General features: G+C 66.2%; 54 protein-coding genes (1 of these 54 only partly in view). 25 read left to right on the forward strand and 29 right to left on the reverse strand.

Features of this window, described 5'->3' with window-relative positions:
• The first annotated feature begins 422 nt into the window (after positions 1–422).
• On the forward strand, positions 423–938 hold the full coding sequence (locus BM052_RS06105) for a GNAT family N-acetyltransferase (RefSeq protein ID WP_091144504.1): 516 nt from the start codon (positions 423–425) through the stop codon (positions 936–938).
• On the opposite strand, the gene BM052_RS19850 is transcribed toward BM052_RS06105, so the two are convergent.
• Complete coding sequence (locus BM052_RS19850; protein ID WP_177198355.1) at positions 935–1102, reverse strand: hypothetical protein; 168 nt, start codon at positions 1100–1102, stop codon at positions 935–937. The two genes, BM052_RS06105 and BM052_RS19850, sit on opposite strands and share 4 nt — an antisense overlap.
• A gap of 168 nt (positions 1103–1270) precedes the next feature.
• On the opposite strand from BM052_RS19850, the gene BM052_RS06110 reads away from it, so the two are divergent.
• Positions 1271–1594 (forward strand): PilZ domain-containing protein, encoded by a 324-nt coding sequence (locus BM052_RS06110; protein ID WP_255405992.1) that lies wholly within the window; start codon positions 1271–1273, stop codon positions 1592–1594.
• A 63-nt stretch (positions 1595–1657) separates the two neighbouring features.
• Here BM052_RS06110 and lpdA read toward each other — a convergent pair whose 3' ends face one another.
• From lpdA to BM052_RS06125, 3 genes are read right to left on the reverse strand one after another with little or no spacing between them, the layout of a single operon-like run.
• Entirely contained in the window at positions 1658–3073 is a 1416-nt protein-coding gene (gene lpdA / locus BM052_RS06115; RefSeq protein WP_091144509.1) for a dihydrolipoyl dehydrogenase, read from the reverse strand.
• A gap of 4 nt (positions 3074–3077) precedes the next feature.
• Entirely contained in the window at positions 3078–3446 is a 369-nt protein-coding gene (locus BM052_RS06120; RefSeq protein ID WP_177198373.1) for an acyl-CoA thioesterase, read from the reverse strand.
• A 43-nt stretch (positions 3447–3489) separates the two neighbouring features.
• Positions 3490–4809 carry a pyruvate dehydrogenase complex dihydrolipoamide acetyltransferase gene (locus tag BM052_RS06125; protein ID WP_091144514.1) on the reverse strand — a complete coding sequence of 440 codons (1320 nt, stop codon included), beginning with the start codon at positions 4807–4809 and terminating at the stop codon, positions 3490–3492.
• Between the two features lie 163 nt (positions 4810–4972).
• Between BM052_RS06125 and BM052_RS06130 the strand changes: the two genes are divergently transcribed.
• A complete protein-coding gene (locus BM052_RS06130; protein ID WP_091144517.1) occupies positions 4973–5428 on the forward strand; it encodes a universal stress protein in 456 nt (151 codons plus the stop codon).
• Between the two features lie 22 nt (positions 5429–5450).
• Here the strand turns inward: BM052_RS06130 and BM052_RS06135 are convergent, their stop codons facing one another.
• The 9 genes from BM052_RS06135 to radA all read right to left on the reverse strand — a co-directional run bounded on the left by BM052_RS06135 (position 5451) and on the right by radA (position 15765).
• On the reverse strand, positions 5451–7745 hold the full coding sequence (locus BM052_RS06135; RefSeq protein WP_091144520.1) for a ribonuclease R family protein: 2295 nt from the start codon (positions 7743–7745) through the stop codon (positions 5451–5453).
• A 61-nt stretch (positions 7746–7806) separates the two neighbouring features.
• The gene (locus BM052_RS06140; RefSeq protein WP_091144522.1) at positions 7807–8391 is read right to left on the reverse strand and encodes a DUF805 domain-containing protein; all 585 of its coding nucleotides are present in this window, start codon (positions 8389–8391) and stop codon (positions 7807–7809) included.
• 23 nt (positions 8392–8414) lie between these two features.
• A complete protein-coding gene (locus BM052_RS06145) occupies positions 8415–9953 on the reverse strand; it encodes an aminoacyl--tRNA ligase-related protein (RefSeq protein ID WP_091144525.1) in 1539 nt (512 codons plus the stop codon).
• Positions 9954–10019: 66 nt separating this feature from the next.
• Entirely contained in the window at positions 10020–10577 is a 558-nt protein-coding gene (gene phaR, locus BM052_RS06150; RefSeq protein WP_091144528.1) for a polyhydroxyalkanoate synthesis repressor PhaR, read from the reverse strand.
• Between the two features lie 96 nt (positions 10578–10673).
• A complete protein-coding gene (gene alr / locus BM052_RS06155; RefSeq protein ID WP_091145004.1) occupies positions 10674–11717 on the reverse strand; it encodes an alanine racemase in 1044 nt (347 codons plus the stop codon).
• Positions 11707–13338 carry an MFS transporter gene (locus BM052_RS06160; protein WP_091144529.1) on the reverse strand — a complete coding sequence of 544 codons (1632 nt, stop codon included), beginning with the start codon at positions 13336–13338 and terminating at the stop codon, positions 11707–11709. Before BM052_RS06160 ends, alr begins: the two co-directional genes overlap by 11 nt.
• 51 nt (positions 13339–13389) lie before the next feature.
• On the reverse strand, positions 13390–13809 hold the full coding sequence (locus tag BM052_RS06165) for an iron-sulfur cluster assembly scaffold protein (protein WP_091144532.1): 420 nt from the start codon (positions 13807–13809) through the stop codon (positions 13390–13392).
• Positions 13810–14373 (reverse strand): CvpA family protein, encoded by a 564-nt coding sequence (locus BM052_RS06170; RefSeq protein WP_091144534.1) that lies wholly within the window; start codon positions 14371–14373, stop codon positions 13810–13812.
• A gap of 12 nt (positions 14374–14385) precedes the next feature.
• Positions 14386–15765, reverse strand: a complete 1380-nt coding sequence (gene radA / locus BM052_RS06175) for a DNA repair protein RadA (RefSeq protein WP_091144536.1) — start codon at positions 15763–15765, stop codon at positions 14386–14388.
• A gap of 149 nt (positions 15766–15914) precedes the next feature.
• On the opposite strand from radA, the gene BM052_RS06180 reads away from it, so the two are divergent.
• Positions 15915–18230, forward strand: a complete 2316-nt coding sequence (locus BM052_RS06180) for a patatin-like protein (RefSeq protein ID WP_091145006.1) — start codon at positions 15915–15917, stop codon at positions 18228–18230.
• 39 nt (positions 18231–18269) lie between these two features.
• Here the strand turns inward: BM052_RS06180 and dnaJ are convergent, their stop codons facing one another.
• Together dnaJ and dnaK are read right to left on the reverse strand one after the other, a co-directional pair.
• Positions 18270–19388, reverse strand: a complete 1119-nt coding sequence (gene dnaJ, locus BM052_RS06185; RefSeq protein WP_091144538.1) for a molecular chaperone DnaJ — start codon at positions 19386–19388, stop codon at positions 18270–18272.
• 136 nt (positions 19389–19524) lie between these two features.
• Positions 19525–21438 carry a molecular chaperone DnaK gene (gene dnaK, locus BM052_RS06190; RefSeq protein ID WP_091144540.1) on the reverse strand — a complete coding sequence of 638 codons (1914 nt, stop codon included), beginning with the start codon at positions 21436–21438 and terminating at the stop codon, positions 19525–19527.
• A 194-nt stretch (positions 21439–21632) separates the two neighbouring features.
• On the opposite strand from dnaK, the gene BM052_RS06195 reads away from it, so the two are divergent.
• Positions 21633–22193 (forward strand): copper chaperone PCu(A)C, encoded by a 561-nt coding sequence (locus BM052_RS06195; RefSeq protein ID WP_255405993.1) that lies wholly within the window; start codon positions 21633–21635, stop codon positions 22191–22193.
• Positions 22190–22681: a vgr related protein gene (locus BM052_RS06200; protein ID WP_091144545.1), complete on the forward strand. Its 492-nt coding sequence runs from the start codon at positions 22190–22192 to the stop codon at positions 22679–22681. The genes BM052_RS06195 and BM052_RS06200 overlap by 4 nt, the downstream gene beginning before the upstream one ends.
• 83 nt (positions 22682–22764) lie before the next feature.
• Here the strand turns inward: BM052_RS06200 and BM052_RS06205 are convergent, their stop codons facing one another.
• The 3 genes from BM052_RS06205 to hrcA all read right to left on the reverse strand — a co-directional run bounded on the left by BM052_RS06205 (position 22765) and on the right by hrcA (position 24973).
• A complete protein-coding gene (locus BM052_RS06205; protein WP_091144546.1) occupies positions 22765–23025 on the reverse strand; it encodes a YMGG-like glycine zipper-containing protein in 261 nt (86 codons plus the stop codon).
• 324 nt (positions 23026–23349) lie between these two features.
• Positions 23350–23913 (reverse strand): nucleotide exchange factor GrpE, encoded by a 564-nt coding sequence (locus tag BM052_RS06210; protein ID WP_091144549.1) that lies wholly within the window; start codon positions 23911–23913, stop codon positions 23350–23352.
• A 16-nt stretch (positions 23914–23929) separates the two neighbouring features.
• Complete coding sequence (gene hrcA, locus BM052_RS06215; RefSeq protein ID WP_091144550.1) at positions 23930–24973, reverse strand: heat-inducible transcriptional repressor HrcA; 1044 nt, start codon at positions 24971–24973, stop codon at positions 23930–23932.
• A 104-nt stretch (positions 24974–25077) separates the two neighbouring features.
• On the opposite strand from hrcA, the gene rph reads away from it, so the two are divergent.
• Genes rph through BM052_RS06235 form a run of 4 tightly spaced genes read left to right on the forward strand, consistent with a single transcriptional unit; the run spans position 25078 to position 28519 of the window.
• A complete protein-coding gene (gene rph / locus BM052_RS06220) occupies positions 25078–25794 on the forward strand; it encodes a ribonuclease PH (protein WP_091144553.1) in 717 nt (238 codons plus the stop codon).
• A 44-nt stretch (positions 25795–25838) separates the two neighbouring features.
• Positions 25839–26465 carry an RdgB/HAM1 family non-canonical purine NTP pyrophosphatase gene (rdgB, locus tag BM052_RS06225; protein ID WP_369821500.1) on the forward strand — a complete coding sequence of 209 codons (627 nt, stop codon included), beginning with the start codon at positions 25839–25841 and terminating at the stop codon, positions 26463–26465.
• A 9-nt stretch (positions 26466–26474) separates the two neighbouring features.
• Positions 26475–27626, forward strand: a complete 1152-nt coding sequence (gene hemW, locus BM052_RS06230; protein ID WP_091144558.1) for a radical SAM family heme chaperone HemW — start codon at positions 26475–26477, stop codon at positions 27624–27626.
• Positions 27623–28519: a tyrosine recombinase XerC gene (locus BM052_RS06235; RefSeq protein WP_091144559.1), complete on the forward strand. Its 897-nt coding sequence runs from the start codon at positions 27623–27625 to the stop codon at positions 28517–28519. Before hemW ends, BM052_RS06235 begins: the two co-directional genes overlap by 4 nt.
• Positions 28520–28525: 6 nt before the next feature.
• Here the strand turns inward: BM052_RS06235 and aqpZ are convergent, their stop codons facing one another.
• From aqpZ to rsmI, 4 genes are all read right to left on the reverse strand, one after another.
• Positions 28526–29224 (reverse strand): aquaporin Z, encoded by a 699-nt coding sequence (gene aqpZ / locus BM052_RS06240; RefSeq protein ID WP_091144561.1) that lies wholly within the window; start codon positions 29222–29224, stop codon positions 28526–28528.
• Positions 29225–29344: 120 nt separating this feature from the next.
• Complete coding sequence (gene gshB, locus BM052_RS06245; RefSeq protein WP_091144564.1) at positions 29345–30331, reverse strand: glutathione synthase; 987 nt, start codon at positions 30329–30331, stop codon at positions 29345–29347.
• A 133-nt stretch (positions 30332–30464) separates the two neighbouring features.
• Entirely contained in the window at positions 30465–30839 is a 375-nt protein-coding gene (locus BM052_RS06250; protein ID WP_091144567.1) for a YraN family protein, read from the reverse strand.
• On the reverse strand, positions 30836–31663 hold the full coding sequence (rsmI, locus tag BM052_RS06255) for a 16S rRNA (cytidine(1402)-2'-O)-methyltransferase (RefSeq protein ID WP_091145009.1): 828 nt from the start codon (positions 31661–31663) through the stop codon (positions 30836–30838). The genes BM052_RS06250 and rsmI overlap by 4 nt, the downstream gene beginning before the upstream one ends.
• 39 nt (positions 31664–31702) lie before the next feature.
• On the opposite strand from rsmI, the gene BM052_RS06260 reads away from it, so the two are divergent.
• On the forward strand, positions 31703–32887 hold the full coding sequence (locus tag BM052_RS06260) for a penicillin-binding protein activator (protein WP_091144568.1): 1185 nt from the start codon (positions 31703–31705) through the stop codon (positions 32885–32887).
• A gap of 98 nt (positions 32888–32985) precedes the next feature.
• Positions 32986–34992, forward strand: a complete 2007-nt coding sequence (gene parE / locus BM052_RS06265) for a DNA topoisomerase IV subunit B (protein WP_091144571.1) — start codon at positions 32986–32988, stop codon at positions 34990–34992.
• Between the two features lie 126 nt (positions 34993–35118).
• Here parE and BM052_RS06270 read toward each other — a convergent pair whose 3' ends face one another.
• A complete protein-coding gene (locus BM052_RS06270) occupies positions 35119–35850 on the reverse strand; it encodes an NYN domain-containing protein (protein ID WP_177198356.1) in 732 nt (243 codons plus the stop codon).
• Positions 35851–35852: 2 nt separating this feature from the next.
• A complete protein-coding gene (locus tag BM052_RS06275) occupies positions 35853–37100 on the reverse strand; it encodes a glycosyltransferase family 87 protein (RefSeq protein WP_255405994.1) in 1248 nt (415 codons plus the stop codon).
• A 74-nt stretch (positions 37101–37174) separates the two neighbouring features.
• Here BM052_RS06275 and BM052_RS06280 point away from each other — a divergent pair, with 74 nt between their 5' ends.
• Positions 37175–38020: an AAA family ATPase gene (locus BM052_RS06280; RefSeq protein ID WP_091144575.1), complete on the forward strand. Its 846-nt coding sequence runs from the start codon at positions 37175–37177 to the stop codon at positions 38018–38020.
• A gap of 95 nt (positions 38021–38115) precedes the next feature.
• Here BM052_RS06280 and BM052_RS06285 read toward each other — a convergent pair whose 3' ends face one another.
• Complete coding sequence (locus tag BM052_RS06285; protein WP_091144577.1) at positions 38116–39876, reverse strand: fatty acyl-AMP ligase; 1761 nt, start codon at positions 39874–39876, stop codon at positions 38116–38118.
• Between the two features lie 146 nt (positions 39877–40022).
• On the opposite strand from BM052_RS06285, the gene BM052_RS06290 reads away from it, so the two are divergent.
• The 7 genes from BM052_RS06290 to BM052_RS06320 all read left to right on the forward strand — a co-directional run bounded on the left by BM052_RS06290 (position 40023) and on the right by BM052_RS06320 (position 45469).
• Positions 40023–40592 (forward strand): regulatory protein RecX, encoded by a 570-nt coding sequence (locus BM052_RS06290; RefSeq protein WP_091144580.1) that lies wholly within the window; start codon positions 40023–40025, stop codon positions 40590–40592.
• The gene (locus BM052_RS06295; RefSeq protein WP_091144582.1) at positions 40593–41096 is read left to right on the forward strand and encodes a DUF192 domain-containing protein; all 504 of its coding nucleotides are present in this window, start codon (positions 40593–40595) and stop codon (positions 41094–41096) included.
• A gap of 134 nt (positions 41097–41230) precedes the next feature.
• Positions 41231–42544, forward strand: coding sequence for an adenylosuccinate lyase (purB, locus tag BM052_RS06300; RefSeq protein ID WP_091144584.1), 1314 nt, complete (start codon positions 41231–41233; stop codon positions 42542–42544).
• A 103-nt stretch (positions 42545–42647) separates the two neighbouring features.
• Positions 42648–43007, forward strand: a complete 360-nt coding sequence (locus BM052_RS06305) for a LapA family protein (protein ID WP_091144587.1) — start codon at positions 42648–42650, stop codon at positions 43005–43007.
• A gap of 12 nt (positions 43008–43019) precedes the next feature.
• On the forward strand, positions 43020–43721 hold the full coding sequence (pyrF, locus tag BM052_RS06310; RefSeq protein WP_091144590.1) for an orotidine-5'-phosphate decarboxylase: 702 nt from the start codon (positions 43020–43022) through the stop codon (positions 43719–43721).
• Positions 43722–43821: 100 nt separating this feature from the next.
• Complete coding sequence (locus tag BM052_RS06315) at positions 43822–44586, forward strand: SIMPL domain-containing protein (protein WP_091144592.1); 765 nt, start codon at positions 43822–43824, stop codon at positions 44584–44586.
• A 283-nt stretch (positions 44587–44869) separates the two neighbouring features.
• The gene (locus BM052_RS06320; RefSeq protein WP_091144595.1) at positions 44870–45469 is read left to right on the forward strand and encodes a hypothetical protein; all 600 of its coding nucleotides are present in this window, start codon (positions 44870–44872) and stop codon (positions 45467–45469) included.
• 242 nt (positions 45470–45711) lie between these two features.
• Here BM052_RS06320 and BM052_RS06325 read toward each other — a convergent pair whose 3' ends face one another.
• From BM052_RS06325 to BM052_RS06335, 3 genes are read right to left on the reverse strand one after another with little or no spacing between them, the layout of a single operon-like run.
• Complete coding sequence (locus BM052_RS06325; RefSeq protein ID WP_255405996.1) at positions 45712–46413, reverse strand: TadE/TadG family type IV pilus assembly protein; 702 nt, start codon at positions 46411–46413, stop codon at positions 45712–45714.
• Positions 46410–47033: a TadE/TadG family type IV pilus assembly protein gene (locus tag BM052_RS06330; RefSeq protein WP_255405997.1), complete on the reverse strand. Its 624-nt coding sequence runs from the start codon at positions 47031–47033 to the stop codon at positions 46410–46412. Before BM052_RS06330 ends, BM052_RS06325 begins: the two co-directional genes overlap by 4 nt.
• Positions 47030–49015 carry a Tad domain-containing protein gene (locus BM052_RS06335; RefSeq protein WP_091144598.1) on the reverse strand — a complete coding sequence of 662 codons (1986 nt, stop codon included), beginning with the start codon at positions 49013–49015 and terminating at the stop codon, positions 47030–47032. Before BM052_RS06335 ends, BM052_RS06330 begins: the two co-directional genes overlap by 4 nt.
• A 259-nt stretch (positions 49016–49274) precedes the next feature.
• Between BM052_RS06335 and BM052_RS06340 the strand changes: the two genes are divergently transcribed.
• The 3 genes from BM052_RS06340 to BM052_RS06350 all read left to right on the forward strand — a co-directional run bounded on the left by BM052_RS06340 (position 49275) and on the right by BM052_RS06350 (position 53701).
• Complete coding sequence (locus tag BM052_RS06340) at positions 49275–49760, forward strand: low molecular weight protein-tyrosine-phosphatase (RefSeq protein ID WP_091144600.1); 486 nt, start codon at positions 49275–49277, stop codon at positions 49758–49760.
• Between the two features lie 205 nt (positions 49761–49965).
• A complete protein-coding gene (purC, locus tag BM052_RS06345) occupies positions 49966–50748 on the forward strand; it encodes a phosphoribosylaminoimidazolesuccinocarboxamide synthase (RefSeq protein WP_091144602.1) in 783 nt (260 codons plus the stop codon).
• A 118-nt stretch (positions 50749–50866) separates the two neighbouring features.
• Entirely contained in the window at positions 50867–53701 is a 2835-nt protein-coding gene (locus BM052_RS06350) for a M16 family metallopeptidase (protein ID WP_091144605.1), read from the forward strand.
• On the opposite strand, the gene BM052_RS06355 is transcribed toward BM052_RS06350, so the two are convergent.
• Positions 53635–54408, reverse strand: a complete 774-nt coding sequence (locus BM052_RS06355; protein ID WP_369821501.1) for an arylesterase — start codon at positions 54406–54408, stop codon at positions 53635–53637. The two genes, BM052_RS06350 and BM052_RS06355, sit on opposite strands and share 67 nt — an antisense overlap.
• A 212-nt stretch (positions 54409–54620) precedes the next feature.
• Between BM052_RS06355 and BM052_RS06360 the strand changes: the two genes are divergently transcribed.
• Together BM052_RS06360 and BM052_RS06365 are read left to right on the forward strand one after the other, a co-directional pair.
• Positions 54621–55334, forward strand: a complete 714-nt coding sequence (locus BM052_RS06360) for an ABC transporter ATP-binding protein (RefSeq protein WP_255405998.1) — start codon at positions 54621–54623, stop codon at positions 55332–55334.
• 30 nt (positions 55335–55364) lie between these two features.
• Positions 55365–56874: the 5' portion of an ABC transporter permease gene (locus BM052_RS06365; protein ID WP_091144610.1), read on the forward strand. Its footprint extends 1010 nt past the window's final position; 1510 of the gene's 2520 nt are visible here — the first part of the coding sequence; it begins with the start codon at positions 55365–55367; its stop codon lies beyond the right edge, outside the window.

A 56874-nucleotide genomic window follows, 5' to 3' on the forward strand; every position in this document is an offset into this window, starting at 1 on the left:
CGCGCTTCATCGCGCCAGAAACCTTCCGGATCCCCAAGCGAACGCGCGTACATCTCTTCGTAGCGCGCTTCGTCAATCAGCGCTTTCTCCGCCCACATCGCAGGCACGGGATAGACCGCATTGGCCATGTAGCGTTAACTCCTCTCCGGTCTGTGTAGCCGGCAATACCGGCCCTGTGCCAGTCCTTTGCGCGGACGGCATTTCGCAGCGGCTTAAGACACTGTCTTCCGATAGCCAACAGCCTCGCATCAATTCAAGCCCGGGCAGACGCGATGTGTCCCGGTTCCGGGACGATTCACGGCCAGCCCGCGCCGAATCCCACTGGCCGATCGCGTCAAAATGGCATGCCCTGATCTCGATCAAGGCGCGGTGCTTCTTGCCGACGTAGGGAAGCGCCGCCGCTCTCACCGGAGACCCCTTGCATGACCCTCAACGATACACGCTTGCTCACCACGCGGTCCGGCATCGAGCTCGAAGTCCGTCCCGCGACCGAGGCGGACGAAGCGGAACTCGCCGCTTTCTTCGACCGTGTGACCGATGAGGATCGCCGCTTCCGTTTTCTGGCCGCTGCGGATCATGTCAGTCACGAACAGCTCGAACCGCTGGTCCATACCGATCATTTCCGCACCGAATCCTGGCTCGGGATCAACAAGGCGGGCGGCCAGATCGTCGCCTCCGGCCTGCTGGCCTGCGACGGGCCGCTCGATACAGGCGAAATCGCCATTTCGGTCTGCGGCAACCACCGGGGCAAGGGCATCGGTTGGGCCATGCTGGATTTCCTAGCCGACCAGGCCAGGACGCGCGGCTGCCGCCGCGTCATCGCCATCGAGAGCCGCGATAATCACGCGGCGATCGAACTCGAGCGCGAGAAAGGTTTCAAGCCCGAACCGTTCGAGGGCGACCCCACGCTGGTGATCCTGTCCAAGACCTTCCGTTAAATCGCCGAGGGAGAACCCCGCACGGCGAATTGAGCGGATGGATTCAATAGCCCGATGACCGACGCGATCCGCACGACGTCGGCCGGGTCGCGGCGATGCCGGTCTCCATTGGCGCGGCCGAGGGGGACCGGCATCGTCATCCGCATCACAATCGCGCCGCCCATCACGCAGCGCTTCACAAGTCGCTGAGGTTTCAGCAGAACCCTCCCTTCGTCGCAGCCCGCGTTGCGAACGTCGACTTATCCACTGCCTGATGGTCTTCGCCGGGGGTTCGCTAACGCGATGGTAACGGCCCGGGGAGCAAGGCTGCCTCTGCCCGCATGGAGAGAACATTGCGCCACGAACGAATCAGCGACTGCTCGAAGCGCCATGCCGAGCGCACCGAGCTGGCGGGCGTCGTTCTGCTATGCGAGGTCCGCCAAGGAACGCGCCCCTGGAAGATGGCGCGGCTCGAAGACCTTTCTCCGGGAGGCTTCCGTATCGCCTGGCTGCCCGACGCGCGCGCGGAACTGCCGCTGCGCATCCGCATCCCCGGCATTCGGCTGCTGAGCGCGCGCATCTGCTGGACACGCGATGGGGCCATCGGCTGCGAATTCGCCGAACCGCTTCACGTCGCCGTCTTCGAGCACATCGTCCGTTCGGCCGGAGCAGCCTGACCGGCAAACAAAGAGGGCGCGCCATGCGGCACCGCCCTCTCCCATATTCCGGATTCGCCAGCCTCAGATGTGCAGCGCCCGCCCGTAAGCGGCCAGCGTTGCCTCGTGCATCATTTCCGACAAGGTCGGGTGCGGGAACACCGTGTTCATCAGCTCCGCCTCGGTGGTTTCCAGCGTCTTGCCCACGACATAGCCCTGGATCAGCTCGGTCACTTCGGCGCCGATCATGTGGGCGCCGAGCAGTTCGCCGGTCTTGGCGTCGAACACCGTCTTGATGAATCCCTCCGGCTCGCCGAGCGCTATGGCCTTGCCGTTGCCGATGAACGGGAAAGTGCCCGCCTTGACTTCGTATCCCGCTTCCTTGGCCTTGGCTTCGGTCAGGCCGACCGAGGCGATCTGCGGATGGCAATAAGTGCAGCCCGGAATGTTGCCGCGGTCGAGCGGGTGCGGATGAACATCCTTGTTGCCCAGTTCCTGCGCGATGGCCTCGGCGGCGGTGACGCCCTCGTGGCTCGCCTTGTGCGCCAGCCACGGCCCGTCCACGCAGTCGCCGATCGCCCAGACGCCCGGCACGTTGGTGCGGCCGTAGCCGTCGACCTTGATGTGGAAGCGCTTGTCCGGCTCTATATTGAGGTCTTCGAGGCCGATGTTCTCAAGGTTCGGGACGATGCCGACCGCCACGATCACGTGGCTGAACTCGGTGGTCGCTTCCTTGCCGTCCCTGTCCTTGATCGTGACCTTCATGCCCGAGGCGCCCTTCTCGACCGCGCCGACATTGGCTTTGGTCATGATCTTGAGGCCTTGCTTGACCAGCGCCTTCTCGAGAAACGCGGAAACCTCGGCATCCTCGACCGGAACGATCCGGTCCATCATCTCGACCACCGTCACGTCCGAGCCCATGTCGTTGTAGAAGCTCGCGAACTCGATACCGATCGCGCCCGAGCCGATGACGAGGAGCTTGGCCGGCAGTTCCCTGGGCGTCATCGCATGGCGGTAGGTCCAGATGCGTTCGCCATCGCTCTTCATCTTGGGCAGTTCGCGGGCACGGGCGCCGACGGCGATGATGATGTGCCTGGCCTCCAGCGTCTCGGTGCCCTTGTCCCCGGTCACTTCGAGCTTGCCGGGCGCGACCAGCTTGCCGGTGCCCATGTGCACGGTGATCTTGTTCTTCTTCATCAGGTGCGTCACGCCCTTGTTGAGCTGCGAGGCAACTCCGCGCGAACGTTTCACCACGGCATCCAGATCGGCAGTGATATTCTCGGCAGCCAGGCCATAATCGCTGGCGTGCTTCATCTGGTGGAACACCTCGGCAGAGCGCAGCAGCGCCTTGGTGGGAATGCACCCCCAGTTGAGGCAGATACCGCCCAGCAGTTCACGCTCGACGATGGCGGTCTTCAGCCCAAGCTGCGCGCAGCGGATCGCCGAAACATATCCGCCGGGACCGGAACCGAGAACGATGACGTCGTAGGAATCTGCCACTGCTTCAACTCTCCTGCTCGATTGCGCCCTGCTCGACCGCGTGCTGTTCAATCATTCTGGGCCTGCCCCTATCGTCCACCGCCACGAAAGTGAACACCGCTTCGGTAACCTTCACCGCTTCTTCTTCATGACGGTGACGGCGCCAGGCATCGATGCAGATGGTCATGGAACTGCGCCCGACCTTGCGGAGCCCGCCGTAGACCGAAACCTCGTCCCCCACCTTGACCGGGTGATGGAATTGCATGCCGTCCATCGCCACCGTCACCGCCCGCCCGCGCGAATAGCGCGCGGCGATCAGGCCGGCGCCCATGTCCATCAGGCCCATCAGCCAACCGCCGAAGATATCGCCATAGGCATTGGCGTCAGCAGGCATGGCAGTGACGCGGATGACGGGATCGCAAGCGGGGTCGCTCACGTCAGGCGACCATCCCCAGCGGGCTTTCCACAAACTCCCTGAAAGCCGCCATCAGGCGCGCGCCATCGGCGCCATCGACCGCGCGGTGATCGAAACTGCCCGTCGCGCTCATCACGGCGGCCACTCCCAGCGATCCGTCGGGCATGACCCAGGGACGCTTTTCACCCGCGCCGATGGCGAGGATGCACGCCTGCGGCGGGTTTATCACGGCGGTGAACTGCTTGATCCCCATCATGCCCATGTTGGAGATCGAGGCGGTGCCCCCCTGGTATTCCTCGGGCTTGAGCTTGCCTTCCTTGGCCCGCTGGCCAAGATCCCTAGTGGTCCTGGCGATAGCAGAGAAGGACTTGCCGCCCGCATCCTGCACGATCGGCGTTATCAGTCCGCCCGGAATCGAGACCGCCACCGAGATATCGGCGCGCGCGTACTTGATAAGCTCGTTGCCGGCGAACGACACGTTGCATTCGGGCACGGCGATCAGCGCCATGCCCAGCGCCTTGACCAGCATGTCGTTGACCGAGACCTTGACGCCCTGCTTTTCCAGCGCGGCATTCAGTTCGGCCCGCATCGCCATCAGCTTGTCCAGACGCACATCGACGGTGAGGTAGATGTGCGGCGCTTCCTGCATCGACTGGGTAAGGCGGCGGGCGATGGTCTTGCGCATGCCCGAGAGTTTTTCCACCGTGTGCGGAATGCGATCGTCGAGCAAGGCGCGTGTTTCCGGGGCCATTTCGACGGTCGCGGGCCGGGCGGCGGCCGGCGCGGCATCGTTGGCGGCGACGGGAGCGGCGGCCTTGGGCTTCGCGGTGCCGGCCTGAGCGGCCTCGACATCGGCCTTGACGATACGGCCGCCCGGACCGGAACCGGCCAGGGATTCGAGATCGACGCCTTTGGCGGCGGCGAGGCGCTTGGCAAGCGGGGATGCGATCACGCGGGCTTCCTTCGAACTGGAGGTATTCTGAACGGCCACGGCAGCGGGCGCCGGTTCGGGCGCTTTCTTCACAGCCTCGGGAACCGGCATTTTCGGAACGGCCGGCGTCACGGCGGCGGGCGTGGCGGCCACGGCGGAAGCGTCCTCGTCCTCGCCAGTCAGCAAGGCGATCACGGTGCCGACTTTCACGCCTTCGGTGCCCTCGGCGACCATGATCCTGCCGATGGTGCCTTCATCGACAGCCTCGAACTCCATGGTCGCCTTGTCCGTCTCGATCTCGGCCATGATGTCGCCGGAGCTCACGGCATCCCCTTCCTTCACCAGCCATTTCGCCAGTTTTCCCTCTTCCATGGTGGGAGAAAGGGCGGGCATCTTGATCTCGATAGGCATGGAGGCGTGATCGTCCTTGCGATGCTTGAAGTATCTGCGGGTCGCGCCTTCATTTGGACAAGTTGGCGCCCGCGCACAAGCGCCCAACGGTCGCTTTTTCGCATTCGTGATGGCTTGCGCGGTAACTTGAATGGCCTGATAAGCCCGTCCGGAGGGGAACATCATGCGCGTCTATCTGGTCATTATCGATGAAACCGAAGAAGCGCTGGTAGCGTTGCAATTCGCCACGCGGCGCGCCGCCAAGACCGACGGCGCGCTGCATCTGCTTGCGCTGGTGCCGCCCCAGCCCTTCAACGCCTTCGCCGGCGTCCAGGCGACGATCGAGGAAGAGGCTCGCGCCCGTGCCGAGACGCTGGTGACGGCGGCCGCCGGCAACCTGCTTTCGCAAGGGGCGAAAATGCCGGTGATCTCGGTGCGCATGGGCGAGGACATCAAGGTGGTGCGCGAATACCTGAAGGAGCATCCGGAAGTCTCCGCACTGGTTCTCGGTGCCGCCAAGGAAGGCGGGCCGGGCCCATTGGTCTCCCACTTCACCGGCGCCGGCATGGCGCATATGACCTGCCCGGTGTTCGTGGTGCCGGGCGGGCTCGATGCGGCGGCGATCGAAAAGTTGAGCTGATCGCCGTCCCTGGCGCGGCCTGCTACCGCTTCTTGCGTCCCTGATGCCGGATGTTCGCCGGCCGACCGCGCGGACCGGCCAGGTGGCTGCCGCGCTTCTTGAGCGGTGACGGCCGCCCGCGCGGCTCGATGCGGCCGCCGCCCTGCTCCAGCTCGAACTTGAGCGCGCCGGTCAGCGGATTGGCCTCGGCGAGGCGCAGACGCAGGATCTGGCCGATCGCGTATGTCGTCCCGCTCTCCTCCCCGACCAGGACTTGTGCCTTCTCCTCGTAGGCGAACCGCTCGTCGCCGAGCGTCGAGACCGGAACAAGCCCGTCACCGCCGAGCCCGATGATCGTCGCGAAAAAGCCGAACTTGCGAACGCCGGTGATGCGGGTGCCGAAAACTTCGCCGACCCGGGCGGACAGCCAGGCGGCGACATAGCGATCGATGGTCTCGCGCTCGGCCTCCATGGCGCGGCGCTCGGCCTGGCTGATCGCTTCGCTGACCCGGCCGAGATCGTCGCGGTCGCGGTCGGACAAGCCGGTGGTCGCGGGAATGTCGCCCGCCGGCCTGGGCTGCTCCAGCCCATAGGCATCGACCAGTGCGCGGTGAACCAGCAAGTCGGCATAGCGGCGGATCGGCGAGGTGAAATGCGCGTAGGAACCCAGCGCAAGGCCGAAGTGGCCTTCGTTGCGCGGGCCATAATAGGCCTGCGTCTGGCTGCGCAGCACGGCTTCCATGATGAGCGCCTTCTCGCTCTCGTCGGCGATGTCCTTGAGCATGCGGTTGAACAGGCTGGGCGTAATCACCTGGCCAAGCGCAAGCTTCTTTCCGAACGTGGCGAGATAGTCCTTGAGCGCGACCAGCTTCTCCCGGCTCGGCGTCTCATGGACGCGATAGACCACCGGCGCGACCTTGGCCTCAAGCGCCTTGGCGGCGGCGACGTTGGCGGCGATCATGAAATCCTCCACCACACGATGCGCGTCGAGCCGTTCGCGAACGGCGATCTCGGTGATGCGGCCCTGTTCATCGAGTTTCACGCGCCGTTCGGGCAGTTCCAGCTCCAGCGGATCGCGCGCCGCGCGCGCGGCCGCGAGCGCCTTCCAGCAAGCCCACAGGTTCCGAAGGACCGCGATGTCCACATGCCCGTCCCCTCCGACCACGGAAGGGGAATCGATGCGCTCTTGCGCGTCCTCATAGGCGATCACTTCCGCTATCCGCACGATCGCCCGCGTGAAACGCCAGTCGGTCACGCGGCCCTCGCCGTCGATCCTGAGATGGCACGCCATGGCCGCGCGGTCCTCGCCCGCGCGCAGCGAGCAGACGTCGGCGGAAAGCACTTCGGGCAGCATCGGCACGACGCGGTCGGGGAAATAGACCGAGTTCCCGCGCCGCCGGGCTTCCCGGTCGATCTCGCCGCCGGGCCGGACGTAGAACGAAACGTCGGCGATGGCGACAAGGGCGCGGAAGCCCCCTGCTCCATCCGGCTCGGCCCAGATCGCGTCGTCATGATCGCGCGCGTCGGAAGGGTCGATGGCGACAATCGGAAGCGCTCGCAGATCCTCGCGCCTGTCGATATTGAGCGGCAGTTTCGCGACCGTCTGCGCCTCGTCCAAAGTTTCCTCGAGGAAACAATTTGGAATGCCGTGCTTGTGGATCGCGATCAGGCTGAAGGCCTTGGGTGCAAGCGGCTCGCCAAGCACCTGGGTGATCTTGACCGAGGGCCGCGCCGAGCGGCCGATCGGTTCCGCCAGCACCAGTTCGCCCGCTTCCGCCCCGCCGAGATCGGCAATCGGCGAGGAATGCCGGATACGCTTGTCGACCGGGGCCAGCCATGGCCTGCCGGTGCCGTCGATCTCGACGACGCCGAGGAACTGTTCGGAGCGCAGCTCCAGCTTTTTCATCGGCCAGGCGCGCCAGCCCGTGGCGGTTTCCTCCGTCCGCGAAAGTACACGATCGCCCTTCTTGAGGGCGCCGCCCGCCGCGCGTTTTCCAGGGCCCTTTTCGACGAGGCGGATGCGCGGCGGCGGGGTTGCATCGTCGGGTTGCCAGGTATCCGGCACGGCGATCGCCTCACCCTCGTCGATGTCCACCACGCGCAGCACGGTGACTTTCGGCAGACCGCCCATCTTGTGGAAGGCCGTGCGCTTGCCGTCGATCAGGCCTTCCTCGGCCATGTCCTTCAGCAGGGCCTTGAGTTCGATCTTCTCGTTCCCCTTGAGCCCAAACTCTCGCGCAATCTCGCGCTTGCCGGCGGGCACCGGCGAGTTCTGGATAAAGTCGAGGATCTGCTTGCGCGTGGGCAAGCCGGGCACTGGCCGGTTTCGGGATGGCATGGCATTGCAGTGGGGCCTGGCGGCGTTTATTGCAATGGCGCTCCCCTCGCCGCGGGGCTCCTTACATATGATCCGGTTCGGGACCGTAGCGATTGTCGCCATCTGTCGATGGCCAGGCGCCGAAGAGGATGACCAGGATCAGCGGAATCCATCCGATCAGCCCACGCAGGATCATCTTTCCCTGCAGGGCCTGAACCGCCTCGAGCTCCCCCACCTGCGCCATCGCGACCATTTTGACGGCATCGTCGATCGTGCCGATGGTGACGGCGATCGCCAGAAGCTGGATCGCGACGGCGATCCCGGCGATCCAGCCCGGCTTGTTCGAATCATGCAGGCGCCGGGTGAAAGATGCCGCAACCAGGCCCGTCATCGCCAGCGATACGAACGCCGAGGCCCACATCGTGGCGCGCATCAGGCCGCCGATCTTTTCCATCACGCGGCGCTGGATTTCCACTTCATCGGCGCCGTTCCGGGCGGCAGTGAGGGCATCCCCCATCATGCTTCCCGTCATCGGGATCGAAATCGCGAAGGAAACGGCGAATTGCAGAATGACCAGGAACAAGACGTAGTACCAGAACGTGGACCGCGAATCCCTGCCCGCGAAGTTGGCGAGACTGGATAGATTGTACTTGATCGCGCCGAGCATCGCCGTCCCCTTTGCGTTACCAGTCAATAGGCCCTTGCGACGTATATCCTTTCAACCGCCGGACGTCCTGTAAAAATGCAGGTGCCAATCTGGGCCGCACCGTCCAGGGGGGTATTGCGGATGGTGAGTTTGAGCGCCTTGAGCTTCTGCACCACGTCCTCAAGCTCCACCCCGGTCGGGCGTGCCCAGTGCACTTCGGCCCAGCCCGGATAGCGCTTGTCTTCCGAGAAGAATGCCGCAAGCGCGTCAAAGCTTTCGATGGCCGTGATATTGGCATCGCGCCTGGCCCTGGCCTCGGCATAAAGCGCAGCCTGGATGTCTGCCAGTTCGGCGACGGCGCGGGCCAGGAAATCGTGCTTGGGCATGCCCACGAAATTGGCCTTGGCCGCCGCGTTCCACAACCGGTCGCGGCGCAGCATGGAAACCTGACCGCCGGCCGCATCGCGCCCGCCGATCTCCAGGATCAGCGGCACGCCTTTCTTGACCCAGGCCCAGCGCTTCTGCGTGGCCTTGCCGGGGCGCTTGTCGAGCAGCACGCGTACCGGCTCGCCCAGCGCGGAGAGGGCAGCCAGCGCCGCACGCAAATCCTCGCAATAAGCAAGCAGCGCCTCATCCTCGTCATTTTCGCGCAGCATCGGCAGGATCACGATCTGTTGCGGCGCCACCATCGGCGGCACGCGCAGGCCATCATCGTCGCCGTGGGTCATGATAAGACCGCCGATCATGCGCGTGGAAGTCCCCCAGCTGGTGGTGTGCGCGTATTGCTGGGTGCCTTCCCGGTCCTGGTACTGGATACCCGCCGCATGGGCGAAGCCGGTGCCCAGATAATGCGAGGTCCCGGCTTGCAGCGCCTTGCCATCCTGCATCATCGCCTCGATCGAATACGTCGCCACGGCTCCCGGAAAGCGTTCGTTCTCCGGCTTTTCGCCCGCAACCACCGGCATGGCGAGCTCCGTCTCGGCGAAATCGCGATACATCTCGAGCGCGCGCAGCGTTTCGACCATCGCATCCTCGCGGTCGGCGTGGGCGGTGTGGCCCTCCTGCCAGAGGAACTCGCTGGTGCGCAGGAACATGCGGGTGCGCATTTCCCAGCGCACGACATTGGCCCACTGGTTGGTGAGCAGCGGCAGATCGCGCCAGGACTGCACCCAACGCGCCATCGCCGCGCCGATCACCGTTTCCGAGGTCGGACGAACGATCAGCGGTTCTTCCAGCTTGGCGTCCGGGTCGGGCACGAGGCCGCCCTTGCCGTCTGCGACCAGCCGATGATGCGTGACGACCGCCATTTCCTTGGCGAATCCTTCGACGTGCTCGGCTTCCTTGGCGAAATAGGAAAGTGGGATGAACAGCGGGAAATAGCAGTTGGAAACGCCGGCGGCCTTGATCCGGTCATCCATCCGGCGCTGGATCCGCTCCCAGATGCCATAGCCCCACGGCTTGATGACCATGCAGCCGCGCACGCCCGATTCCTCGGCCATTTCGGCTTCGGAAATGACTTCCTGATACCACTGGGCGAAATCGTCCTCGCGCTTGGTCGAGAGGGCGTGACGGATGGCGGACACTTGTGGTTCTTCCTGACTTGTTGGCGCGAACGGGGGCTCCTCCCCCGAAGGCGCACCCGCTGGCCCTTATTTGCCCAGCGCGTCAAGCCTCTTCTGGATTTCGGCCATCTGATCGCGCAGCGCGGCAAGGTCTCCATTGTCGTCGGAGGATGGCGCCTTGGGTTCTGGCTTCTCGGAACCGGGCATGAAGGCGGAGGCGGCGGCCTTGAACATCGCCATGTTCTGTTCGGCCAGCTTGGCGAGCGGATTGTTGCCCAGGCTGTCTTCGAAAGCCTTGGCCAGCTTCGTCTGGTTCGCGCGGAAGTTTTCCATCGAAGCTTCGAGGTAGTGCGGGATCAGGGACTGCATCGAATTGCCGTACATGCCGATCAGTTCGCGCAGGAAGTTCACGGGAAGCATCTGCTCGCCGTTCGTTTCCTCTTCCATGATGATCTGGGTCAGGATGGTGTGCGTGATGTCGGTGCCGGTCTTGGCATCGAGAACCTTGTAGTCCACGCCTTCCCGAGTCATCTTCGCGAGGTGTTCGAGCGTGATGTAGCTTGACGAACGGGTGTTGTAGAGCCGCCTGTTCGCGTACTTCTTGATAATTACGGTATTGTCCTCGCCAGGCGCCGCTTCAGCCATTTCCAATCCCCAGTCCAACCAATCGCTTATGGTATCATTCGGGGATATCGCAACGCAACACAATTTGCTGCGCAGCAAAAGACCGGATGCGCCGTTTCAACGCCCGAATCGGCGTCCCAGCACGGTCAGCAGTTCGTATTGCGACAAGCCGGTCACGGCGGAGGCTTCGGGCAATGTGTAATTCGCGGTGACCCAGTCACCCTCGTTCAGATGCGGCGCCCGGCTCAGGTCGATCACCGTCATGTCCATGCTGATCCGTCCCAGCACCGGCAGTTCGACCCCTCCGGCATGGAAGCGTCCCTTGCCGGACCAGCAGCGCAGATAGCCATCGGCGTAGCCCAGCGCGATCGTGCCGACGCGCATGGCGGCGGGCGCGGTGAAGGTGGCGTTATAACCCACGGTCTCTCCCGCAGCGACGGTGCGCACTTGCATGATCGCCGCCTGCGGATGCACGACCGGACGGATCAGGCCGGCCATCTCGGGGCGTGGAACGCCGCCGTAGAGCGCGATGCCCGGGCGCGTGAGATCGCCATGGAAGGCACTGCCCAAAGCGATTCCGGCGCTGTTGGCAAGACTGGAGCGCGCGTGCGGCAGCGCGGCGCAGACTTCTTGCCAGCGTGCGCATTGGACCGCGTTCAGCGCGCTATCCTCCTCGGCGGAAACGAGGTGCGAAAGCAGGACGTCGATCTCCAGCGCCTTCAGGCACTCCTCGCCGATCTGCGCCATGGGCAGGCCAAGCCGGTTCATGGCGGTATCGACCATCAGGTCACAGCGCCCGCCGCCCGCCGCCAGCCAGCGCCGCGCCTGTTCGAGCGAATTAATCACCGGCTTGACCCCGCAGGCCCTGGCGAACGCCGCGTCGGCATCGCCCAGCGGGCCATGCAGGACCGAGATCGAACCCGGCGCGGCGAAGTCCAGCACGTCCACGACCTCTGACCAGTGGGCCACGAAGAAATCGCGGCATCCCGCCGCATGGAGCACCGGCACCACCTGCCGCACACCGACGCCGTAGCCGTCCGCCTTCACCGCCGCTCCGGCGCGGGCACGGCCGGAGAGCTTGTCAAGCGCCTGCCAGTTCGATCGCAGGGCATCGGGATCGAAGCCGAGCCGCAAGGCCGGCGGGGGAACATCAAGGCGCATCGTCACCATATTCGCGAGGCGGGCCACCGCGCAGGCCCCAGAGCGCCACGGCAAGCGCCATCGCCACCACGGCCCAAGTGTACCACAAGCCTTCATAGGGATTGCCGCTCTTGGCCACCATGTAGCTGGAGATCAGCGGCAGGAAACCGCCGAAATACCCGGTGCCGATATGATAGGGGATCGACATCGAACTGTAGCGGATCTTCGGCGGGAACATTTCACAAAGCAGAGCCGCGACGGGGCCATAAGTCGCGCCGGACAACGCCATCAGCACGATCAGCATGAAGCCGATCATCAAGGCATCGCTGATGGCCGGCGTGATCCTGTCGAAGCTGTATCCGGCTTCGGTCAACCATGACTGGATCTGCGCGGTGCGAGCCTTCTTGTCGTCCCAGGCATAGCTGTCGATCGGCAATGCCCTGCCCCCCACCTTGACCACAAGCTCCGGCGCAGCCGATACTTGGTAGGTAATTCCGGCCGCCGTAAGATCGCCGAGCAGCTTGCCGCAATTCGTCGGCTGTTCGGAGGCGAAGGGGCTGTAGTCGCAGTCCGGGCCGGCAACGGAGACCGGCGCCTTGCGGCCGGCCTCGACCAGGCCGGGATTGGCGTGCGTGCCGATCGTCCAGAACGCGGGAAACATCAGCACCAGCGTCAGGAAATAACCCCAGACGATCGGCTTCTTGCGGCCGATCCGGTCGGACAGGCTGCCGAAGATCACGAAGAACGTCATGCCCAGCGCCGCCGACACGCCGACGATGACTTCCGCCCAGGTATCGTTCATGCGCATCGCGCCCTTGAGGAAGCTCAAGGCGGAGAACATCGCGGTGTACCAGATCACCGTAAGGCCCGCGGCGATGCCGAACAGGGCGATGAAGATGCGCTTCCGGTTGCCCGGGTACGTGAAGCTTTCCACGAAGGGATTTCCGGCGATCTCGCCTTCCGCCTGCATGGCCCTGAACACCGGGCTTTCCGAAAGCTTGAGACGCATCCACAGCGAGATCGCAAGCAGCGCGATGCTCAGGATGAAGGGCACGCGCCAACCCCACGAATCCCACAACTCCGCGCTCATCAGTCCCTTGCAGCTCAGCACCACGATCAGGCTGAGCACGAAGCCGCCCACCACGCTGGCCTGGATGTAACCGGTGAAATAACCGCGCCGATTGGCGGGTGAGTGTTCCGAGACGTAGATCGCCGCGCCGCCATACTCGCCGCCCAGCGCCAGGCCCTGAAGCACCCGCAGCAGCAGGACGATCGCCGGCGCCGCAAATCCGATCGTCTCGGCCGAAGGGATGAAGCCCACGCCCGCCGTCGCGATACCCATCAGCGTCACAGTGACGAGAAACGTGTACTTGCGCCCCAGCCTGTCCCCCAGGAAGCCGAACAGGATCGCTCCAAGCGGCCGGAAACCGAAGCCGACCGCGAAACCGGCCCAGACCAGCAGCGTTTCGAGCGTGGCATTGCCGGAGGGAAAGAAGGTCTTGCCGATGATCGCGGCGAGCGTGCCGTAGATGAAGAAGTCATACCACTCGAACACCGTGCCCATCGAAGAGGCGGCGATCACCAGCTTGATGTCGGAGACGCTGGGCTCCGGTCCGTGCGGATGCTGGTGTGCGTCTGCCATGTGTTCCCCCCTTTGAATCTCGCTCCGGAAGTGTCGCCCTTATACGGTGGCTCAACGAGTGGGAAGCACCTGCATCGCGGCGTTCCATGGGAGCATGACCGCCCCGTGGCGTGCGGGATAGTCGCGCGCGGCCGCGATCGCCGACAGGCCCGGCCAATCCGGCAGTTCGCTTGCGCCCGCCAGCCAGGAGGCAATCGCCGTGCCGGCGGCGTGGATCTCGTCGATGCTGCGGCCAGGCGCGCCTTGCGCGAAAATCGCCGCTGCAGCCTGGCCGATGGCGCAAGCCTGGCTGCGCACGCCGATTTTCGCGATCGTCCTATCGGGCGCCGTCGCCAGGCCGAGCGTGATGGTGCTGCCGCAGCTTTTCGAACGCGCCTCTGCCCGCAGCGGCAGGTCATCCGTGAGCGGAAAGCGCGCGAGTCCGACGGCAAGTCCGAGCACGTCGGAGGTGTATAGAACGGTCGCCGACATTCAGTTCGTGTCGTTCTTCGCCGGATGCTTCGCCGGACCCTTGGCCGGGTTCTTGGCTTCCGCGGCGATCGCCTCGCGCCGCCGCTCGGAGATAAGCTGGACCAGCGCCTCGCTGCTTGCGTTGACGAAGGGATAAGTGCGTGCCTGGGTGATCCAGTCCGGCCTGCCGCCGATGCCCCAGATGGTGTCGTAACCCAGCACCAGCACTGAGAAACCGAGCACGATGATGATCGTACCCTTCACCGCGCCGAAACCGAAACCGAGCACGCGGTCGATCGGCCCGAGGACGGAGGACCGGCTCTGGCTGCCCGCCCAGCGGGCCACCAGCTTGACCGCCAGGAAAGGCACCAGCAGCAGCAGCGCGAACGCCAACACCGCCGCGCCGGAACCGGTGCCGACATGCGGTTCCAGCCAGTCGGTAAGCGGCGTGTGCAGCAACCGGATCGCGAATATCGCGAAGATCCAGGCTCCCAGCGTCAGGATCTCCTGCACGAAGCCACGAAGGAAGCCGGTGATGGCGCCCAGCCCGACCAGGAGCAGAACGGCGATGTCGAAGCCTGTCATAGGTTGCCGAAATTATGCGTCCGAAAGGATGCGGTCAACGAGGTTGGGCAGCATGGCAAGTCCCGCAAAACGAATACCCTTGTCGGCCTTGCCGTCCGCCGCCGGTCCCCCGGCGGGCCCGAACGCACGGCTAAATCCCAGTTTCGCCGATTCGCGCTGTCGGATCGATGAATGGGCGACGGGGCGAATCTCGCCGGCGAGCGAAACTTCCCCGAACCACACGGCATCACCCGGCAACGGCTTGTCGCCGAGCGCGGAGATCAGCGCGGCCGCCACCGCGAGATCGGCGGCCGGGTCGCTCAGCCGGTATCCGCCCGCGACATTGAGGTAGACCTCGGCGCTGGAGAAGTTGAGCCCGCAGCGCGCCTCCAGCACCGCCAGCAGCATCGCCATGCGGCCATTGTCCCAACCGACCACGGCGCGGCGCGGCGTCGCTCCGCTCTGCAGCCGCACGATCAGTGCCTGGATTTCGACCAGGACCGGCCGGGTGCCTTCCATGGCCGGAAACACTGCGCTGCCGGCGATCGGCTCCTCGCGGCCGGAAAGGAACAGCATCGAGGGATTGCCCACTTCAGCCAGCCCATCGCCTTCCATCGCGAAGACGCCGATCTCGTCGACCGGGCCGAAACGGTTCTTGAGGCTGCGCAGGATGCGATACTGGTGGCTGCGCTCGCCCTCGAAGCTCATCACCACATCGACCATGTGCTCCAGCACGCGCGGCCCGGCGATAGTGCCGTCCTTGGTGACATGACCCACCAGAACCAGCGTGACGCCGCTCTCCTTCGCATAACGGATCAGTTCGAAGGCACAGCCGCGCACCTGGCTGACCGTGCCGGGCGCCCCCTCGATCTGGTCCGAATGCATGGTCTGGATCGAATCGATCACCACCAGCGCGGGCGGATCCATCATTCCCAGCGTCGTAAGAATGTCTCGCACCGAAGTCGCGGCCGCGAGCTGGATCGGTGCGTTGGACAGCCCGAGCCGCTCAGCCCGCAGCCGCACCTGCCCCGCCGCTTCCTCGCCGCTGACGTAGATCGCCTGCCCACCCGACCTGGCGATGTGCGCGGAAACCTGCAGCAGCAACGTGGACTTGCCGATTCCCGGATCGCCGCCCATCAGGATCGCCGACCCGGGCACCATCCCCCCACCCAGCGCGCGGTCGAACTCGGCGATGCCGCTGGCGCGCCGCCGCGGCATCTCGCCCGGCTGGTCCAGCGGGGTAAAGTGGATCGGGCGGCCGCCGGACGAGAGATCGTGCTTGGCGGAGAACACCGTCTGCGGCGCATCCTCCACCAGCGAGTTCCATTCCCCGCAATCGGCGCATTGCCCCTGCCAGCGGTTGGAGACGCCACCGCAGGCCTGGCAGACATATCGACGCTTGGGTTTCGCCATGCCTGTCGACTAGTAAGAACAGATTGCGAACACAAGCCCTCCATGGGGCTTTTTGCAGCACCCGCCAATCTTTGCTGCGCAGCATTGAGGTATCGATCGCCATTGCGATTGCAGTAGCGCTTGCCATCGCGCTCTGCCAAGCATGCGCCATGCGGCAGAAGGAACTGCGGATCGCACTTGTCTGCTACGGCGGCGTCAGCCTCGCCGTCTACATGCATGGCGTGACCAAGGAACTGTGGAAGGCCATGCAGGCGAGCCGCGCCTTCTGGTCGGACGATCAGCAACCGGCCGGCAGCGCTGCGGTCTACCTGCGTTTGCTGCGACGCCTGGAGCACGGCAGCAACCTCAGGCTCAGGCTGCTGACGGACATTGTCGCGGGCGCCAGCGCGGGCGGCATCAACTCCCTGTTCCTGGCCCAGGCGATCCATTCCGGGCAGTCGCTCGAACCGCTGACCGAATTGTGGCTCGAATGCGCGGACGTGGACGTGCTGCTCGATCCGGAGGCGCGACCCTGGTCGCGGATGGCCAAGTTCTGGGCGAGCCCGATCGTGTCCTATTTGCTGCACCGTCCGGGCAATGCGGTAAGTGCCAGCGTCGCCCCCGAAACGCGCGCGGAGGTTCGCGAGAAACTCTCGCGGCTGATCCGCTCGCGCTGGTTCGAACCCCCGTTCAGCGGCATCGGCTTCTCGCGCCTGCTATGCCGCGCGCTGACCGCGATGGCCGCGGCTCCCGCCGAAAAACCGCTGCTGCCCGCGCGCCATCCGCTCGACCTGTTCGTCACCGCCACCGACTTCAAGGGCCACCTGGAGACGCTGCACCTCCACTCGCCCCGGCTCGTCCTTGAAAGCGAGCACCGCCTCACGATCGGTTTCCGCGCCGCGACCCGGGCCGAGGGCGGCCATCCGCTGGCGCCGATCCCCGAACTGGTGCTCGCCGCGCGTTCCACAGCGAGCTTTCCCGGTGCCTTCCCGCCCTTGCAGATCGGCGAAATCGACCGGCTGGTGCGCGAGATGGCAGTGGACTGGCCAGAGCGCGACGCCTTCCTTCGCCGCGTCATGCCCGAGCATTCGCGCAGCGGCGACATCGATGGCGTGTCGCTCATCGACGGTTCGGTCCTGGTCAATGCGCCTTTCGCCGATGCCATGTCCGTGCTGCGCGATCGGCCCGCGACACGCGAGGTCGACCGGCGCTTCGTCTACATCGACCCAAGCCCGGACCACACCGGCCCGACGATGCGCAAGGAGACCCGGTCGCTGGGGTTCTTCCCGGTAATCTTCGGTTCGCTCTCGGCAATTCCCCGCGAACAACCGATCCGCGACAATCTCGAAGCGCTGGAGCGCGATTCGCGCGAGATGGCAACCTTGCGCGACATCGTGAGCGCCTTGCGGCCCGAGATCGAGGAATCGGTGGACCGCCTGTTCGGCCACACGCTGTTCCTGGACCATCCCACGGCGAAGCGGCTTGCCGCATGGCGCGCGAAGGCGCAGCTGGCCGCGCTGGAACAGGCCGGATTCGCCTGTCATGGTTACGCCCAGGTCAAGTTCAGCGGCATCGTCACCATGTTCGGGCGATTGGTCTTCGATGCGGCACCGGAACTTGGCCTGCCCAACGCGGCGCCGATCAGGGATCGCCTGGTCGCTCACCTCGCGGCCATGGGGATCGACCGCATGAAAGCGCTGCGCGATGTCAAGTCGCCGACGCAGATCGCGTTCTTCCGCACCCATGATCTCGCTTTCCGCATCCGCCGCTTGCGGCTGCTGGCTCGGCAAGTGACGCAGGAGCGAGAGCGCGAGGGAAGTGTGACCGAGCAGGACCGAGACGATGCGCGCACAGCCATCTATGCCGCGCTGGCACTCTATATAGATCGCGAACCGATGGCCGCGCTGGGGGAGGAATTTCCGGTCCTGGCCCGCGCCTTCTTCGAGGATCCAGGCGCGCTTGTCGATCATGTCGCGCGCAGACGCCGGCTCGTCGAGACCGACGCCGTCGTCGACGAAATGCTGGCCAGGGCCATGGCGGCAATGCCTGCCCCGCTACGTCGACGCGTGCTGCTGGCCTACCTGGGCTTTCCCTTCTACGATACGGTGACCCTGCCCTTGCTGCGCGGCGAAGGGCTGACCGAATTCGACCCGGTGCAGGTGGACCGGATCTCGCCCGAGGACTGCCACGCGATCCGTCGAGGGTCGGACACGCTACGCGGCACCGAGTTCTACAACTTCGGCGCCTTCTTCAGCCGCGCCTACCGCGAGAACGACTACCTCTGGGGCCGGCTTCACGGAGCCGAACGCATGATCGACCTGCTCGCCTCGGCGCTGGACGCCGAACATGCCGTGCCCGAGCGTGAGCTGAAACAGTTCCGGCGCGAGGCGTTCCTGGCCATCCTCGACGAGGAACAGGGCCGACTGCGCGCCGATCCCGGGCTGGTGGAACGGATCAGGCGGGAAGTGTCCCAAGGCACCAGGTGATCGTCATCCCGGGTCACCCTCGGGATGACGTTTGCGCCGTTACTCCGTCAGATCGTTCCAGACGTCCTTGATACGATCGAAGAAGCCCTTCGATTGCGGGCATTCCTCTCCGGTTTCGGTGGCCTGAAGCTCACGCAGCAGTTCCTTCTGGCGCGGGGTGAGCTTGGTCGGCGTCTCCACCGAGATCTCGATGACCAGATCGCCGCGCCCGCGCCCTTGCAGCACGGGCATGCCGGCGCCGCGCTTGCGCAGCTGCTTGCCCGACTGGATGCCGGCGGGAATCTCCAGCTGGATCATCTCGCCGTCAATGTCGGGGATCTCGATCGCTCCGCCCAGCGCCGCCGTGGTGAAAGTGATCGGCACGCGCGTGAGCAGCGTGGTGCCGTCGCGCTCGAACACCCTGTGGCGCTTGACGTGAAGAAAGATGTAGAGATCGCCCGGCGGTGCGCCGAACGGGCCTGCTTCACCTTTGCCGGCGAGACGGATGCGCGTGCCCGAATCGACACCCGGCGGAATATCCACCTGCAAGCGCTGCGGCGTATCGACGCGCCCCTCGCCGCCGCAGGCACGGCACGGCTTCTCGATCACTTCGCCGCGGCCGTGGCAGGTGGGGCAAGTACGCTCCACGACGAAGAAGCCCTGCTGGGCACGAACCTTGCCGTGGCCGGCACACATGGCACAGGCCCGCTTGCCGGTGCCCGGCTCCGCGCCCGAGCCACGGCACGGCTCGCAGGTCTGCGAAACCTCGATGGTGATCTCGGTCTGCTTGCCGCGAAAGGCTTCGTCGAGGCTGACTTCCATGTCGTAGCGCAAGTCGGCGCCCCGGCGCGCCTGCTGGCGTCCGCCGCCGCCAAAAGCGCTGCCGAAGATCGATTCGAAAATGTCGCCGATATCGCCGAACTCGGCACCCATGCCGCCGCCCATGCCCTGCTGGAACGCGGCATGGCCATAACGATCGTAGGCCGCGCGCTTCTGTGGGTCCTTGAGGCAGTCGTAAGCCTCACTGATCTGCTTGAAGCGCGACTCGGAATCCGAGCAGCCCGGATTCTTGTCCGGGTGATAGCGCATCGCGAGCCGGCGATAGGCCGACTTGATGGCCTTGTCGTCCGCCGTCCGCTCTACTTCCAGCAGTTCGTAATAGTCGATCTCGGTGCTCAAGAACTCACCCCCAGTAAACCTCGCCACCCCCGCTGAATGCGGGGGCCCGGCTCTTGCCGTCGCGGCTTCGCGCTAGGGAAGAACAAGGTTCCCGTTTCGCGGGAATGACGAACACGGTTTATCTCCGTTGGCTGGTTCAGCCCTTGTTTTCATCGACTTCCGAGAACTCGGCATCGACCACATCGTCGTCACCGCCCGAGGGCGCGGCGCCGCCAGGCGAGGAGGCGGTGGCCTGCTCCTTCTCGTAGATCGCCTGGCCCATCTTCATGGCGACTTCAGTCAGCGCCTGGGCCTTCGCAGTGATTTCGGCGGTGTCGCCGCCGTCGATCGCGGCCTTCGCGGCCGCGATCGCGGCCTCCACGTCCGACTTGAGCGAAGCGTCGATCTTGTCGCCGTTCTCGGCCAGTTGCTGCTCCGTCGCATGGACGAGGCTGTCGGCGTTGTTCTTGGCCTCGGCCGCCTCGCGACGCTTCTTGTCCTCCTCGGCGAAGCGCTCCGCATCCTTGACCATCTGGTCGATGTCGGAATCGGAAAGGCCGCCCGAAGCCTGGATGCGGATCTGCTGCTCCTTGCCGGTGCCCTTGTCCTTGGCGGAGACGTTGACGATGCCATTGGCGTCGATGTCGAACGTCACCTCGATCTGCGGTACACCGCGCCGCGCCGGAGGGATGCCAAGGAGATCGAACTGGCCGAGCAGCTTGTTGTCCTGCGCCATCTCGCGCTCGCCCTGGAACACGCGGATCGTCACCGCCTGCTGGTTGTCCTCGGCGGTGGAGTAGACCTGGCTTTTCTTGGTCGGGATCGTGGTGTTGCGGTCGATCATCTTGGTCATGATGCCGCCCAGCGTCTCGATACCCAGCGACAGCGGGGTCACGTCGAGCAGCAGCACGTCCTTGACGTCGCCCTGCAGCACGCCGGCCTGGATCGCCGCGCCCATGGCGACGACTTCGTCAGGGTTCACGCCGGTATGCGGATCCTTGCCGAAGAACTCCTTCACGACTTCGCGTACCTTGGGCATGCGGGTCATGCCGCCGACCAGCACCACGTCGTCGACATCCTTGGCCGAAAGACCGGCATCGGCCAGCGCCTTGCGGCAGGGCTCGAGCGTGCGCTGGATCAGATCGGCGACCATGCGCTCCAGGTCGGAGCGAGTAACCGTCTCGACCAGGTGCAGCGGCGTGGTGGCGCCACCTTCCATGCGCGCGGTGATGAAGGGCAGGTTGATCTCGGTCGTCGCGGTGGAAGACAGCTCGATCTTGGCCTTCTCGGCGGCTTCCTTGAGACGCTGGAGCGCAAGCTTGTCGCTGCGCAGGTCCATGTTCTCCTTGGCCTTGAACTTGTTGGCCAGCCACTCGACCAGCTTGGAGTCGAAATCCTCGCCGCCCAGGAAGGTGTCGCCGTTGGTCGATTTCACTTCGAACACGCCGTCGCCGATCTCGAGGATCGAAACGTCGAAAGTGCCGCCGCCAAGATCGTAGACCGCGATGGTCTTGCCGTCCTGCTTGTCGAGGCCATAGGCCAGCGCCGCCGCGGTCGGCTCGTTGATGATGCGCAGCACTTCAAGGCCGGCGATCTGGCCGGCGTCCTTGGTCGCCTGGCGCTGCGCGTCGTTGAAGTAGGCCGGCACGGTGATGACCGCCTGCGTAACCGTCTCGCCAAGATAGCTCTCGGCGGTTTCCTTCATCTTCTGGAGGATGAAGGCAGAAATCTGCGAAGGGCTGTAATCCTCGCCGCCGGCATTGACCCAGGCATCGCCGTTCTTGCCCTTCACGATGGTGTAGGGAACAAGCTCGGTGTCCTTCTTGGTCACCGGATCGTCGAAGCGGCGGCCGATCAGGCGCTTGACCGCGAAGATCGTGTTGTCGCCGTTGGTCACGGCCTGACGCTTGGCGGGCTGCCCGATCAGGCGCTCGCCGTCCCTGGTGAAGGCCACGATCGAGGGAGTCGTGCGCGCGCCTTCCGAATTTTCGATAACCTTGGGCTTGCCGCCGTCCATCACGGCAACGCAGCTGTTGGTAGTGCCGAGGTCGATACCGATTACTTTTGCCATTATCCCCATTCCTCACGTCAGTGGTTGACACCGCCCGGATCGCCTCCCCCGAAAGGCAAGACAGCTTGCGCGGCTCGATGACGTTCCTAGTCGTCGGGGGGCGATATAGGAGCGGTTTTGCTTGGAACAAGAGTGTTCGGGTGGCATTACCGCCCGCGAAATTTCGCAATGCACAAGCTAAGGATATCCCGGCCGTGAAACTGCCTCGCAAGCTCGCTTTTCTCTGTGGCGCCGCCTCGCTCGCGGCACTGGCGGCATGCCAGCAACCCGCTGCCCCGGTGCCTCAGGAGACCGGAGCCGACGCCGCCGCGCCCGATGCCAAGCCGGGGATTTCGGCGAGCGACGGGCGCTTGGTCCTGCCGGTCGTCGCGGGCCGTCCCGCGGCAGTCTATTTCTCGGTACGCAACGACGGCCCGGGCACGGCCACCCTGGTCGGCATCCATGTCGCGGGCGCCGGCAAGGCGGAAATGCACAAGACCGAAGGCGGCACCATGAGCCCGGTCGACTCGGTCGAACTGGCGCCGGGCGCAGTGCTGGAATTCGCGCCGGGCGGCTATCACATCATGGCCTTCGATCTGGCGGACACGCTCAAGGCGGGCGCCGCCACCGAACTTACCCTGACTTTCTCCGATGGAGACAAGCTGTCGATGCCGCTCCGCATCGAGAAGATGGGCAATGCCATGACCGATCACGATATGGCGGACCATGACATGGCCGGCCACGATATGGCGGGCATGAATCACGGAGAGCCATGAGCGATCCGCATGTCTGCCCGCCCGGCGGCGAAAGGCCGCTGACGGCAGGCGAAACACGGCTCGTGCGCTCGGTGTTCGGGCACGCGATCGATTGCGAACCGGTCCGTGTTCGCCGCTGGCGCTGGTTTCCCTTCCAGCCCGTCCATACCGTCATGGCACCTTGCGGCCACCTGCATTTCCATCCCGACTCGGGGAATTACCGCGACGATTTTTGGAGCAGCGACGCCGCCGCCCAGGGGCTTTTCATCCACGAGATGACGCATGTCTGGCAGGCCCAGCGCAAGGGTGGCTGGTATCTGCCGTTGATGCGCCATCCGCTGTGCCGCTATGATTACACGCTGCGCCCGGGCTGGCCGCTCGATCGCTACGGGATCGAACAGCAGGCCGAGATCGTCCGGCACGTATTCCTGCTATCGCGCGGTCGGCACGTTCCCGGCGTCCCGCCGCTGGAAGACTATCGCGGCGTACTGCCCTTCCATCCCGCGTAGAAAGGGCGCGGAAGCCAGTGGCAACCCGCGCCCTTTCCCGCGACCCGACAGGCGGGCATGCGCTCCGGCTTTCGCCGGACGTATCAGCAATCGCGATCCCAATAACGGTCGCCATTGCGGTCATAGCGGTAGCAGCCCCGGTCCTTCTTCTTCACCTGCGAACCGGCAACGGCGCCTGCCGCGGCGCCGATCGCCGCGCCGGTCCCGGCATCGCCGCCGCTGAGCGCGCCGACGCCCGCGCCCAGCGCACCGCCTGCAAGCGCACCTTCGCCGCCGTAGTTGCTGGCACAGCCCGCCATGCCGAGGGCGCCCGCCATGAAAAGCGGTAGAATGAGCTTGCGCATCGAAGTCCTCCGAGAAACTCTGGGTATACCCGAATCAACGGAGCAACGCGCGCGCGGTTCCTTCGCATGGAACGCATTATCGACGGCCCGCACCCGGTCATCCCGATTCGGGGCCGCGTGCGGTCCGTGAAAAGACATTCGTATCAAGCTTCTTTGGAGCGAGCCTCATCCATTCCCGCCGCCGTTGCGAGGCGGCAAAGCCGCCGAAGCCATCCAGGGCGAGCAAGAAACTGCCCCGGATTGCCGCACCGCCTTCGGCGGCTCGCAAAGACGAAACAAGGGCCGGAACCAGGGGAGCAAGATTCCGACCAATGGATTTTGGTATCAGTCCGGCTTCTTGGCCACCGCCACCATGGCCGGGCGCAGCAGGCGGTCCTTTATCATGTAGCCTGCCTGCAGCTCCTGCACCACCGTGCCCGGCTCCGCGTCGGCCGAGGGAAGCTCGATCATGGCCTGGTGCTGGTTGGGATCGAGCGGCAGGCCCATGGCCGCGATGCGGCTGATGCCGTGGGCGCCGAACACCTTGTCGATCTCGCGCCCGGTCGCCTCGATCCCGGCGACGAGATTCTTCATCTTGTCGTCCTCGCGCAGTTCGGCGGGAATCGAGGAAAGCGCGCGGGACAGGTTGTCGGCAACCGAAAGAATGTCGCGGGCGAACCCGGTCGCGGCATAGGCGCGGGCATCCGCGATGTCCTTCTCCAGCCGGCGGCGCACGTTCTGGGTTTCCGCGCGGGCGTAGAGCACGTCCTGCCTGGCCACTTCCAGTTCCTCGCGCAGCTTGGCGAGTTCTTCGTCCTCACCCCTGTTGTCGAGCATTTCCTCGGGCACACCCTTCAGTTCTTCGGCCACGGCCACGTCTTCGGGCGGCTGCGTCTTGTCTTCGGTCATTCTTCCAATGTTCCAGCTATCCGATGAGCTTGCCCAGGCTCTGGGCAGTGAAATCCACCATGGGGACAACCCGCGCATAATTCAACCGAGTCGGTCCGATAACCCCCACCACGCCGACCACGCGCCCTTCGCGATCACGATAGGGCGAGGCGATGACCGAGGAACCCGAAAGCGCGAAGAGGCGGTTTTCCGAACCGATGAAGATGCGCGTCGATCGCGCCTCGCGGGCCATGTCCAGCAGATCGGCGACCGATTGCTTGTTCTCGAGATCGTCGAGCAGCGAACGGACGCGTTCCAGGTCCGAAATCGCGCTTTCGTCGAGCAGGTTGGCCTGCCCGCGCACGATCAGCACCCGGCGCTGCATGGCATCCTCGGTCCAGACGGCAAGGCCGCGCTCGACAAGGTCGCGGCTGGCGGCATCGAGCGCCGATTTACCCGAATCGATCTCTGTGCGCATCGCCCGGGCCGCTTCGGCGAGCGTGCGCCCGGCAAGCCGCGCGGAAATGTAGTTGGACGCTTCTTCCAGTGCGCCGGGCGGCAGGCTGACGGGCAAGTCCACCACCCGGTTTTCGACCGCCCCGTCCTCGCCGACCAGCACCGCCAGCGCCCGGTCCGGGGCCAGGGGCACCATCTGCAAGTGCATCAGGCGCGGTTCGCGCCGGGGCACCATGACCACCCCCGCGCCTGAAGAGAGACTGGAAAGCAGCGTGCTCGTCGCCTCCAGCGCCGCCTCGATCGGGCCCGGCGCGGCAATGCGGCTTTCGATGGCCAGGCGCTCCTCGGCGGTCGGCTCGGCCACTTGCATGATGCCGTCCACGAACAGCCGCAATCCCGCGTCGGTCGGCAGCCGGCCCGCGCTGGTATGTGGCGCGGCGAGCAGCCCCAGCCCTTCCAGGTCGGCCAGCACCGACCGGATCGAGGCCGAGGACAGATTCACGCCCCCCGGCCCCGCGAGCGTCTTCGAGCCAACCGGCGATCCCGTTTCGAGATAGCCTTCCACCACGAGCCGGAAGATCTCGCGTGCGCGCAGGGTCAATTCGGTGATGGGCGGTGTGGGCATCCGATGCAATTTAGGCATAAGGCTTGCAGCCTCAAGCCTTATGCGCAATGGGCGCCCGGTAATCGACGATCCAGTCGATATAACGTTCACGACAAGGAATTCCCATGCGACCTTCCGGCCGTGCGCCCGACGAGATGCGCGCCATCGATATCCAGACCGGTTTCACCAAGCACGCCGAGGGATCGGTGCTGATTTCCTTCGGCGATACCCGCGTGCTGGTGACGGCCTCGGTCGAGGAAAAGGTGCCGCCGTTCCTGCGCGGCAAGAGCGAAGGCTGGGTAACGGCGGAGTATTCGATGCTGCCGCGCGCCACCCACACGCGCGGCAGCCGCGAGGCGGCCAAGGGCAAGCAGTCCGGTCGCACCCAGGAAATCCAGCGCCTGATCGGCCGTTCCCTGCGCGCAGTGGTCGACATGAAGAAGCTTGGAGAACGGCAGATCGTGCTCGACTGCGACGTGATCCAGGCCGACGGCGGCACCCGCACCGCCTCGATCTCGGGCGCATGGGTCGCACTGCGTCTTGCGGTCGACAAGCTGATGGCGGACGGCAAGATCAAGGAAGACCCGATCCAGGGCCGCGTCGCCGCGATCTCCTGTGGTATCCATACCGGCACCCCGGTGCTCGACCTCGACTATATCGAGGATTCCTCGGCTGACGCGGACGCCAACTTCGTGCTGATCGAGGGCGGCAAGATCGCCGAGGCACAGGCCACCGCCGAGGGTGCCTGCTACGACGAGGAAGGCCTGCTGCGCCTGCTGCGCCTGGCCCGCATCGGCTGCGATCGCATATTCGCGGCGCAGGCCAAGGCGGTGGGAAGATAAGGCCATCGGTCGTTTCGAGAAAATGGGAAGGCCAAGGAGCGGTGATGCGCAAACTCGATAGCAAACGCCTCGTCATCGCCACGCACAACGCGGGCAAGCTCAAGGAAATCGGCGCCTTGCTCGCGCCCTACGGGATGGAGTGCCTTTCCGCCGGCCAGCTCGGCCTGCCCGAACCGGCGGAGACCGGCAAGACTTTCGCCGAGAACGCGCTCATCAAGGCCCATGCCGCCGCCAAGGCCGCGCAGCTTCCGGCGCTGGCCGACGACAGCGGATTGTCCGTCACCGCGCTCGGCGGCCGGCCCGGCGTCTACACCGCCGACTGGGCCGAACGTCAATGGTTCGAGGGCGATCCCGGCCGCGACTGGTACATGGCGATGGGCAAGGTCGAGGGGCTGCTGTGCGAGCAGGGCCCTGATGTCGAGCGTTCCTGCTGGTTTTCCTGCGTCCTTGCCATCGCGTGGCCCGAAGGGGACGACGCGGTCTACGAAGGCCGCGTGAACGGCACCTTTTCGTGGCCGCCGCGCGGGACGATGGGCTTCGGCTACGATCCGATCTTCGTGCCCGAGGGACACGACATGAGCTTCGCCCAGCTCGCTCCCGAGGAAAAGCACCGGATCAGCCACCGCGCCGATGCTTTCGCCAAGCTGGTCGCGGAGCAATTCGGCCGCTAGGCAGGGCACATGGCCCGCGCCCTCTACATTCACTGGCCGTTCTGCCTCGCCAAGTGCCCTTACTGCGACTTCAACAGCCATGTCCGCGAGCGGGTGGATCATGCGCGGTGGGAGCAGGCCCTGCTCACCGAGATGCGGCACGAGCGCGCGATGGTGAACGACGAACCGCTGGAAAGCGTGTTCTTCGGCGGCGGTACGCCGTCACTGATGCCCCCCGCTCTCGTCGAGCGCCTGCTGGCGGAGGCCGAGCGGCTCTGGGGTTTCGCGCCGGGCATCGAGATCACCCTGGAAGGCAATCCCTCCTCGGTAGAGGCGGCGAACTATGCCGCGCTCGCGCGTGCCGGAGTCAACCGCGTCTCGCTCGGCCTGCAGGCGCTAGATGACGAGACCTTGCGATTTCTCGGCCGGCTGCACGACGCCGCCGAGGGGCTTGCCGCACTCGACGTGGCGCAGCGCCATTTCGCGCGTGTCTCGTTCGATCTCATCTACGCCCGTCCGGGGCAGGCGAGCGAACAGTGGCGGGCGGAACTTTCGCGCGCGCTGGCGCTGGGCACCGGACACCTCTCGCTTTATCAGCTCACCATCGAACCGGGAACGCGGTTCGAGACCATGGTGCGCAAGCGGCAGTTCGCGCCGCTCGACGAGGATGCCTGCGCCGACATGTTCGCGCTCACGCGCGAAATGACCGCCGCTGCCGGCCTGCCCGCCTATGAGGTGAGCAATCATGCCCGGCCGGGCGAGGAAAGCCGCCATAATCTCGCCTACTGGCGATATCAGGACTATTGCGGGATCGGCCCCGGCGCCCATGGACGACGCATGGGAGAGGCGACCGTGCGCCATCGCAAGCCGGAGAACTGGCTGGAGGCGGTCGCGGCATCGCGGAACGGCATCGTCGAGGCACGTTCGCTCGGCCAGCGGGAACAGGCCAGCGAAGCCATGCTGATGGGGCTGCGCCTGCACGAGGGGGTGGACCTTCACGCCGTGGCGTCGCGCTTCGGCCTCGATCCGGGGGACCTGCGCGACGCGGCGAAGGCGTGGTTCTACCAGCAACAGGGCCTGGTTCGACAGGAAGGATCACACCTGGTCGTGACCGAGGCTGGCATGCCGCTGCTCGACGGCCTGCTGGGCGAACTGGTCCCCGCCGCGCTGGTGGCGACGTGACCAAGGCCGATCTTCTGGAGGCCTGGGGCGGCCACCTCGCGCAAGGGCGACGGCGCAGCCCGCATACCGTGCGTGCCTATGTCGCCACGGCGGCGCGGCTGCTCGACGCGCTGGGCGAAACCGACTGGGCAGCGCTCGCCCGCCTGGAGGCGGGCGACTTGCGCCGGCAGCTTGCGGCGCGGCGGCAGGACGGGATCGGCAACGTCTCGGCCGCGCGCGAACTTTCGGCGCTCAAAGGCTTCCTTGCCTTCGCGCGCGCGCGCGCCGGCGTGAATGACGCCATGCCGCCGCGCCTGCGCGGCCCGCGCGTCAAGAAGGGCCTGCCGCGCCCTGTCACCCCCGACGAGGCGGTGAACCTGGCCGCGACGGTGGAGGAAGACGCCCGCGAACCCTGGATCGGCGCGCGCGACCGCGCCGTGCTGCTGCTGCTCTACGGCGCCGGCCTGCGCATTGCCGAGGCGCTTTCGCTGGCCGGCGCGGCGGTGCCGCTGGGCGAAACGCTGATCGTGACAGGCAAGGGCGGCAAGCAGCGCATGGTCCCGATCCTGCCGATCGTGCGCGACGGCGTGACCGATTACCTCACCAAGTGCCCCTGGCCGCTGGAACGTGACAAGGCGCTGTTCCGGGGCGCCAAGGGCGGCCCGCTGTCGCAGGGCATGGTGCAGAAAGCGATGGCGCGCGCGCGGATCGCGCTGGGCCTGCCCGTGACGGCGACCCCGCACGCGCTGCGCCACAGCTTTGCCACCCACCTGCTGGGCGCCGGCGCGGACCTGCGGAGCCTGCAGGAACTGCTCGGCCACGCCTCGCTCGGCTCGACGCAGATCTACACCCGGGTGGACGCGGCAACCCTGCTTGACGTCTATCGCAACGCTCATCCCAGGGAACAGGGTTGAAGCCGGTCAGCCTCCGGTTTCGTCGGTGGCGAGCAGGACTTTCCAGATCAGGCCGCCCAGCGCAGCGCCCACCAGTGGCGCCAGCCAGAACAGCCAGAGCTGCTCAAGCGCACCGGTCTCAGCGAAGATCGCGACGCCGGTGGAGCGCGCGGGGTTCACCGAGGTATTGGTCACTGGAATCGAGATCAGGTGGATCAGCGTCAGCGCCAGGCCGATGGCGATCGGCGCGAACCCGGCGGGCACCAGCTTTGAAGTCGATCCCAGGATCACGATGAGGAAGCCCGCCGTCAGGATCATCTCGATCAGCAGCGCGGCCTGCATCGCGTAACCGCCCGGCGAGAGATCGCCATACCCGTTGGAGGCGAAGCCGCCCGGCGCGAAACCCGCCTTGCCCGAAGCGATGGCGAAAAGCGCGGCGCCCGCGACGACCGCACCGATCACTTGCGCGATCCAGTAGGGCACAAGGTCCTTCCAGGCGAACCGGCCGCCCACAGCAAGCCCGAACGAGACGGCGGGATTGAAATGCCCGCCCGAAATGCCCCCGACCGCGTAGGCCATGGTCAGGACGGTGAGTCCGAAGGCCAGCGACACGCCGGTAAAGCCGATCCCGAGTTCCGGAAATGCCGCCGCCAGCACCGCCGAACCGCAGCCACCGAACACCAGCCAGAAAGTACCGAAAAATTCGGCCGCGAGTTTCTTCACCATTAGCCCCTCTCCTCAGGTTGCCGCCGGGAGAATAGCTCAATATTCACCACGCGCAAATCCGCACGGACGATTGTCGCGCCAGTGAAGTCCGGCGTGAAGTCCGGCGTAAAGTCCGGGCCGTCACATCGCGGCGTGGCGCGCCTCGATCGCCTCCCAGATGCGCGCGCCGGTATCGGTTCCGTTGAAACGGTCGATCGCGACGATGCCGGTGGGCGAGGTGACGTTGATCTCGGTGAGCCACTTGCCGCCGATCACGTCGATCCCGACGAAGACGAGCCCCCGCGCCTTGAGCTGCGGCCCCAGCACGGCGCAGATTTGCTCTTCCGCCGCAGTGAGTTCGCTCGCCTCCGCCGAACCGCCGACCGCGAGATTGGAGCGGAACTCGCCCTCGCCCGGCCGGCGGTTGATGGCGCCGGCGAATTCTCCGTCGACCAGGACGATGCGCTTGTCGCCGGCGCTGACTTCGGGAAGGAAGGGCTGGACCATGAACGGCTCAACCCAGGCGTTCTGGAACATCTCCACCAGCGCGCCCAGGTTGCTGCCGTCGGCGGGAACGCGGAACACCGCCTTGCCGCCGTTGCCGTGGAGCGGCTTGACGACGAGATCGCCCGCCAGCCCCTTGTCCAGCATTCGTTGCTGGAACCGGCGCACGTCCTCGATCCGGCGCGCGATGAAAGTCGGCGGCATGAACCGCGCGAAATCGAGCACGAAGACCTTCTCGGGTGCATTACGCACCGAGGCGGGATCGTTGACCACCAGCGTCTGCCCGGCAAGCCGTTCCAGCAGGTGAGTGGCGGTGATGTACCCCAGGTCGAAGGGCGGATCCTGGCGCATCAGCACCACGTCGATATCCGCCACCAGATCGATCAGCCGATACTCGCCGCGCGTGAAATGCGTGCCCCCCGCGCGCTGTACGGTGACCGGCACTCCCCAGCAGGTCAGCCGCCCGCCGGCACCCTCGGAGGTATCGTAGGCGAGCGTGCGCACGTCATAGTGGAACAGCGCATGCCCGCGCGCCTGCGCCGCCAGCATCAGCGCGAACGAGGAATCCCCGGCGATGTTGATGCTTTCGAGCGGGTCCATCTGGACGGCGATGCGTAAGGTCATGGGATTGTGGTCCTGCGGATTGCTGCCGGGCGTTCGCTTAGTCGGATTTGCGCGCAGGCGCGACAGGTTTCGGGAATGGTCGCCGTCCTGGGCCCGCCCCCGGGACGGCGCGGATTGTACGGGATCAATTCAGTCAGCTTCCCGGCTGCCAGGCGTTGACGATCCGGCGCGGCCAGCAACCTGGCGCGATCAGCATCACGTCCACCCGCTGGGCATCCCCCGGCTTCGCGAAACGCGGCGCCAAGGCCTCCGCCGCGGCGGCCACCCGCCGCAGGCGCGGGAGGGAGATGGCGGTGTCCAGTTCAGCCTTCGTCCGCCGCCATTTCACTTCGACGAAGCACAGCGTCCGCCCCCGCCGGGCCACGATGTCAACCTCACCGCGCGGAGTCTTGACGCGGCGGGCCAGCACGCGCCAGCCGGTGACGAGCAGGAACAGTTCCGCCAGCCGCTCGCCCCGCCGCCCGTCGCGTTCGGCCCGGTCACGTTGGCTTTTCGTGCGCCGACTCACTTGAGCTCCATCGCGCGGGCATAGAGCGCCTTGCGGTCCAGCCCGGTGGCCCGGGCCACTTGGGCCGCCGCCTGCGAAGGCTTGGCATCCGCCAGTGCCGTCCGCAGCAGCGCGTCGACATCGATGTCGCCGGCCGGCTCCTCCAGCGGCGGCGCCACCAGCAGCACGATCTCCCCGCGGGGCGGATGGGCCGCATAGTGCCCGGCAAGCTCGCCGGGCGTGCCGCTGCGGCATTCCTCGAACTTCTTGGTCAATTCGCGCGCGACCGCGACTTCGCGGCCCGGCAGCACCGCCGCGATCGCCGCAAGCGCCGCTTCCAGGCGCGGGGCGGTTTCGTAGAACACCAGCGTCGCCGGCACCCCTGCCAGCTCCGCCAGCGCCTCCTCACGCGCCTTGGCCTTGTTGGGCAGGAACCCGGCGAACAGGAAACGGTCGTTGGGCAGGCCCGAAAGCGTCATCGCCAGGACCGCCGCGTTCGGCCCCGGCAGGCTGGTCACTGCAATCCCCCGCTCGCGCGCCGTGCGCACCAGGCGATAGCCGGGATCGGAAATCAGCGGCGTTCCCGCGTCGCTGACCAGCGCCACCGCCTCGCTTTCCATCAGCGCCAGCAGGCGCTCGCGGTCGCCCTCCCCGGCGTGATCGTCATAGCGGATCATCCGCTTCTTGATGCCCAGGTGGTGGAGCAGTTTTCCCGTCACCCGCGTATCCTCGCAGGCGACCGCACCGACGCCGCGCAACACATCGACCGCGCGCAACGTTATATCACCCAGGTTGCCAATCGGGGTTGCCACTATATACAGCCCCGGCGAAAGCGAATGTTCCATCACGGGACTCATGGCCAAGGACCCAGGGAGCGGCAAGAGATGTTCGACAAACGCCTGAATTCTCGCCGGATTTGGCGGACAGATCGGCGAAATCTCGTTGCCGCCGGGGTGCTGGCGGTGCTGGCCGGATGTACCGTGGTGCCCAAGGCCCCGACGCCGACGACGCCGCCCCCCGCCCCCAAGCCGAGCGAAAGCGTGATCCCGGTCGACACCGAACGGCACCGCATCGCCCTGCTGGTCCCCCTCACCGGCGGCAACAGCGCCGTCGGCCAGTCGATCGCCAATGCCGCCAACATGGCGCTGCTCGATACCGGGGCCAAGAACCTGCGGGTGACCACTTACGATACCGGAACCAATCCCGCCGAAGCCGCGCAGCGCGCCATAGCCGACGGCAACAAGCTGATTCTCGGTCCGTTGCTTTCGGACGACGTTCCCGCTGTCGCCGCCGTCGTCCGGCCGGCCAAGGTCCCGCTGATATCGTTCTCCAACGACGAGTCGGCGGCCACCCGGGACGTGTTCATCATGGGCAACCTGCCTGGCCAATCGATCGCGCGCACGGTCAACTACGCCCGCTCCCAAGGCATTTCCGCCTTCGCCGCGCTGGTCCCGCGCGGCGAATACGGCGACCGGGCCAGCAGTGTCCTGCTCGAATCGGTGCGCAGTGCCGGCGGCACCGTCATCGCCATGGAACCCTATGACCGCACCGCCGCCTCGATCAGCACGGCGGTGAACCGGATCAAGGCCAAGAGCGGCTACGGCGCGCTGCTCATCGCCGATGGCGGCAGCCTGTCCGGCAAGGCGGCGGCATCGTTCCGCGCGCGCGGCGGCAATGCCAACGTGCGCCTGCTCGGCACCGAACTGTGGAGCGGCGAACGCGAACTGACAACCACGCCGGCGCTGAACGGAGCGTGGTTCTCGACGGTCTCCGACCAGCGCTTCGCCCAGTTTTCCAAAAGCTACCGCTCGCGCTTCGGTGCGCAGCCGTTCCGGATCGCCACGCTGGGCTACGACGCGGTGCTGCTGACGCTGCGCGTCGCGCGCGAATGGAAGCTGGGCAAGGATTTTCCGGTGCCGCAAATGCTCGACAGCGGCGGGTTCCTCGGTCTTGACGGCCCGTTCCGCTTCACGCGCGGCGGCATCGTCGAACGCGCGCTCGAAGTGCGCGAGGTGGAAGCCGGCTCGGTCAAAGTAATCAGCCCCGCGCCCACCAAGTTCGGCGAGTAGGCGCCGGCAGCCCCCATGGGCGAACCCGGGACGACGGTTGCGGATAAGCGCGGATCCCCGCTTGATCGCGGATTCCGGCCCTGCGTATAGTCGCGGCCATGGCCGATGACCTGTTCGACAAGCTCCCCACCGCCGGCGGGGAATCCTACGATGGTTCCGCGATCGAAGTGCTGGAAGGGCTTGAGCCGGTCCGGCGGCGCCCCGGCATGTATATCGGCGGCACCGACGAGCGCGCCCTGCACCACCTCGCCGCCGAAGTGCTCGACAACGCGATGGACGAGGCGGTGGCCGGCCACGCCAACCGCATCGAAGTGACGCTGGAGGAGGAGTCGGGCACTCCCGGGCGCCTGACCGTCATCGACAACGGGCGCGGCATTCCCATTGACGAGCACCCCAAGTTTCCTGGCAAGTCGGCGCTGGAGGTGATCCTTTCCACGCTCCATTCGGGGGGCAAGTTCTCCGGCAAGGCCTATGCCACTTCCGGGGGTCTGCACGGCGTGGGCATCTCGGTGGTCAACGCGCTCTCGGCGAAGACCCGCATCGAAGTGGCGCGCAACAAGGAACTCTATGCGCAGGAATTCTCGCGCGGGGTGACGCTGGGGCCGATCGAGCGCGTCGGCGCCGCGCCCAACCGGCGCGGCACGGCGGTGACTTTCACCCCCGATACCGAGATCTTCGGGGAGCAGAAGTTCAAGCCCGCGCGGCTGTTCAAGCTGGCGCGGTCCAAGGCCTATCTCTTCGCCGGGGTGGAGATCCGCTGGAAATGCGCTCCCGCGCTCGCCTCCGACGATGCGCCGGCCGAAGCGACGTTCCAGTTCCCCGGCGGCCTGGCCGACCACCTGGTGGAGCAGATCGGCGGGCGCGAATGCGTGACCACGCAGGCCTTCTCCGGCAGCCAGGAGTTCCCGCGCGGCGAGGACGGAGCCGAACAGGGCCGCGTCGAATGGGCGATCGCCTGGCCGCTCTATTCGGACGGCGCCTATTCCTGGTACTGCAACACCATCCCGACTCCGGACGGCGGCACCCACGAACAGGGCCTGCGCGCCGCGCTGACCAAGGGCATCCGCGCCTTCGCCGAACTGGTCGGCCAGAAGAAGGCCAAGGACATCACCCCCGACGACGTGGTGACGGGCAGCGAAGTGATGCTTTCGGTGTTCATCCGCGATCCGCAGTTCCAGAGCCAGACCAAGGACCGCCTGACCAGCCTGGAAGCCGCGCGCCTGGTCGAAAACGCGGTGCGCGACCACTTCGACCATTTCCTCACCGACAACCTCGATCGCGGCAAGGCGCTGCTGGGCGCGGTGATGGAGCGCATGGACGAGCGGCTGCGGCGCAAGGCGGAGCGGGAGGTCAAGCGCAAGACCGCCACCAACGCACGCAAGCTGCGCCTGCCCGGCAAGCTCACCGACTGCTCCGGCGAAGGCAGCGGCGAGACCGAGCTGTTCATCGTGGAGGGGGACAGCGCGGGCGGATCGGCCAAGCACGCGCGCGACCGCAAGACGCAGGCGATCCTGCCGATCCGCGGCAAGATCCTCAACGTCGCCAGCGCCACGACCGACAAGATCCGCGCCAACCAGGAAATCGCCGACCTCGGCCTCGCGCTCGGCTGCGGCATGCGCAAGGACTGCAATCCCGACAACTTGCGCTACGACCGCATCGTCATCATGACCGACGCCGACGTGGACGGCGCACATATCGCGACGCTGCTGATGACGTTCTTCTTCCAGGAAATGCCGGAAGTGGTGCGGCGCGGGCACCTCTACCTCGCCCAGCCCCCGCTCTATCGCCTGACCAGCGGCTCGACTTCCGCCTACGCCCGCGATGACGCACACCGCGCCGAGCTGGAAGCGACGCAGTTCAAGGGCAAGAAAGTGGAAGTGGGCCGCTTCAAGGGCCTTGGCGAAATGAACCCCCAGCAACTGCGCGAAACGACGATGAGCCCCACGTCGCGCTCACTGATCCGCATCACCCTGCCCCCCGAATACGAAGGCCGCGCGGCCGTGAAGGACCTCGTCGACCGCCTGATGGGCCGCAACCCGGAACACCGCTTCATGTTCATCCAGAACCGGGCGGGAGAGATCGATCCCGAGTTGATTGATGCATGAGTGCACCGATCAACTCATCGCATCATGATTGCTGAGCCGCAGCCACAGGCACTTCCAGAACCTATGGTCGCGGCATAGCCGTTCGCCGGCCAGCAGGAGCAGACGCATCCGGTGGCTTGCCGATCGCTACCGCACCCGCTTGACGAACACCCCGCTCGCCCGCTTCTCCGTCGCGAAGTTCGGCAGCGACTGCACCAGTTCCGACAAGCGCGAGAAGCCGTAGCTCCTGGCGTCGAAGCTCGATCGGTTCGCCGCGCGCTGGCCGACTTCGGACAGGCTCGCATAGCCCTGCTCGTCGCGCTTGCTGGCTTTCCAAGCGTCGCCGAGCAGTTTGACCAGTTCGTCGTCCACCACCGGCTTTTCGGCGGGCCTGGCGACCGGATTGCCCGGGGCTTCCTCCTCCTCGGCCTCTACCATCGCGTCGAGGTCGATGAAGCGGGTGCAGGCCTCGCGGAAGGCCTCGGGGGTGCGGGCGGTGCCGAAGCCGTAGACCGGGGTGCCGTTCTGACGGATGCGGATGGCGAGCGGCATGAAGTCGCTGTCGCTGGTCATCAGCCCGAAGCCGTCGACGTGGCCGCCATAGAGCAGGTCCATGGCATCGATGGTCATCTTCATGTCGGTGGCGTTCTTGCCCTTGGTGAGGTCGAACTGCTGCTGCGGCTCCAGCGCGTGGCGGTGGACCAGCGCCGACCAGCCCTTGAGCGCCGGCTTGCTCCAGTTGCCATAGACGCGCCGCACGTTGACGGTGCCCAGGTCCCCCAGGATCGTCAGCGCCGCGTCGAGCGTCGCGGGCGAGGCGTTGTCCGCGTCGATCAGCAGGGCGATGTTGCGGCTCTGGCGGGGTCTGTCGGTGGCCACGGTCAATTTCCTTCCTCCGCCGGAGTGGTTGCCCGGCGCGCGATGATGGCGAAGAGCAGCGCCAGTACCAGAGGCATCGTCGGTACGCCAAGCTCCAGCGCCAGCGGCCGAGCGAAGGCCGGGGCGACGAAGGCGAGCGTGATCGCCAGCTTCTCCCAGTCGCGAAACCCCGTGCGCAGCCCCTCCCCCGCCAGCCATAGCAGCGGGAAGCCCAGCAGCACCATGTCGTAGTCCAGCACGAAGGGCGTCGCCAGCGGCGCACCGGCGAGCATGGCGGCGCCCAGCCCTGGGGACCAGCCCCGCCCCCAGACGGCACGGGCCAGCAGCAGTACCGCGAAAAGCGCCGCCGCTCCCTGCGCCGCGTAGGCGGCCAGGACCGGCGCGCCGAGCAACCTGAGGGCGGCGAACGGACTCACCATCTTGCCGAAGGGCACCGTGCCCGCCTCCATCGCCGCCCGCGCCCGCCCGCTCGCGGCCAGCCATTCGCTCCATACGCCGGGCCCGAATGCCAGCGTGGCGAAGCCGGCGAGCGCCAGCGCCGTCACCGCGGCGACCGCGATCACTTTCCATTCGCGGGTCAGCAGCAGCGCCAGCGGCACCAGCGGCCCGAACTGCGGCTTGATGGTGGCAAGGCCAAGCAGCACGCCCGCCATCACCGGCCGAGTGGGCACCAGCCAGGCCGCGAGGCCGAGCAGGCCGGCGACGAGGAACGATGTCTGCCCATGGGTCACGACGATCGGCACCGCCGGAAAGGCGAGAAACGGCAGCCAAAGCGGCATGTCCGGCAGCGACGCTTTCCACCATGCCCGCAAGGCGAGCAGATGGAACGCCCCCGTCGCCAGCAGCCAGGCACCGAGCGCCGGAAAGTAGCCCAGCAGCCCCAGCGGCCAGCACAGCGGCAGGAACACCGGCGGGTAGAAGAACGCGGTATAGCCGTCCCCCGAAGCGAAATAGGCACGCTGCGCGGCCATGTGCGCAGCCGCGTCGTAGACCTCGCCCCCGACATGCAACATCCGCCCCGAGGTCCAGAAACCGATGAAATCGCTGCCGAGCAGAAAACCGTTGCGATCCACGCCGCCGCGCGATGTCGCCACCAGGAAGGCCAGCATGGCCAGGTTGAGCACGGCAAGCAGCCGCAAGTAACCCATGGCACGCGCGCGGCCGAGCCAGTCCATCCGTCGCAGGAAATCCCCCATCGCGCGCTTGTGCCGTGGCCGACAGGGGTTGTCCATGACGCTTCGTTCGATCATCCGCGAACCATCTTGCCTTGCTGCGTCGCACAACATAGGGCTTGATGGCATAGTCAAGCGGACAGGATCAGCCGATGCAGCGTTTCGAGGGAACCAGCAACTACGTCGCCACCGACGATCTGAAAGTCGCGGTCAATGCCGCGGTGCTGCTGCGCCGCCCCTTGCTGGTCAAGGGCGAGCCCGGCACCGGCAAGACCGTCTTGGCCGAACAGATCGCCGCCGCGCTCGGCGCTCCGCTCATCACCTGGAACGTCAAGTCCACCACCAAGGCGCACCAGGGCCTCTACGAATACGACGCGGTCGCCCGCCTGCGCGACGGACAACTGGGCGACGCCCGCGTGCACGACATCTCCAACTACATCCGCAAGGGCAAGCTGTGGGAGGCCTTCACTTCGCCCGAACTGCCCGTGCTGCTGATCGACGAGGTCGACAAGGCCGATATCGAGTTTCCCAACGACCTGCTGGCCGAACTCGATCGCATGGCCTTCGACGTCTACGAGACCGGCGAGCACATCGCCGCGGTGGAGCGGCCGATCGTCGTCATTACATCGAACAACGAGAAGGACCTGCCCGACGCCTTCCTGCGCCGCTGCTTCTTCCACTACATCAAGTTCCCCGACCGCGAGACGATGGAAGCGATCATCGACGTGCACTTCCCCGGCATCCAGAAGACGCTGGTGCGCAAGGCGATGGAAGTGTTCTACGAACTGCGCGAGGTGCCGGGCCTGAAGAAGAAGCCTTCCACCAGCGAACTGCTCGACTGGCTCAAGCTGCTGCTGAACGAGGACATGCCGCTCGACGTGCTGCAGAACCAGGACCCTAGCAAGGCGATCCCGCCGCTCCACGGAGCGCTGCTGAAGAACGAGCAGGACGTGATGCTGTTCGAACGGCTGGCCTTCATGGCGCGGCGCGGCGGATAGGATCGACCGCCCTTTGGAACGACCCGTCGTCCGAGCGGTCCCGGGTCACGTCCGGGAAGACGAGTGAATCGAATCGGCCGCGGGTTCTACCGGGATCACGCCGCCAGCTTGAACGGCTCGATCTCGCCCGAAAGGTAGAGCTTCTTCGCCTTGGCGCGGCTGAGCTTGCCCGAGCTGGTGCGCGGCAGGCTCTTTGGCGGCACCAGCTCCACCACGCAGTTCATGCCCGTGATCGAGCGTACCTTGTCGCGGATCTCGTCGCGTAGCGCCACGCGGGCCTGCGGGTCGGAAACGCGGCAGTGGACGAGCACGGCGGGGGTTTCCTCGCCGTTTTCCATCTCGATCGAGAAGGCCGCGATGTCACCGTGGTTGAAGCCGGGAAGCTGCTCGACCGCCCACTCGATGTCTTGCGGCCAGTGGTTCTTGCCGTTGATGATAATCATGTCCTTGGCGCGCCCGACGATGAACAGGTAGCCGTTCGCCATGTAGCCCATGTCGCCGGTGTCCAGCCAGCCGTCCACCAGGCACGCCGCCGTCGCCTCGGGATCGCGGAAGTAGGAATGCATCACGCTGGTGCCCCGGCACCAGACCTTGCCGATCTTGTGATCGCCCAGCGTCTCGCCCTTTTCGCCCCGGATCACGACTTCCATGTCCTTCACCGGCTTGCCGCAATTGACGATGGCGCGGTAGCGGGCCGGGCGGCTGAGGTCGCGCGGCGAGCCCGACAGGCGTTCCTCCTCCACCAGTTCGACGCGGATGCCTTCGCCCGGGGGCATGACGGTGACCGCCAGCGTCGCTTCGGCAAGGCCGTAGCTCGGCAGGAAGGCGCCGGCCTTGAAGCCCGCATCGGCGAAGGCATTGACGAAGCTCTGCATCACGTCGGGCCGGATCATGTCGGCGCCGTTGCCGGCCAGGCGCCAACGCGACAGGTCGAAGCGGTCGGCGACCGAACTCTGGCTCGAGATGCGGCGGGCGCAGATGTCGTAGCCGAAAGTCGGCGAATACGAGATCGACGTGCCCTGGTTGCGGGTTATCAGGTCCAGCCACGCGAGCGGCCGCCGCGCGAAATCCTCGGTCTTGAGGTAGTCGCCCGAGACCTGGTTGGCAATCAGCGAAAGGAAGCAGCCGACAAGGCCCATGTCGTGATACCAGGGCAGCCACGAGATGCAGCGGTCGCCTTCGCCCAGTTGCATGCCGTGGCTGTGCGCGGCCAGGTTCGAAAGCAGCGAGCGATGCGTGACGGCGACCCCGTGCGGGAAGCGGGTCGAGCCGCTCGAATACTGCAGATAGCAGATGTCGTCCGGGTCCGGACTGGGCAGGTCGCAAACAGGCGCGTCCTTCGCCGCGAAATCGGCCCAGGTGGCGTGGTCGCAGCCCTGGCGCGCGGCGGCGGCGGCCGTCAGCGCGGCGATCTCGTCCGGGCCGACCAGCATGATCGGGTCCGCGCTGGAGAGCTGGACCGCCAGCTGCTCGATATAGTTGTCCCTGCCGCCGAAGCTGGTGGGCAGCGGCAGCGGCACCGGCCAGGCACCGGCATAGACGGCGCCGCAGAACAGCGCCGCGAAATCCGGTCCGGTCTCGGCGATCAGGGCGACGCGGTCGCTCGGCTTCACGCCGCGCGCGATCAGCGCATAAGCGATGGCAAGCGAATCTTCGCGCAGCGCGCTGAAGGGATAGACCCGCGTCAGCTGTCCGCGCGGATCATGGAAATTGAACCCGCGCTCGCCCCTTGCGGCATAGTCGAGCGCCTCGCAGAAAGTGTCGAAATCGGCGAACCGCCTTGGCAATGCGTCATCGTTTGGCGTCGCTGCAAGTGCCTGACCCGAATTCGGCACCATGCTGATGGTGTCGGCCATTTTTATCTAACCCGTTGTTGTTATACCATTATAGTGCGAAACTAGGCGCTTCTAACCGGCGTTTCCTGAACCGGAGATAGCTAATTCCTGCCGAACGGTTTCGCACTCTCCCCAATCTGAGCCGAGTGTGGCACGAATAGGGCAAGATGTCCGTCAAGCGTCACAATCCACACCCCCTCACGTCCACCGGCCTGGAGGAACTGGCGCTGGCTTATGTCGCGCGCTTCGCGACGACGCAAGCCAGGCTGGGCGCCTATCTCCACCGCAAGCTGCGGGAACGCGGCTGGGCGGGAGCCGGCTCCCCGCCGGTCGACGCGGTGGTGCGGCGCCATGTCGAGGCCGGGCACGTCGACGATGCGGCCTGGGCGCGGATGAAGGCGGGCAGCTTGCTGCGGCGCGGATATGGCGCCCGGCGGGTCGGCGAGGCGCTGGGGCAGGCCGGCGTGGAGGAACAGGTTCGCGAGGAGGCTCGCCCAGGCGAGAGCGAACAGCGCCGCGCGGCGCTGGTCATGGCGCGGCGGCGGCGGTTCGGGCCTTTCGCGGTTCAGATCCCCGGCGGGGCCCCGCAGGAAAGACAGCGCGAAAGGCAGATCGCCGCGATGCTGCGTGCCGGGCACCCGCTCGACATCGCGCGCCGGATCGTGGATGCCAGCGATCCCGAAGCGGCTGAACAATGGGCCGAGTCGGTTGCCGGAGACGATGTCGGAGATGATTGAGTGCGCCTGACCAGGATTTTCACCGCCGCATTCCTGCTTGCCCCCGCGTTGCTGCCCACGGCCGCCTGCTCGCAAGGCGGGCAGGAGGCGACCGCCGGCGCCGCTCCGTCGCAGCCGGCGGTCCACCCCGAGTCGGGCCTCCCGGTGATCGGCCTCAAGATCAGGTCGGGCGGAAAGACCCACCATTTCCGCGTCGAAGTGGCAAGCACGCAGGAACAGCAGGCAAAGGGCCTGATGTTCCGCACGCAGATGGGCGCAGACGAAGGCATGCTGTTCCCGGAGGACAGGCCGCGCCGCCTGGCGTTCTGGATGCGCAACACCGTGATCGCGCTCGACATCATCTTCATCGGCACCGATCACAAGATCCTGAACATCGCCGCCAACGCCGTCCCCTACGACGAAACGCCGCTCCCCGCCGCCGGCCTCGCCAGCGGCGTGCTGGAGCTGAACGGCGGCCGGGCAGCGGAACTGGGCATCAAGCCGGGCGACAAAGTGGAATGGTAGGCGCGTGCAAACCGTGTAAATCCTACCCCGCGAACCCGCGATGTTCTTCGCGGCCGGGGACCGTCGGCCCCTCGCCCCTTGCCATCGCGCGACCCCGCGCCTAGCGGCTCGCGCGTCAGCAACAGGAGTCGAACATGGTCCCCCGCTACGCCCGCCCCGCGATGACCGCGATCTGGGAGCCCGAAGCGCGCTATCGCATCTGGTTCGAGATCGAGGCCCACGCCGCGGTCAAGATGGGCGAGATGGGCACCGTGCCGCCAAGCGCCGGCAAGGCGCTGTGGGACTGGTGGGCGACCGATCCGGTGATCGACGTCGCCGCGATCGACGCGATCGAGGCGGTGACCAAGCACGATGTCATCGCCTTCCTGGACTGGGTGGCGCAGCAAGTCGGCCCCGAAGCGCGCTTCATGCACCAGGGCATGACCAGCTCCGACGTGCTGGACACCACGCTGAACGTCCAGCTGGCCAAGGCCGCCGACCTGCTGCTCGACGATCTCGACGGGCTGCTCGCCGCGATCAGGCGCAGGGCCGAGGAGCACAAGTATACCCCCACCATCGGCCGCAGCCACGGCATCCACGCCGAGCCGGTGACGTTCGGCCTCAAGCTGGCCGAGGCCCATGCCGAATTCACCCGATGCCGAAAGCGCCTGGTCGCCGCGCGCGAGGATGTGGCGACTTGCGCGATCTCCGGCGCGGTCGGCACGTTCGCCAACGTCGACCCGGCGGTGGAGGCCTATGTCGCCGACAAGATGGGCCTCGGCATCGAGCCGGTCTCCACCCAGGTCATCCCGCGCGACCGTCACGCGATGTTCTTCGCGACGCTGGGCGTCATCGCCAGCTCGATCGAGCGGCTGGCCGTGGAAGTCCGCCACTTGCAGCGCACCGAAGTGCTGGAGGCGGAGGAATACTTCTCACCCGGCCAGAAGGGCAGCTCGGCCATGCCGCACAAGCGCAACCCGGTGCTGACCGAGAACCTGACCGGCCTTGCCCGCGTGGTCCGCTCCGCCGTGGTCCCGGCGATGGAGAACGTGGCGCTCTGGCATGAGCGCGATATCTCGCACTCCTCGGTCGAGCGCTTCATCGGCCCCGACGCGACGATCACGCTCGACTTCGCGCTTGCCCGCCTCACCGGGGTGATCGACAAGCTGCTGGTCTATCCCCAGCGCATGCAAAGGAACCTCGATCGCATGGGCGGCCTCGTTCACTCGCAGCGGGTGCTGCTGGCGCTGACACAGGCCGGGCTCTCCCGCGACGAAAGCTATCGCCTGGTGCAGCGCAACGCGATGAAAGTGTGGGAATCGGACGGCGAGCTGAGCCTGATGGACCTGCTCAAGGCCGACCCCGAAGTCGCCGCCGCGCTGCCCGCCGAAACCATCGAGGAGAAGTTCAACCTTGATTACCACTTCAAGCACGTAGACACGATCTTCGCGCGGGTGTTCGGCCAGTAGCCCGGGGCCGGCGCGGTCCCCCCAAGCACTTCCCATGCCCCGAAATCCCGCCTAGCATCACGCAACCTAGCGGGTGGGCCCAGCAGGAGGAGCAGGAGGAAGAATGCATATCGTGCGCACCATCGCGTGGATTGCGGCCACCGCGATCCTCGTCGCCTTCATCGCCATGAACTGGACCAAGGTCCCGGTGAATTTCTGGCCGCTCGACGATGGCAACTACGTCCACTTCGAATGGCCGGTGGGGATCGTCGCCCTGCTGTTCTTCCTGCTCGGCATGACGCCGGCCTGGCTTTACCTGCGAGCGGTGCGCTGGCGGCTGAACCGGCGGATCGCCACTCTCGAAAACTCGCTGCGCGCCAATTCCATGCCTTCGATCAATGCGCGGCCCGACGATGCGGCTTCAACCGCAAGCGGATCCCTGGAAACGCCGTCGCCTGACGCTTCCACCATGACAAGTACCTGAAAGCCTGAGCCGATGAACCACAATCCCGTCTATCTCGCCCTCGACCTGCCCCGCCTCGAAGCCGCCGAGGCGTTGGCGCGCAAGGTCGCCGGGCACATCGGCGGGATCAAGCTGGGGCTGGAGTTCTTCTGCGCCCATGGCCACCACGGCGTGCACGAACTGCACAAACTGGGCTTGCCGATCTTCCTCGACCTCAAGCTGCACGACATTCCCAACACGGTCGCCGCCGCGATGCAGGCGATCCACGTGCTCGAACCCGCGATCGTCACCGTGCACGCCGCTGGCGGGCGCGCGATGATGGAGGACGCCAAGGCGGCGGCGGGCGAAAACTGCAAGGTGGTGGCCGTCACCGTGCTCACCAGCCTTGATGACGACGACCTGACCGCCATCGGCGTCAGCGCGGATCCGCATGCGCAGGCGCTGCGCCTTGCCGAACTGGCCCAGGCGGCGGGCCTCGACGGCATCGTCTGCTCCGGGCATGAAGTGGGCGCGGTGCACAAGCAGTGGAAGGACGGGTTCTTCGTCGTTCCCGGCCTGCGTCCCGATGATGGCAAGGGCCGGGGCAGGAACGGGAATGGAACCGGCGACCAGAAACGCACCGTCACCCCGCGCGAGGCGCGCGACGCCGGGGCCAGCGTGCTGGTGATCGGCCGCCCGATCAGCCGCGCCGATGACCCCCTCACCGTCGCCCGCGCCATCGAAGCCACGCTCTGAGGAAGCAGGGCCGATGCCGGGCCGGTGTCGGGCCGGTTCAGGCACCGGCAACCTCAGGCGCTCCAGATCAAGGCTTCGATAGATTGGATGGAGAGACCCAATGAAGCGCCCGAACCTGATTACCGCCCTCGCCCTGGCCACCGCTCTCGCGACCGGCGGCGCGCAGCCGGCGCTGGCGCAGCAAGCCAGCCCGGTTCCCGCGATCGAAGCGGGCCATACCCTGCTGACGGTATCCGCCCAGGGCTCTTCCACCCGCACCCCGGACATGGCCAGCTACTCCGCCGGCGTGACCACGCAAGGGACCACCGCCAGCGAGGCGCTGTCGGCCAATTCGGCGCTGATGACCCGCGTCATCGCGGCGCTCAAGCAGGCCGGGATCGCCGACAAGGATATCCAGACCAGCAACCTCAACCTCAACCCGGTCTACGCCCAGCCCAAGCGCCAGCCCGATGGCAGCCATGAGGATGGCCCCCAGCGCATCGTCGGCTACCAAGCGACCAACACCGTCTCCGTCCGCCAGCGCAAGCTGGAGGCCATGGGCAAGGTCATCGACGCGCTGGTCAATGCCGGCGCCAACCAGGTCAACGGGCCGAACTTCATGCTGGCCGAGCCCGACGCGGCGCAGGATGAAGCCCGCAAGGCGGCGATGAAGGATGCCCGCGCCCGCGCCAATCTCTATGCCGGGGCGGCGGGCCTGCGCGTTGCGCGCATCGTCTCGATCAGCGAAAGCGGCGGTTATGCCCCCACCCCCGTGATGTACATGCGCAAGGAAGCGATGGACGTCGCCTCGGCCCCGCCGCCGGTCGCGGCCGGCGAGCTGGAAATGAACGTGAACCTGACGGTGCAGTTCGAACTGGCGCCCTGAACACCGGCAACCTGAACACCGGCAACCCGAGCACTGGCTACGCATCGACGCCGATCCACCGCGAAAAGCCGTCGTTTCGCCGTTGATCCGGATTCGTTCAGGAGCAGTTCGGCGCCGCGTGCGTAACAATCATACCCATCGTTGCTCGCTGCTTCATGTGCACGAGCGCACCTCGGCCCTTGGGGCCGGTTCAGCCGTCCGGCCATCGTCGGACGACCCTTAGTGCCCCGCGGGTCCGGGGCCGAGTTCCGGGGCCGCGCCCCGTACCGAAGAGGAGTATGACATGAAAAAATCGCTCATCGCCGCCGCGATCGCCGCAGCGAGCCTTGCCCCCCTGGCCGCCATGGCGCAGGACGCGGCCACCGCTGCCGCGCCCGCCCCGACGGTGGGAGCCAAGGTCTATGGCCCCGAGGGTGACGAAGTGGGCACGGTCGAAGCCGTGCAGGGCGGCGTTGTCACCGTCAACACCGGTACGGCCCGCGCCGGCCTGCCGACCAGCGCCTTCGCCACGCGCGAAAAGGGCCTGACCATCGGCATGACCAAGACCCAGCTCGAAGCCGCCGTCAACGGTGCCCAGGCCCAGAACGGGGCCGCCAAGGAAACCGCCATGGTCGCCGACGCGCCGATCAAGAGCAGCGACGGCGTGGTGCTCGGCACGATCGCCAAGATCGAGGGCGACGACGTGACCGTCCAACTCAGCAGCGGCGCCTCGGTCGTCCTCAAGAAATCATACCTCGGCCTCGTCGACAACGCGCTGACGCTCGGCATGACCGCCGATGCCTTCAACAAGCAGACTCAGGCCAGCGCCGCCGCCCAGGCCAGCAGCGACGCCGCAGCCCCGGCATCGGGCGCAACCGCCGCGACCGAGAGTACCGGTGAATAATGCCAAGTCTCTCTTGAGGTGAGACTCACGCCGTGGCGAGGCGGGTAAGCCGCCGAAGCGATCCAGGGCGGCGCCAACTCGCCCTGGCCCAACCGCTCCGGACGGCCAAACCGTGTCCGATGGCTCGCGATGGACGAAAAGGGAGCAAGGGTTGCGATCAATGGAATGGGGTATGAACCCCACTCCCCGCTCAATGCTCCACGGGGCTGGGACGACCGCGTCGTTCCAGCCCAATCACGCCTTCAGCTACAGGATGATTGCGAGGCCGATGTGCCCGGCGTGACGCCGCTCAGATTGCGCCCATCCCTGATAAGCAAGGCGGCCTCGCGGCGGAACATGGTGCTGTTGCCGGCGAACATCGTGCCGAAGAGCGGCTGATATTGATAGAAGACTTCCACGAACATGACGGCCGAGTTGTTTACGGCGGTAATCTGATGCCCGGTCGGGCCCATCCCGGCAAGCGTCGCGCCGGTCTTGCCGCTTCCCTCCGGGCCATAGGCGGAGGATTGACTGAGATTGCCGCGACAGCGTTGCCAGTGAATGTACTGCCGCCCGGTACTCGAATCCCTTTCCAGGCTGGAAAGGATGATGCGCCCGCGCGCCTGGAAGTCGAACGCACCGCCCTGTACCAGCGCGCCGGTCATGATCGAATCGATCTGCGTCTCGGTCACTGTCGGCGTCACCGCGGTATTGTCGGTCTGGCCAAGCCGCGAGGCATTGTCGGCCACTGAACTCGCGATGTCGCCGACCTGCATGTTGATCGTGGCCATATAGGCCATTTCCGTCCCGTAGAGCCCCAGCGTGAGCAGCACCGGCAGCACGAGCGCGAGTTCCAGGACCGAAACGCCGCTCCGATCCGCCCGAAGCGCGCGGATCAAGGCGCCAGACCGGGCCAGGATCGTTGTCCCCGGGAAGGCCGCGGCTTTCATGTCATGCTTGCTCAATTGCAATTTCCCGCCTCGGAACCGGGGCTGTCCTGCAGCGCGAACGGTTGGTTCTTCTTGACGGCGCTGGCCTGCAGCGTGCGGGTGTTGTCGCGGTTGGTCAGGCCGGGAACAGGAAACAGCGGTTTGTAGGTCACGGTCACGGTGTAGAGCACGACATCGTTGGCGCCGCCGTTTCCACTCTCGCCGACGTCGGCGTCCCAACGCCCATTCTCGTTTTCGTCCGTATAGGCCTCCGAATTGTCGCACGTTCCGTTGCTGTTGTTGTCGTTCCAGGCTTCGGGGCGGGCGATGTTCGCGAAATCGAAGTAGCTCTTTCGCGATGTCGATACCGTCGCGCCGGGCGCGGCCTGCTGGACGACCGTGGCGACGAATGCGTCCTCGCTCGTCGTGTTCACGGACTCCAGCGTCCCGCTGCGCGCGACGCGCTGCACCGCGCCGTGCAGCGCCGCCGTCACATAAGTCATGTGGCCGATATCGAAAATGCCCATCAGCAGGACGATCAGGACCGGGGCGGCGAGCGCGAATTCCACCGCCGTCACACCCGCGCGATCGTCGCGGCAACGTTTCAGCACCGCAAAGCCGTGCAACCGCATGGTCCAGGCGGACCATTGCGTCATTGCGTGATTCTCAGTTCGCCGACCTGCTTCGCGATTTCCTGGAAGGCCGTGTTGAGCTCGGTCGAGCTGTTGGCGGTGAAGGAACTGTTGTCGGAGGCGCAAGTCTTGAGATTGTCCGAAAGACCGGAGGTGAACGCGATCACCCAGATGCGGATGCCCCTGTCCTTGATGGCGTCGCAGACAGCCAGGAAGCGCGACGTATGGCGCGACGCGTCGTCGGTGCTCCCGTCCGAGGTAACCTTGCGGTCCCACCACTCCAGGCCCCAGGCCTGGTTGACCGAATTGTTCGGCTCCATGATGCCGTCGGTCATGAACACGACGTGGCGCGACACTTCGCCGCCATTGCTGGGCTGCGTGTTGACGGTATTGGCGAAAATGCCAGTCGGCGAAAGCAGCCGCCCTCCCCAGATCATGCCGATGTCGAGATAGGTGTTGCCGGTGGCGACGAGCGAATCGGCATAGGCATCGAACTGGGCCTGCGTCATCTCCTGCAACGACTGGGCCGCCGCCGGGCAGGGAGAGGATACCCGCTCGCCATAGGTTCCCGTGCCGGTGGTCGCCGTATAGCTCGTTCCGCCCCAGTAGTTGGTGCTGGTGGTGTAACGGTTGTAGACGACCACAGGCCACATCGGCGCCCACTTGGTGTCGTCATTGTTGACGTCCGGGGCAGTGTCGATATCGATGTCGCTCGCGCCGGATGGCGTGATCCCGACAAGCGAGGAGTAGCTGAAACTGGCGCTCGCGACAGTGGCGCGTTCGTGGATGCAGCCGTTCCACGTCGAACTTACGGACGTAGGATTGCCTCCGGAAACGTTGCCGGTAACGGTCGAAACCGAAGCGAACGTCTTGTATATGCTCGTATCGTATTCGACCGGCTTATAATCATAGTGATCGAAGGTCTTGGTGGTAACAACTACCTTGTCGCTCGTAACGTACTTGTAAGTAACCTCATCGCGCGTTTTGTATTTTGTCTGGATTTTGTATCGAGTGTTGCCCTTGTTGTTCAGATAGGAGACGCACTGAACGGCGGTAATCTGGATTTGCGGCTGAGTCGTCGTCGTTGTCACGACCTGTTGCCCAGACCCGTTGGTCGTCGTAGAATCCGATGACGACGACGAGCCGTTGTCGACATAGGAACTGGAAACCGCTGGCTTGTCGTTGTTGCAATCCGATTCGTACTTGTAACCCGACTGGTAGTCGGTCCAAGTGTTGTAGATTACTTCGTTCTTGTATTCCGGGCCGCCGTAAGTGGTCACAGGGTTTTGATACGTCGTGTTCGTGGTTTCGTTGTACACCGCCTGGCGCGACGAGTACGTATGCCTGTCCGTCAGATAGGCCGGATTGAGCGCGTAGAGCAGCCGTCCCACATTCACCGTGGTGCTGTAGGGCACGAAGCCATAGCGGAGCCGCGCGTTCGATCCGGACGTGGCCGTCGACAGCGTCGTGTAGAAATTCTTCATCGCCGCCTGCAAGGCCTGCAGGCGGGTCTGGGTGGAATTCAACTGGCTGCCCATCGAGCCGGTCGTATCCAGCACCATCATGACGTCGGAATTGCCGACGCCCATCGACGAGGTGCAGGTCACGGAAAGCGAGAAACTGGAATACCCGAACAGACGCATGACCAGGGTATCAAGCGTGGTCGATGCCGTTCCGTTCACGGTATTGCCGTTGTCGTCCGAACTGGGCACGAACGACGTCGAGCGCGTCTCCTGGCCGGAATCGTCGAAATTGGTCGCGAAATAGTTGTTGGCCGCGGTGGTGGCGGCTGCGTCCAGGCCGTTCGTGGTAACCGTGCGGCGCCCCGCCAGCACCGCCGCGTCGCAGGCGGCCTGCAACTGGCTCTTCACCCTGTAGGAACGGCTGATATCCACCGCCGATCCGACGATCGTCGCCGCGACCAGCGCGCCCACCGCCGCCAGGGGCAGGATATTGCCCCCCGTGTCTTGCCGCAGGTGACCCAGGAACGTGTCTGTCTTGCGCATCGGTTAACCAGCCCCACCCGCCCGAATTGAGGGGATTTTTGCAAGTAACTACCCCTCATTTATTAACGAAACCCTCATCCACATTGCCTCGCGATCCTCGCCGTAGTGTTATCAAAGCGGGCAAACGCGAAATTCACCATGATTCGGGCGGAAAGCTCCGGCATCGGTCCTTTGCCCGCCATGGCCGCCTGCAAAAAACACGCGGCCATGGCCCTCATGAAAGATGACGCGGAGATAGCGGCCGATTAGGAACCGGTGCATGACCAGCGCCCAGCCCTTGCCCTCCGTCCTGTTCGTCTGCCTCGGCAACATCTGCCGCTCCCCACTGGCCGAGGCGGCGCTGCGCCATCAGGCGCTGTCGGCCGGGATCGACGTGCTGGTCGATTCCGCCGGGACCGGATCATGGCACGTGGGCAAGGGGCCGGACCCGCGCTCATGCGCCGAAGCATCGCGCCACGGCATCGACATCGGCGCCTATCGCGCCCGGCAGGTGGGCCGCGAGGACTTCACCCGTTTCGACCGCATCATCGCCCTCGATCGCAGCAACCTGGCCGATCTGCAACGGATCGCCCCGCCGGCTCCGCGCGCCGTTCTCTCGCTGCTGCTGGATCACGTTCCGGGCATGGCCGGCCGCGACGTTGCCGATCCCTATTTCGGCGGGCCGGAGGGGTTCGTCGAAACCTGGCGGCAAGTCAGCGAGGCGGCGCGCCACTTGCTTGAAACGATCCGGCGCGAAGGTCTTTAGAGCGAAGGCCCCGAAACCCGAATCAAGGCCCGCTCGGCACGGGCCAGGCGAAGGGCATTGGCGCGGCGCCGTGGCCCCCGGCACGGGCCGTTTGCTTTTGACCCGGCTTGCACTATATGCGCGGGCGAACGCCCCGGCCCGTACAGTCGCCCGCGACTCCATCGGGCCGGGGCTTGCTCTTTTGCAGTTTCTAAGGACGAATACCATGTCCCGTCGCCGCCAGATTTATGAAGGCAAGGCCAAGATCCTCTACGAAGGCCCCGAGCCCGGCACGCTGATCCAGTATTTCAAGGACGATGCCACCGCGTTCAACGCCCAGAAGAAGGGCACGATCCAGGGCAAGGGCGTCATCAACAACCGCATCAGCGAGTACGTCTTCACGCGCCTCAACCACATCGGCGTGCCCAACCACTTCATCCGCCGCCTCAACATGCGCGAGCAGCTGGTGCGCCAGGTGGAAATCATTCCGATCGAGGTCGTCGTGCGCAATGTCGCCGCCGGCTCGATTTCCCAGCGCCTGGGCATTCCCGAGGGCGAGCCCCTGCCGCACACCCTGATCGAATACTATTTCAAGGACGATGCGCTGGGCGATCCCATGGTGGCGGAGGAGCACATCCGCTGCTTCGGCTGGGCCAGCCACGACGAGATGCAGGACATCGCCGACATGGCGATCCGCGTGAACGACTTCATGTGCGGCATGTTCGCGGCGATCAACATCCGCCTGATCGACTTCAAGCTGGAGTTCGGCCGCATCTGGGACGGGGACTACAGCCGTGTCATCCTGGCCGACGAGATCAGCCCCGACGGCTGCCGCCTGTGGGACATGTTCACCGGCGAGAAACTCGACAAGGACCGCTTCCGCCGCGACTTGGGCGGCGAGGAGGAAGCCTACCAGGAAGTCGCCCGCCGCCTCGGCCTGCTGCAGGACGACAACGGGCCGAGCGAAGTGTTCGACTTGTCCAAGCACCGCAAGCTGCGCGGCAAGTAGGCGATAAGCCGGAATGACAGGCCCGGCCGCTCCTGAACGGGCGTGCCGGGCTTTCGCGTGCCTGGAGACTGCCGACAGGCCCTTGTTATCCCTGCCGCGCTAAGGCAGGTGTGGGCCGATGAGAGGATACCTGTTCGCCCTCCTCGTCGTGCTGGCGCCCGTACCGCTCGCCGCGAGGGAAGCTCCCTATCCCGAAGATCCCCGCTGGGCCTTCGAGAAGAGCGATGTTCCCGTCGATCCGGACTTTCGCTTCGGCCGGCTCGGCAACGGGATGCGCTATGTCATCCGCCACAACGCCACGCCCGCCGGCACCGCCGTGGTCCGCATGGACGTGGACGCCGGATCGCTTGACGAAGCAGACGGCGAACAGGGCTATGCCCATTTCGTCGAGCACATGGCGTTCAACGGTTCCGCCCGTGTGCCCGAGGGCCAGATGATACCCTTGCTCGAGCGCGAAGGCCTGGCCTTCGGAGCCGACACCAACGCCGCCACGGGTTTCGAGGGCACCCTCTACATGCTCGATCTGCCGCGCAGCGACCCCGTGCTGCTCGACACCGCGCTGATGCTGATGCGCGAAACGGCGAGCGAGCTCACCATTTCCGAGGACGCGGTGGCGCGGGAACGGGGCGTCATCCTGTCGGAACTGCGTGACCGCAACACCTGGGGCTTTCGCAACGCTTTCGATTCCACCCGGTTCTTCTACCCCCGGGCGCTATACGCCGCGCGCTTTCCGATCGGCACGGTGCAAACGCTGAACGCGGCGACCGCCGCGTCGCTGCGCGCCTTCTACGAGCGCGAATATGTGCCGGCCCACATCACACTGGTCGTCGTCGGCGATTTTGACGTCGACGCGGTCGAAGCCGGCATTGTCCGCCACTTCAACGGCTGGACCGGCAAGCCGGCACAGCGCCAGCCGGGTGCCGGCCCGGTCGACCGCAACGACCGGGACCGCGCCGAAATCTACATCGATCCGGCGCTTTCGGAGCGCGTAACCGTGCTGCGCAGCGGCCGCTACAGGGAAGAGCCCGATACGATCGCCCAGCGCCGCGAAAACCTGCTGCGCGCGATCGGCTACGATATCGTCAATCGCCGCCTGCAACGCTTGTCCCGCAGCGCGGAGCCGCCGTTCCGCAGCGCCGGCTTCGGCACCGGCGCCGTGTTCAAGGCCGCCCGCTCCACCCGGCTGATCGTCGATACCGTCGATCGCAAGTGGCAGGCCGGGCTGGAGGCAGCGGCGCGGGAATATCGGCGGGCGCTGGCCCATGGCTTCGAACCCGCCGAGCTGGCCGAACAACTGGCCGACATCCGCGTCTCGCTGACCGACGATGCCGGCTCGGCGGGCACCCGCAGCAATGCGTCGCTCGCACAGGCCGCGCTTTCACTGGTGGACGACGAAGCGGTGCCCTCAACGCCCCGGTCGGTGCTCGAACGGTTCGAGGCTTTCGCCCCGAATATCACGCCCAAGGCAGTGCTTGCCGCCTTGCGCCGCGAGGCGCTGCCCCTGAAAGCGCCGCTGATCCGCTTCCAGGGCCGCTTCGCGCCGGAAGGCGGCGAGAAGGCCTTGCGCGAAGCCTGGCGCGGGGCGATGCACGCACCGATCGCCAAGGGCGCCGGCCCCGCCGCCGAAAGCTTCGCCTACACCGATTTCGGCACGCCGGGAACAGTGGTGAGCGACACCCGCGAGCCGCGACTGGGCATTCGCACGGTGCGTTTCGCCAACGGGGTCATGCTCAACCTCAGGCATACCGATATCGAGAACGACAAGGTCCGCGTCAACCTCGCGATCGATGGCGGCGACATGCTCGACACCAGGGCCAACCCGCTGGCGAGCGAGATGGTCCCCTACCTGGATGAAGGCGGCCTGGGCAAACACAGCCGCGACCAACTCGATACGATCCTTGCCGGGCGCACCGTCGGCTTCGGCCTTCACCGCGGCGAGGCGGCTTTCAACGCCCGTGTCCGGACCACGCCGCGCGACCTGGAGCTGCAATTACAGCTGCTGACCGCGCTGCTGAACGATCCCGGCTATCGGCCCGAAGGCGAAGTGCAGTACCGCCAGTCGATCAACAACTACTTCGCGCAGTTGCGCGCGACGCCCACCTCCGCGCTCCAGGCGGACCTGGGCGCGATCCTCTCCGACAAGGACCCGCGCTTCAGCCTGCAGAAGGTCGAGGATTACCGGCATCTCGGCTTCGCCAAGCTGCGCGCGGACATCGGCGACCGATTGGCGCGCGGCGCGATCGAGATCGGGGTGGTCGGCGATATCGACGAAGACCGCACGATCGCGCTCGTAGCCGAAACGCTGGGTGCCCTGCCCGCACGCGAACCGGCCTTTCGCGGCCATGACGATCAGCCGCCGCGCACTTTCACCGCCGACCGTGCCGCCCGCGTCATCCGGCACACCGGGCCCGCCGATCAGGCGCTGCTGCGGATCACCTGGCCCACCCGCGACGACAGCGATCCGCTCGACACTCTGCGGCTGGAGATGCTCGAGCAGGTCATGCGCGTGGAACTGACCGACGAGCTGCGCGAAGTGCTGGGCAAGGCCTATTCACCTTCAGCCGGCAACTATCTCTCAAGGCATTGGAAGGGCTACGGCGAATTCACCGTCAACGCCTCGGTGAATGTCGCCGATGTGCCCGCCGCGCGCGAAGCGATCCGCAAGGTGGTGACCGAGCTGAACGCGGCGCCGGTCAGCGACGATATGTTCCGCCGCGCCCGCCAGCCCCTGATCGAATCGCTGCAGAACGCGCTCAAGGACAACGGCGGCTGGCTTTCGCTGGTCGACCGCGCGCAATCGGAAGCGGACCGCATTGATCGCTACGAACAGGCAAGGGACCGCCTGCTCGCCCTCACGCCGGCGGATGTCGAGTTGGTGGCGCGGCGCTATCTGACCCCGGGCGCGGGGCTGGAAGTACTTGTTCTGCCCGAAGGCGCGCCGGTTCCCGAATAGGGTGCCGCGCCGCCCGGCTTCGGCAGCGCGTCGGCCACGTCATCCACCGTCGCCGACACGATCGCATCGATGCCGATCGCGGTCGGGTGGATGTGATCGTCCTGCAGGAGGTCCGGCTTGTCGATCACCGGCTGCAAGAAGAACGGCACCAGCACCGCGCCGTATTCATGCGCCAGCCGCGGATAGATCGGGTTGAACCCGGCGGCATAGTCCTTGCCCAGGTTCGGCGCGGCCAGCATGCCGAGCAGCACGATGTTGATATGCTCGTCACTCAGCCGCTTGAGGATCGTCTCGAGGTTCGCCCTCGTCTGCGCCGGGGGAATTCCGCGCAGCATGTCGTTACCGCCCAGGCTGACGATCGCAAGTTCCGGCTTCACCGGCTGGCTCTTCAATGTGAAATCGAGCCGCTGCAATCCGGCGGCCGTGGTATCGCCGGAGACCCCGGCATTGGCGATCCGCGCGTTCACGCCGCGCGCCCGCAGCGCCTGCTCGAGCCGCGCGGGGTAGGATTCGCCATCGCCCAGCCGATAGCCCGCCAGCAGCGAATCGCCGAAGGCCAGGATCGGACGCTCCGGCCCCATGACCGGGATGTCCGGCGGCGCATCGAGCGCGCTCCGCGTCTGTTCCGGAGCAGGCGGAGCGGCCTTGTCGCAGGCGGCGAGCGCAAGGACCGGCAGGACCGGAAAGGCAAGGCGAAGGAGGCGCAAGGTAATCTCCTGGTGGCGGCCGTCTTGCAGGAAGGCCCGGTGCCATCCCATATGGGACGCGTGACAAGTCCTTCCCAGTCCCCCGGACATGCCGTTCTCTCGGAGCAAGGCTCATCTCCTCCTTTCGTCGTTGCGCGGCGGCCAGGCCGCCGAAGCAATCCAGGGTGGCCCGAAACAGCCCTGCATTGCCGCGCCGCCTGCGACGATCCGCAATGACGAAGATGGAGGAGCAGGAGTTCGCATCGATGGAATTCGGTATTGTCGCCCGCGACCTGCGCCTTACGCTCGGCAGCGGCGCCAGCGCGGTCGAGATCCTGCGAGGCATCGACATCACCGTCCCGCAAGGCCAGACGCTTGCGCTGCTCGGCCCTTCCGGTTCGGGCAAGAGTTCGCTGATGTCGGTGCTGTGCGGCCTCGAACGCGCCACGTCGGGCACGCTTCGCGTCGCCGGCGAGGACTTCGCCGGGATGGACGAAGATGCGCTGGCCCGCGCCCGGCGTGGCCGTATCGGCGTGGTGCTCCAGGCGTTCCACCTGCTGCCGACGATGACCGCGCTGGAAAACGTGGCGACCCCGCTGGAGCTGGCGGGCATGGACGATGCCCGCCAGCGGGCCGAGGCGGAGCTGGCGGCGGTCGGCCTCGCGCATCGCCTCTCGCACTATCCGGCGCAGCTTTCCGGCGGCGAGCAGCAGCGCGTGGCCATCGCCCGCGCGCTCGCCCCGCGTCCGATGCTGGTCTTCGCCGACGAGCCGACCGGGAACCTCGACGCCGGCACCGGCGGCGCGATCATCGACCTGCTCCTGGCCCGCCGCGCGGAAGCCGGCGCGACGCTGCTCATCATCACGCATGACGAAAGCCTTGCCCGCCGGTGCGAACGCGTGGTGACGCTGGCCGATGGCCGCATCGCGAGCGACAGCGGTGCATGATGCCCGCCCCGTGCCGGGGAAGACCACGCGATGAACCTTCCATGGCGCACCGCCTGGACGATCGCCCGGCGCGACCTTTCGGCGCGTTTCCGGGGACTGCGGCTGCTGCTCGTCTGCCTGTTCCTGGGCGTGGGCGCGATCGCCGCGATCGGCACGCTGACCGGCTCGATCGAGCGTGAGCTTGCGCTCAGGGGCAGACAGATCCTGGGCGGCGACATCGAACTGCGCGTCTGGCAGCGCGCATTGACCGACGCGGAAATGGCGGCGCTCGCCCCGCTCGGAGAGGTATCGCCGGGCCTGAGGATGCAGGCGATCGCCAGCAAGGGCGATCGCACCGCCCCCGTCGCGCTCAAGGCGGTCGCCGCCGACTGGCCGCTCTACGGCCGGCTCGAACTGACCGATGGCCGCACGGTGGGCGCGCCGGGCGAAGGCACCGCCTGGATCGCGCAAGGCACCGCCGCCAGGCTCGGCATCGCGGCGGGCGACAGTTTCCAGCTCGGCGGCGAAACGGTAACGGCCGCCGGCGTCATCAAGGCCGATCCCGAGCAGCTGGGCGAGGGCTTCGCGCTTGGCGATGTCGCCATAGTCCCGCTTGGCCTGCCCCGGCACACCGGGCTGACCGCACCGGGCGCGATGTACCGCAGTGCCGTGCGCGTGAAGTTCAAGGGCAATACGGATCCGAACGCCGTGGCCGATGATCTCAAGTCCCGCTTCCCCGACGCCGGCTTCGAGGTGCGCACCCGCAACAAGGCCGCGCCTTCCACCGAACGCTTCGTCAGCCGGATGGGCGAGTTTCTCGTCCTCGTCGGGCTCGCGGCGCTGGTGATCGCCGGGATCGGCATCGGCGGGGGCGTCTCCTCGTACCTGGAGGCCCGGCGCGGCGCGATCGCCACGCTCAAGGTGCTCGGCGCGACGAGCGGCGACATCGCGCGCATCTATCTGCTGCAAGTGGGCACGGCGGCGCTGGCCGGCAGCCTGGCGGGGGTGTTGGCGGGGGTGCTGGTGACGCCGCTGCTGGCCAGCGCGCTGGGTACGCTGCTGCCGGTGAGCCCGGGCTTCACCGTCTCTCCGGTGGCACTGGCGACGGCCGCCGCCTACGGGCTGCTGGTGGCGCTGATCTTCGCGGCGCCGCCACTGGTGCGGGCGCGTGGCTTTCCGGCAATGGTGCTGATGCGCGCGCGGGTGTCCCCGCTGGCGGCGAACCGCAAGGCGCTGGCGCTGCCGGTCGGCCTCGGCCTTGCGGCGATCGTCGCGCTGGCGCTGGTCAATGCGGCGCAGCCGATGGTGACGATCGGGTTCCTGGCAGGGGCCGCCGCGATGCTCGCGCTGCTGGCACTGGTGGGCCTTGGCATCCGCACGCTCGCCGCGCGCCTGCCCCGGCCGCGCGACCCCATGCTGCGCGCGGGGCTCGCCAATCTGCACCGTCCCGGCGCGCAGACCGGAGCGCTGGTCACCGCGCTCGGCTTCGGCCTTTCCGCCTTGGTGCTGATCGCCGCCGTGCAGACCAGCCTCGATGCCAATATCCGCAAGACCGTGCCCG

The sequence above is a fragment of the Novosphingobium sp. CF614 genome, from assembly GCF_900113255.1.
GTDB lineage: Bacteria > Pseudomonadota > Alphaproteobacteria > Sphingomonadales > Sphingomonadaceae > Novosphingobium.

Coding starts and splice junctions, on each gene's coding strand:
- BM052_RS06285 (WP_091144577.1), bottom strand. CDS start 39,876: ATGGCCGACACCATCAGCATGGTGCCGAATTCGGGTCAGGCACTTGCA.
- BM052_RS06165 (WP_091144532.1), bottom strand. CDS start 13,809: ATGTCGGCGACCGTTCTATACACCTCCGACGTGCTCGGACTTGCCGTC.
- BM052_RS06350 (WP_091144605.1), top strand. CDS start 50,867: ATGAGAGGATACCTGTTCGCCCTCCTCGTCGTGCTGGCGCCCGTACCG.
- BM052_RS06130 (WP_091144517.1), top strand. CDS start 4,973: ATGCGCGTCTATCTGGTCATTATCGATGAAACCGAAGAAGCGCTGGTA.
- BM052_RS06140 (WP_091144522.1), bottom strand. CDS start 8,391: ATGCTCGGCGCGATCAAGTACAATCTATCCAGTCTCGCCAACTTCGCG.
- BM052_RS06125 (WP_091144514.1), bottom strand. CDS start 4,809: ATGCCTATCGAGATCAAGATGCCCGCCCTTTCTCCCACCATGGAAGAG.
- BM052_RS06170 (WP_091144534.1), bottom strand. CDS start 14,373: ATGACAGGCTTCGACATCGCCGTTCTGCTCCTGGTCGGGCTGGGCGCC.
- BM052_RS06210 (WP_091144549.1), bottom strand. CDS start 23,913: ATGACCGAAGACAAGACGCAGCCGCCCGAAGACGTGGCCGTGGCCGAA.
- BM052_RS19850 (WP_177198355.1), bottom strand. CDS start 1,102: ATGGGCGGCGCGATTGTGATGCGGATGACGATGCCGGTCCCCCTCGGC.
- BM052_RS06315 (WP_091144592.1), top strand. CDS start 43,822: ATGAAGCGCCCGAACCTGATTACCGCCCTCGCCCTGGCCACCGCTCTC.
- radA (WP_091144536.1), bottom strand. CDS start 15,765: ATGGCGAAACCCAAGCGTCGATATGTCTGCCAGGCCTGCGGTGGCGTC.
- BM052_RS06120 (WP_177198373.1), bottom strand. CDS start 3,446: ATGCCTGCTGACGCCAATGCCTATGGCGATATCTTCGGCGGTTGGCTG.
- BM052_RS06360 (WP_255405998.1), top strand. CDS start 54,621: ATGACGAAGATGGAGGAGCAGGAGTTCGCATCGATGGAATTCGGTATT.
- pyrF (WP_091144590.1), top strand. CDS start 43,020: ATGAACCACAATCCCGTCTATCTCGCCCTCGACCTGCCCCGCCTCGAA.
- phaR (WP_091144528.1), bottom strand. CDS start 10,577: ATGGCTGAAGCGGCGCCTGGCGAGGACAATACCGTAATTATCAAGAAG.
- BM052_RS06305 (WP_091144587.1), top strand. CDS start 42,648: ATGCATATCGTGCGCACCATCGCGTGGATTGCGGCCACCGCGATCCTC.
- BM052_RS06180 (WP_091145006.1), top strand. CDS start 15,915: ATGCGGCAGAAGGAACTGCGGATCGCACTTGTCTGCTACGGCGGCGTC.
- BM052_RS06160 (WP_091144529.1), bottom strand. CDS start 13,338: ATGGCAGACGCACACCAGCATCCGCACGGACCGGAGCCCAGCGTCTCC.
- BM052_RS06205 (WP_091144546.1), bottom strand. CDS start 23,025: ATGCGCAAGCTCATTCTACCGCTTTTCATGGCGGGCGCCCTCGGCATG.
- dnaK (WP_091144540.1), bottom strand. CDS start 21,438: ATGGCAAAAGTAATCGGTATCGACCTCGGCACTACCAACAGCTGCGTT.
- BM052_RS06260 (WP_091144568.1), top strand. CDS start 31,703: ATGTTCGACAAACGCCTGAATTCTCGCCGGATTTGGCGGACAGATCGG.
- alr (WP_091145004.1), bottom strand. CDS start 11,717: ATGCGCCTTGATGTTCCCCCGCCGGCCTTGCGGCTCGGCTTCGATCCC.
- BM052_RS06280 (WP_091144575.1), top strand. CDS start 37,175: ATGCAGCGTTTCGAGGGAACCAGCAACTACGTCGCCACCGACGATCTG.
- rsmI (WP_091145009.1), bottom strand. CDS start 31,663: ATGGAACATTCGCTTTCGCCGGGGCTGTATATAGTGGCAACCCCGATT.
- parE (WP_091144571.1), top strand. CDS start 32,986: ATGGCCGATGACCTGTTCGACAAGCTCCCCACCGCCGGCGGGGAATCC.
- aqpZ (WP_091144561.1), bottom strand. CDS start 29,224: ATGGTGAAGAAACTCGCGGCCGAATTTTTCGGTACTTTCTGGCTGGTG.
- gshB (WP_091144564.1), bottom strand. CDS start 30,331: ATGACCTTACGCATCGCCGTCCAGATGGACCCGCTCGAAAGCATCAAC.
- hrcA (WP_091144550.1), bottom strand. CDS start 24,973: ATGCCCACACCGCCCATCACCGAATTGACCCTGCGCGCACGCGAGATC.
- purB (WP_091144584.1), top strand. CDS start 41,231: ATGGTCCCCCGCTACGCCCGCCCCGCGATGACCGCGATCTGGGAGCCC.
- BM052_RS06290 (WP_091144580.1), top strand. CDS start 40,023: ATGTCCGTCAAGCGTCACAATCCACACCCCCTCACGTCCACCGGCCTG.
- rph (WP_091144553.1), top strand. CDS start 25,078: ATGCGACCTTCCGGCCGTGCGCCCGACGAGATGCGCGCCATCGATATC.
- hemW (WP_091144558.1), top strand. CDS start 26,475: ATGGCCCGCGCCCTCTACATTCACTGGCCGTTCTGCCTCGCCAAGTGC.
- BM052_RS06330 (WP_255405997.1), bottom strand. CDS start 47,033: ATGACGCAATGGTCCGCCTGGACCATGCGGTTGCACGGCTTTGCGGTG.
- purC (WP_091144602.1), top strand. CDS start 49,966: ATGTCCCGTCGCCGCCAGATTTATGAAGGCAAGGCCAAGATCCTCTAC.
- BM052_RS06335 (WP_091144598.1), bottom strand. CDS start 49,015: ATGCGCAAGACAGACACGTTCCTGGGTCACCTGCGGCAAGACACGGGG.
- BM052_RS06340 (WP_091144600.1), top strand. CDS start 49,275: ATGACCAGCGCCCAGCCCTTGCCCTCCGTCCTGTTCGTCTGCCTCGGC.
- BM052_RS06105 (WP_091144504.1), top strand. CDS start 423: ATGACCCTCAACGATACACGCTTGCTCACCACGCGGTCCGGCATCGAG.
- BM052_RS06275 (WP_255405994.1), bottom strand. CDS start 37,100: ATGATCGAACGAAGCGTCATGGACAACCCCTGTCGGCCACGGCACAAG.
- BM052_RS06200 (WP_091144545.1), top strand. CDS start 22,190: ATGAGCGATCCGCATGTCTGCCCGCCCGGCGGCGAAAGGCCGCTGACG.
- BM052_RS06320 (WP_091144595.1), top strand. CDS start 44,870: ATGAAAAAATCGCTCATCGCCGCCGCGATCGCCGCAGCGAGCCTTGCC.
- BM052_RS06135 (WP_091144520.1), bottom strand. CDS start 7,745: ATGCCATCCCGAAACCGGCCAGTGCCCGGCTTGCCCACGCGCAAGCAG.
- rdgB (WP_369821500.1), top strand. CDS start 25,839: ATGCGCAAACTCGATAGCAAACGCCTCGTCATCGCCACGCACAACGCG.